Raw genomic sequence first — 55,161 nt, 5'->3', positions numbered from 1 at the left:
CCAGCATGGCGCCGGCAACCGTGCCCATGCCGCCGGACAGCGACGTCCCGCCGATCACCGCGGCGGCGATCGTGTAGAGCTCGTCGAGTTCGCCCTGCGCGTTGGTCGCCGCGTTCAGGCGGGCCGTGGAGATGGCCGCGGCGATGGCGCAGAGCATGCCCATCAGCGCGAAGATGCGCACCGTCACCCAGCGGGTCTTGATGCCCGCCAGTTCCGCCGCCTCCGGATTGCCGCCGATGGCGAAGACGTAGCGCCCGAAGCGGAGCCGCGTGGCGATGAAGGTCATGACGATGCCGACGCCGATGGCGATCAGCACCGGAACGGCGATGCCGTGGGAGATGAGCAGCCCGCCCTCCGGCCAGGCGATGCCGTTGGCCTCCGCATAGCGGCGGGCGATGGCGACCGGCCAGTAGTAGCTGTTGGCGACCTGGACGGCGCCGAGGACGAGAATGCAGCTGATCGCGCCGATCACGTATTCCGCCCAGACGGGCCGGCGGGGGAAGGAGAAGCGCTTGCGCTGCCGCCGGGCGTTGATGATGGCGGCGACGATCGCAAGGCAGGCGAGCGCGCCGACGATCCAGCTCCAGGTGGCGCCGATCGAGCCTTCGGTGCCGCCGCCCATCAGGCGGAAGGTGGCGTTCATCGGCGCGACCGTCTGGCCGCTGGTGACGAACCAGGTGGCGCCGCGCCAGACGAGCAGCCCGCCGAGCGTGACGATGAAGGAGGGAACGCCCAGGAAGGCGACGATTGAGCCCTGCAGTGCGCCGATCGCGCCCCCGACCACGAGGCCGGTCGCCAGCGCCAGGATCCAGATGCCAGGGTAGTCGAAGCCCAGGAGTTGCGGCAGGATATGGGCCTGCGTGACGCCCATGATCATGCCGGTGAAGCCGAGGATCGAGCCGACCGAAAGGTCGATGTTGCGCGTCACGATGACGAGGACCATCCCGGTCGCCATCACGGCGACGGAGGAGGTCTGGACCGTCAGGTTCCACAGGTTGCGCGGCGTCAGGAACAGGCCGCCGGTCAGGAAATGAAAGCCGAGCCAGATGATCAGCAGCGCGCCGACCATGCCGAGCAGGCGTGTGTCTATCTCGGTGGCGCGGAAGAAGCGCGTCACCAGGTTGGCGTCCGCCTGCCGCGGTCCGCCGGTCGTCGTGGACTGTATCGTATCGGCCATTCCTGCCGTTCCCCGCCTATTGGGGCGCTTGGATCGCCACGCGGGAGATCCCGGTCGCGCCGGCTTCGGGCAGTTCGCTCGAACTGCGTCTCATGAGGAGGTTCCCGACGTTGCCGGGCGGCAGACGTCGGGAACCGGTCGCTTCAGGTCGGATGTCAGTTGCAGGCTGCGACGGAGCCGGCCTTGACGCCCTGGCACGCCTCGTCCTTGCTGATCCAGCCGGCGTCGATGACGACGTCGAGATTGTCCTGGGTGATCGGCAGGGGAGCGAGGAAGACGGACTTCATCTCGGCGCCCTTCGGGCCGCCGGTGAAGGTCTGGACGTTCGGGATCTCGTCCATGGTCTTGCCGCCGGCAAGGGCGAGCGCGATCTCGGCGGCGTTTTTGCCGAGTTCACGGCTGTCCTTCCAGACCGAGACGGTCTGGGTGCCGAGGGCGACGCGGTTGAGCGCCGCTTTGTCGGCGTCCTGGCCGGACACCGGCACGGAACCCGCAAGCCCCTGGGCGTCGAGCGCCGCGATCGCGCCGCCGGCCGTGCCGTCGTTGGAGGCGACCACCGCATCGACCTCGTTGTTGTTGGCGGTCAGGAACTGCTCCATGTTCTTCTGGGCGTTCTCGGGCTTCCAGCCGTCGGTATAGGCCTCGCCGACATTCTTGATCTTGCCGGCGTCCATCGCCTCCTTCAGCACTTCCACCTGTCCGGAGAAGAGGAAGTCCGCATTCGGGTCGGAGGACGAGCCCTTGATGAAGACGTAGTTGCCTTCCGGCTTGACCTTGAACACTTCGCGGGCCTGCATGCGGCCGACTTCCTTGTTGTCGAAGGTGATGTAGAAGGCTTCCGGGTTCTCGATCAGGCGGTCGTAGCCGACGACCGGGATGCCCTCGGCGGTGGCCTTCTCGATGGCCGGGCCGATGGCGTCGGAATCCTGCGCGAGCACGATCAGCGCGTTGGCGCCCTGCGAGATCAGCGATTCAATGTCGGTAAGCTGCTTTGCGGCGGACGACTGGGCGTCGGCCGAAATGTACTTGGCGCCGACCGCGTCCAGCGCGGCCTTGATGGCGGCCTCGTCCGTCTTCCAGCGCTCTTCCTGGAAGTTCGACCAGGAAACGCCGACGACGGGTTCCTGCGCCAGGGCGGCGGCGCCCTGCATGGTCACGACGATGGCTGCACCAGCCATCAGCTTGATGATTGACTTCATGATGTCCTCCCGAGTGACGGCGGATGGCCCAAGCCTCCGTGCTCTCCCCCCGCCAGATTAGCTGCCAGTCAAAGCAGGATCGCTTTTTTCTCGACAGTCGAGAAAATAACTGTCAGAGAATTTCGGGGGAGTCAATGAGGTGGATTGAGTGAAGCCGGCTATTCGACTATCGGATGAAAAACCGAGGGAGAGGCAGGCATAGATGCTGGGCAAGTCGAGTACCGAACTGGTCCGGCAACAGAACAGCGGGCTCGTTTTATCGGCGCTGAGGCGCCGGGGCAGGCTTTCCCATACGCAGATCGCCGAGGAGACCGGGCTCTCCTCCGCCACCGTGTCCGCCATCACCGCGGATCTCGAGCGCAGCGCCGTCATAGAAAAGAGCGAGCAGCAGGCGGCGACGGGTCGCGGCAGGCCCCGCGTGCTCTTCGGGCAGAGGCGCGGCTGCGGCTATCTCGTCACCGTCATCGTCTCGTCCGACTGGATCCAGTATTCCCTCGTCGACTATGCCGGCATGCTGCTCGACCGTTTCGGCGAGACGAGGGTCGCGGGCACGGCGCTCGCTTTCGTCGCCGCCATCTCGGCCGGCCTTGACCGGGCGGTCGAGCGCTCGTCGATCCGCAGGGAGCAGGTCCTTCTCGTCTCGATCAGCAGCAAGGGCCTCGTCAGCGCCGACGAACCGGTTCTCGTCTGGTCGCCCATGCTCGGCTCCGACGCCGTCGATTTCCGGCTTGCCCTGGGCGGCGACTGGGGCAGCAAGGTCATCCTGAACAATGAGACGCTTCTCGTCGCGAAGGCCCTGCAGCAGCGCCTCGGGCGTGCCGCCGCGCCCTCGGCCTCGCTTGCCGCCCTGTCCCTCGGCCACAGCATCGGGCTCGGGATCGCCCGCACCGGCGGCGACGGCGAGGCGGAAATCTCCGCGCCCAATTTCGGGCACATGCTGCATATTCCGGGCGGGGCCCTCTGCCGTTGCGGCGCGCGCGGCTGCATCGAGGCCTATGCCGGCTTCTACGCGGTACTGCGCACGGCCTTCGAGGTGCCGCTCGACACGGTTCCGGCAAAGATCGTGCCCCTGCCGGAAGTCGACAAGATCGCGCTTCGGGCGCGCCAGGGCCATCGCATGGCGGGCTTTGCCTTCCGGCAGGCCGGCATCGCGCTCGGCACCGGCATTTCGCGCCTTCTCAGCCTGCACGGCCACATGCCGGTCCATATCACCGGTCCCGGGATACGCTATTACGACCTGATGCGGGCGGGAGTAGAGGAGGGGCTGGCGCAGACCCACGTGGTGCGCCTTTCCGGCATGCCGCAGCTCGATGTCGTCGCCGACGAGCCGGCTCTCGTCTACGAAGGGCACCTGGGGCTTGCCTTTCAGCTCATAGACCAGGATATCCTTTCCCTTCGCGCGCCAATGCAGGCGGCCGGAGAATGACGACATGATCGACCTCGACCATCCCATCTACAGGCCGCTCTGGGCGCGGCTCCTGATCGTCGGCGCCTGTGCCGCCTGGACCGGCTTCGAATTCTGGATGGGTGCGCCGATGTGGGGCGTGATCGTCGGAGGGGTGGGAGCCTATGCCGCCTACAAGCTCCTCTACGAGTTCTATCGCAGGCCGCCTGCCGGCCCCGCGTCCGAGGCCGCTCAGGACGAGCGCCAGTAGAGGTCCTTGATCGCGCGGTCGATGAGGAGGTTCGCGGTCTTCATCCTCAGTGTCGCATTGTCGCGAAGCGCCTCCGGCACCCGGTCCGGATGATTGTCCTTGGCAAAGCGCCGGCGCCGTTCGGCCAGCGTCTCGGCGCTGTCGGTCGGCCCGAGGCCGAGGTCCTCGGCAATTTCCGCCTCGGTGAGCCGAAGAAGGTGCGGGGGCACGGGCTCCTCGACGGGCTCCTCGGCAGGTTCGGCCGCCTCCGGTTCCCCGGCGGGCAGGGGCTCCGGCGGCCCGATCTCGGCGAGGAGGTCCAGATAGGCACTGCCGGCCGAATGGCCCGGCTCCGCCGCGTCCATCCCGGCCGTGGCGACGACGAACCCCGTCTTCAGCCCCTGCTGCCGGAATGCGGGCGACACAGGTCCTTCCGCCTCTTCCCTGCCTTCCTCGTCCAGCCGGGTCAGAACCGACTGGAACAGCGATTGCCCGACCAGCATCCTGCCTCCTTGTAGAGGGGCACAAGATCACGCCAAGGTGGAGCAGGGCTTGCGCGACGGGCGGGCCGCCTTCGCCTCCCATACGCCGTCCGGATGGTCCGGGGCGAACCGCCTTCCTACTGCTGCTGGCTGCTCATCGGCGCGACGGTGACCGCGACGGTGAGATCCTCGCTGGTCGGGCCGATCCGCACGCCGGCGACCGGCGCGCAGTCGTGGTAGCACATGCCCGTCGCCAGCCGGACGTAGCGCTCGTCCGGACAGGTATTGTTTGCCGGGTCGAACCCCGCCCAGCCGAGGTTCGGCAGGTGGACCTCCGCCCAGGCATGGGTCGCGACCTGATCGGTGATGCCATCCATCAGCAGGTAGCCCGACACGTAGCGGGCCGGTATGCCGAGCGAGCGCGCCGCGGCGATGAAGATGTGGGCGTGATCCTGGCAGACGCCGCTGCGGGCCGCGAGCGCCTGTTCGGCGGTCGTCTCGCTGTCGGTGGTCCCCGGCAGGTAGGCGACCTCGGCATTGATCGTGTTCATCAGCGAATGCATCCGGCCGAGTTCGTCCTCGCCGCCGACGCGCTGGAGGAGGTCGCGTACCCGCTGTCCGGGCCTGGTGCGCGGCGTGTGGCGCAGGAACAGCCAGAGCGGCGTAAATCCTTGGTGGGCTCCGTAGACGCCCGCGGTATCGATGGTCTCGACGTCGCCCCTGGCAACGATCCGGATACTCTGGCCGCCGCCCTGCCGCGAGGCGAGGCCGACCTCGTTGCAGTACTGGTCACCGTAGCGGGTCTCCACCGGCCTGCCGTCCACCGAGACCTCCCAGTTCAGCACACGCTGGGTCGGCCCGTCCACCGGCGTCAGCCGCAGGCGCTGCACCACGTAGGATACCGGCTGGTCATAGAGATACTCTGTCGCGTGCGCGATCGTCAGTTTCATGCCTGCGACGTCCTACTGGTAGAACCGATAGCCGTCGGAAATCTCGAGGCTGAGCTGATTGTTGCGATTGATGAAGTCTTCCAGGAATTCATGCAGTCCGTGGTCCATGATGTCGTTGATCGAGCCGCGCGTCAGCGTTGCCAGGATTTCCCCCGCCGTGTCGATGGCTTTCGGGCGCAGCCCGTACTCTTCCTCCAGATATTGGAGGTTGCGGACGATCTTTCCATAACTGTAGGCGAGCGAGCGCGGCATGCGGCCGTTGAGAATCAGGAAATCGGCGATATTGGCGGGCACGTAGTCGCCGTCGTAGACCCAGCCGTAGGAACGGTGCGCCGAGGCCGAGCGCAGGATCGATTCCCACTGCATGTTGTCGATCAGCGAGCCCACCTGGCTGACGGCCGGCAGGAGGACGTAATATTTCACGTCGAGGATGCGGCTCGTGTTGTCGGCGCGCTCGATGAAGGTGCCGATGCGCGAGAAATTGTAGATGTCGTTGCGCAGCATCGAGCCGTGGAAGGCGCCGCGGATCAGCCCGCAGCGGTGCTTGATCACCTCGATCAGTCCCGGAAGATCGACGTCGCGGATCTTTCGCTGCAGGCGCTGCCGGATATCGATCCAGCACTCGTTTGTCGCTTCCCAGGTCTCGCGGGTGAGCGCGGTGCGCACCATGCGGGCATTGTTGCGGGCCGCCTCGATGCAGGACACGACGCTCGAAGGGTTGCCGGTGTCGCGCAGAAGGTAGTCAATCGCGTCCGACGCGGTGACGGCCGGATGGGTCGCGAGATAGGGTTCGCGCACGTCGGCGCTCTGCAGCACGCCGTCCCAGTCGTCGTCGCCGGTGTCGGTCCGCGTCAGCGACACGCGAAGGCCGACATCGACGAGGCGGGCGATGTTTTCCGCCCGCTCGATATAGCGGAACATCCAGTAGAGGCCGTTTGCCGTTCGTCCCAAAAGCATGGTCAGTCCTCCAGAACCCAGGTGTCTTTCGTACCGCCGCCCTGGCTGGAATTGACCACCAGCGATCCCTTCTTCAATGCGACCCGGGTCAGCCCGCCGGGAATGATCTTGACCTTGTCGGACACCAGCACATAGGGCCGCAGGTCAACGTGCCGGGGCGCGATCCCCTTGTTGACGAAGATCGGCGTGGTCGACAGCGACAGCGTCGGCTGGGCTATGTAGTTCGACGGCTTCGCCTTCAGCTTGGCGGCGAAGGCGACGCGTTCCCTCTTCGAAGCAGTCGGGCCGACCAGCATGCCGTACCCGCCCGAGCCGTGGACTTCCTTGACCACCAGTTCGTGCAGGTGCTCCAGGACGTAGGCGAGGCTGTCGGGCTCGGAGCAGCGCCATGTGGGCACGTTCTCCAGGATCGGCTTGCGCCCCGTGTAGAACTGCACGATCTCGGGCATGTAGGAATAGATCGCCTTGTCGTCGGCAATGCCGGTGCCCGGCGCGTTGGCGATGGTGATATTGCCGGCGCGGTAGACGTCCATGATGCCCGGGACGCCGAGCGCCGAATCCGGCCGGAAGGTGAGGGGGTCGAGGAAGTCGTCGTCGACGCGGCGATAGAGCACGTCGATCACCTCGTAGCCGCGCGTGGTGCGCATCTTCACCTTGCCGTCGATGACGCGAAGATCCGAGCCTTCCACCACCTCGACGCCCATCGTGTCGGCGAGGAAGGCATGTTCGTAATAGGCGGAATTGTAGATGCCGGGCGTCAGCACCGCGACGCGGGGCCTGCCGCCGCAGCCGGGAGGCGCCAGCTGCGCCAGCGACTGCCGCAGGAGGCGCGGATAGTTCTCCACCCGCTGCACCTTGTTCGCCGAGAAAAGCTCCGGGAACATGTGCATCATGGTTTCCCGGTTCTCCAGCATGTAGCTGACGCCGGACGGGGTGCGGGCATTGTCCTCCAGCACGTAGAACTGATCTTCGCCGGTCCTGACGATGTCGGTGCCGACGATATGGGTATAGACGCCGCCGGGCGGCTTGAAGCCGATCATTTCCGACAGGAAGGCCTCGTTGCGGTCGATCAGCTCGCGCGGGATGCGGCCCGCCTTGATGATCTCCTGCTTGTGGTAGATGTCGTCGAGGAAGGCGTTGATCGCCAGCACCCGCTGCTCGATGCCCTGGGCGAGCCTGCGCCATTCGCGGCCGGAGATGATCCGCGGGATGATGTCGAAGGGGATGAGCTTTTCGGAACTGTCGGCATGCCCGTAGACGGCGAAGGTAATTCCCGTTTTGCGGAAGATGTTCTCGGCGTCGCGGGTTTTCTGGATGAGGTGGGCCGGGTCCTGTTGCCGGTACCAGTCATAGTAAGTCTGGTAGGCGGGGCGCGGCCGCCCGTCAGAAGTCATCATTTCATCGAAAGCCAATGCCCGTTTCCCCTTCGGCTTCTTGAATTCTTACCGGGAGCGATGCAAGACCCGTGCAAATTCGAGGCAATGGCGTGAAAATTCGGCTTTCAGGCAAGGATGACCTGTGGGGTCTGCCGATATTTCAAGCATTCGCCGCAGCTTTGATCGGGATATGTCCCGTTCCATAGGCTTCAGCTCGTCTCACCCTGGTGTCAGTATTTCTGTTTTGACCTTCCCCTACTTCGACCGCTAAGCACCTGCGACGCGTAATCTGTCGTGCCGGAAGGTTCTGAATGCTCGATCGCCTCGCTCCGGCCCTCTTCGTCCTCCTTTGGTCCACCGGCTGGCTCGTCGCCAAGTTCGCGGTGGCGCATGCCGATCCGCTGACCTTCATGGCGGCCCGCCACGCGCTTGCCGCGGTCGCCTTCGCCGGGCTCTGCCTCGCCGTCGGCGCGACCTGGCCGACGAGCCGGCGGATGGTCGGGCATGCGATGCTGTCCGGCGTCTTCCTGCACGGCCTCTACCTTGCGGGCGTCTGGTGGGCGATCGGGCAGGGGTTGCCGGCAGGTATTTCCGGGATCATCGCCGGGCTCCAGCCGCTGCTGACGGCCGCCATGGCGCCGCTCCTGATCGGCGAGCGGCTGGGGCCGCGCCAGAAGATCGGCATTCTCGTCGGTTTCGTCGGCATCCTGATTGCCATCTCGCCGCAGCTTATCGACACGCTGGAAAAGGGGCTGGCCGGGCTCGGGCTTCCGATCCTGGTCAACCTGCTGGCGATGGTCTCGGTGACCTATGGGACACTCTACCAGAAGCGCTACCTGCAGGAGGGCAACATCCTGACCATTGCCGTACTGCAGTTCGTCGGCGCGTTTGTCGTGACGATGCCGCTCGCGCTCCTCTTCGAGGACCTGCGCTTCGACTGGACCGGGGAGGCGATCTTCGCCATGGCATGGTCGGTCTTCGGCATCTCCATGGGCGCCGTCGGCCTGCTTCTCTATCTCATCCGCCGCGGGCAGGTATCGCGGGCGGCCTCGCTCATCTACCTGATGCCGCCGGTCGTGGCGATCGAGGCCTTCTTCCTGTTCGGCGAGCCGATGACGCTTCCGATGATCGTCGGCACGGTGATCGTCGTCGCCGGCGTCTACATGGTCAACCGCAAGGCATGAAAAAGGCGGCGAGCCCGCAAGCCGCCGCCTGATTTTTCCTGGACCTCTGCCCGGCTTATGCCGGACGGCGCTTGCGGCCTTCGTTGCCGCCGGTGCCGCCGAAGCGGACCGGGCCGGCATTGCCGTTCGCCGGCTGGGCTGGCCGGCCGTGGCCGTTGCGGCTACGCTGGTTGCCGCTCTCGTGGGCGCCATGGGCCGCCGGCGGATTGCCCTTGCGGTGTTCCTTGCGACCTTCCGGCCGGGCCGGGCGGTTCGCCTGGGGCTTTGCTTCCCCTTGCGCCTGGCCGCGATGCTGGCCGTCGCCGCGGGCTTCCCCGCCTTCGCCCTGGAAGAAGGGCTTGCGGGCCGGGCGCTTGCGCTGCTGCGGGCGACCTTCGCCGCCGGCCGGCTGGCCGTTGCCGCCGCGGCCGCGATTGCCGCCCCGGTTGTTGTTGTTGTTGCCGCGCGCCGGGCGGTTCAGCCCTTCCGGGCGCTCGCCGGAGGCGGTGGCGATCTCGATCCCCATCAGCTTCTCGATGTCGCGCAGCAGGCCGGTTTCGTCGGGCGTGCAGAAGGCGATGGCGATGCCGTCGCGACCGGCGCGCGCCGTGCGGCCGATGCGGTGGATATAGGCGTCCGGCACTTCCGGCAGGTCGTAGTTGAAGACATGCGTGACGCCGGGAATGTCGATGCCGCGGGCGGCGACGTCGGTTGCGATCAGCGTCTGGATCTCGCCGTCACGGAAACCCTTCAATGCCCGCTCGCGCTGGCCCTGGCTCTTGTTGCCGTGGATCGACGCGACGGAATAGCCGATGTGGTCGAGGTGCTTCATCAGCTTCTCGGCCGTGTGCTTGGTGCGCATGAAGACGATGGCGCGGCCGTCCGGGTTGGCGGTCAGCGTCTGCTTCAGCAGTTCGGTCTTGTCGTTCTTGCCGGGAAGGAAATGGACGTACTGCTCGACCTTGTCGGCGGCCTTGCCCGGAGGTGTCACCTCGACCTTGACCGGATCGGTCAGGTAGTCGGAAGCGAGTTCGGCGATCGCCTTCGGCATGGTGGCCGAGAAGAGCAGCGTCTGGCGCTTCTTCGGGACCATCTTGGAGATCTTGCGCAGGTCGTGGATGAAGCCGAGGTCGAGCATCTGGTCGGCCTCGTCGAGGACGAGGTAGCGGACCGTGGTCAGCCCGATCGCCCGGCGGGAAATGAGGTCGAGCAGGCGGCCGGGCGTCGCGACGAGGATGTCGGTGCCGCGTTCCAGCATCTGCTGCTGCTTGTTGATGGAGGCGCCGCCGACAACCGAGTTGATCTTCAGCGGCGTGCCGCGGACATAGCTCTTCAGGTTGGTGGCGATCTGGTTCACCAGTTCGCGGGTCGGGGCGAGAATGAGGGTGCGGGTCGTGCGGTTGTCGGGACGCTTCGGGTCCTTCGACAGCATCTCGATCAGCGGCAGGCCGAAGGCGGCGGTCTTGCCGGTGCCGGTCTGGGCGAGGCCGATCAGGTCACGGCCCTGCAGGAGATGGGGAATGGCCTCAGCCTGGATCGGCGTGGGGTTCTCGTAACCGAGGGTGGAAAGTGTGGATACGAGTTGCTTGGCCAGGCCAAGCTCGTGGAAATTCGTCAAGTCGAATACCTTTTCGGGGCGCCAAAAGCGCATGTCCGGCTGCGGCACCATGCCGTCCGGTCTGCCCCTGGCGTCAAGAACCCCGCGTGAAGTGGGAACTTGTGTGTTGGAAATTGCTTCCCAGCGCGTAAACCCTCAAGGATCGAGGGCGATCTGTCTGTGCGCCTTGTTCCTTCTTCGCGAACTCTTGTCGCAGGGCCAGCTCACGCGGCGGCCGGAAGGTGAAAGCTGGCCTTCATTTGGTCGATGGACGGGCGAAAGTCAAGCCGGGATTTCGCACCTGCGAAAATCAAGGCCCGCATCCGGCGGTCCGGGCGCGGGCCTTTTCCCTTGCTGCGCAGGGATTCCCGCTCAGTAGCAGACGCGGGCGCGGTAGGCTTCGCCCCATTCGTTCTCCACCCATTCGTAATGGCAGGGCGGCGGGGCGCGATAGTAGGTGCGGCGGTAGACCGGCGGGGGAGGCGGGGCGTATTCGTATTCCGGCTCCACATAGACCCGGCGCGGCTGGGATACGATCGCGCCGCCGATGATGCCGCCGGCAAGGCCCGCGGCCACGCCGGCCCAGACGTCGTCATCGTGGTGGCGGCCGCCCGCCTGGGCTGCCGGTGCAGTCGCCATGACGGCGCCAGCGAGGGTGAGTGCGGCAAAACCCGCGGACGCGCATTTCTTAAGGACTGTCATCTCTCGTTCCTTTCCCTCCCGGGGGACGGCTCGAAGTTTTCCCGGCAATGGCGGCGGATTGATGAAAGACAGGTCCGGATAGTCTGAACGGCCATTCAGCCAGTTTCTATTGAAGGTTGAAGACCTAAGTCGCAGGCGCAGCCCAGGCGGGCATTGTGGCGGGATTGCGGCGAGGTCCGGGCGGTTTCGCGGCGACGGTCGCATCAGGCTGCCGTTAGCTGCTTCGGGCGAAATCCTTTCGCCGGGAGGGGCGCGTCAAGAAGTTGTTAACGCTCGCCATGGTTTCATTGCCGAATCGGGGACAACGAGATCGCTGCGCCGGCCGGCCGCAGTTGGAGCGAAGACGGTGGAGATGCATGGCAAACTCCTGACGACGGCATGCGCTCGGATCGACGATCTGCGCGAACCCGCGTTCATCAAGGACAGCACGCTCAACTATGTTGCAGTCAACAGCGCCTATGCGGCGCTGGCGGGAATGTCGCCCGCCGACCTCCTGGGCCAGGCGACCCGCGAGGACGCAAGCCAGCTCGGCCATCCCGACCGGCGCGAGCGGGAATGCCGGGCGCTGATCTTCGGCACCGAGGAAGTCGTCTACTGCTTCGACGGCGAAGGCGAACTCAGCCACGAGATCATGATCGAGCGTTTCGTCACCGAGGACGACCGGACCTATCTATTCGGGGCATTCCTTCCGGCGGGGGAGCCGGGCAGGGTGACAATGCCCGAACCGACACCTGTGGGAGGAGACACCATGAGCCAAGGCGGGGGCGAGCATGACCTGCAGCTCGAAGATGCGCTGGACCTCCTCGATGTCGGGATCGGCATCTACGACGAGACGGACGCGCTGGTCTATCACAATGCCCAACTGACCGACTTCTTCGATTCCTTCGGCGTGCGCCTGCGCATCGGCGTCACCTTCGCGGAAATGTGCGAGGAGGTCTATGAGCGCAGCGTCCGCAACAGCCCGCGGCTCGCCGGCAGGGCGCCGCCGGACCGGGACGACTGGGTCAGGGAACGGGTCGCCACCTTCCGCATGCCCTATTCGGAAACCATCGAGCAGCTTTCGGACGGACGCTGGCTGAAGAGCGTCAACAAGCGCCTCGACAACGGCCTCGTCATCACGCTGCGGTCCGACGTCAGCGACTTCAAGGAGCAGGAACACCTCCTGCGCAAGAACATCGGCGAGACGGAGATCCTTCGCGCCGTCCTCGAGGATCTGCCCGTCGCGGTCTTCATGCGCGACAGCGAGCAGCGGCTCGAATTCGTCAACGCCGCCTACGAGCGGATGTTCGGCGACAGGCGCGAGAACATCCTCGGCCGGACCGACGCCGACATGTTCCCCTGGAAGGCCGAGCGCAGCCAGATCGAGAACGACCGCATCCTGGCCGATGGCGAGATCGTCGAAAAGGCCGAGGACAAGAGTTTTCCCGACGGCCGTGTCATCCCGGTCATCACCCGTCAGATGCGGGTCATGGATACGGACGGCAAGCCGCATCTCGTCGGCTCGATCACCGACATATCGCCCTACAAGGAAGCCAAGGAGCACGCCGAGAAGCTTCGCGAAGACATGCAGACGATGCTGCACAGCATCCCCGTCGGCATCGGCATCCTCGACAGGGACATGGTGTTCGAATCCGCCAATCCCGCCTTCTACGGCTTCTGGGACGCGGGCGAGCAGTTCGATCTCGTCGGCCGGCCCTACCGGGATTTCCTGAAGGTCAATTACGACAACGGCATCTATCGCGGCATCGACAAGAGCTTCGAGGAAATCTACGCCGAGCGGATCGCCGACCTGATGAAGGACGGCGAACGGCCGCCGATCGAGGTGCGCAGCGCCAATGGCCGCGTCATCCTCATCTCCGGCACGAAACTGTCCGGCGACAAGCTGCTGCTCACCTATACGGACATCACCGCGATCCGCAAACGCGACGAGGAAGTGCGCGCGGCGCAGCGGGCGCTCGACCGCCAGGGCGCGCTGATGCGCGAGGCGACCGGGGCGATGTCGCAGGGCCTGCTGATCCTGCATGACGGCACGATCATGTTCTCCAACGCGTCGCTTGCGGCGATGCTGGAAATCCCCGAAAGCCTCGGTGCGCCGGGGTCGCTCTGGCGCGATGTCTTCCGCTACTGCGTGAAGCGCGGCGATCTCGGCCCGACCGACGAGGCGATGGAAACGCTGCGCCTCTGGGAGGAGAATGTCGCGCAGGGAAATTCCGTGCAGGCAACCTTCCGCATCGAGGGACGCAAGTGGGTCAATGTCGAGGCCAATCTCAGCGGCGACGAGCACTGGCTTGCGGTCTTCACCGATGTCACCGAGGTGAAAGAGCGCGAGGCCGAGCTTACGCGCCTCGTCGAGCGTGCCGAGGCCGCCGACCGCGCCAAGTCGGAATTCCTCGCCAACATGAGCCACGAGATCCGCACGCCGATGAACGGCGTTCTCGGCATGGCGGAACTGCTGGCCAAATCCGATCTCGATACCCGGCAGAAGACCTTCATCGACATCATCGTCAAGTCCGGCAATGCGCTCCTGACGATCATCAACGACATCCTCGACTTCTCCAAGATCGATGCCGGCCAGATGAAGCTGCGCAAGGCGGCGTTCGACCCGGTCGAGGCGATCGAGGACGTGGCGACGCTCCTGTCCTCGTCGGCGGCGGAGAAGGATATCGAGCTCATCGTCCGCGGCGACGCCTCGGTGAAGGAGACGGTGCTCGGCGATGCCGGGCGCTTCCGCCAGATCATCACCAACCTCGTCGGCAATGCGGTGAAGTTCACCGAGAAGGGCCACGTCTTCATCGACCTGCACTCGTCGCCGCTCAGCGAGACGGACATGATGCTGACAGTGCGGATCGAGGATACCGGGCTCGGAATCCCCGAGGAGAAGCTGAGATCGGTCTTCGAGAAATTCTCGCAGGTCGACGCCTCTTCCACCCGCCGGCACGAGGGGACGGGGCTCGGGCTTGCCATCACCGCCGGCCTGGTCGAGCTCTTCGGCGGCCATATCGAGGTGACGAGCGAGGTGGGCAGGGGATCGGTCTTCACCGTCCACCTGCCGTTCCCGGTCGTCAGCGAGCGCGGCACGAACACGGTGCTGCCGGTCAACACCGCCGGCGCGCGGGTGCTGGTGATCGACGACAATTCCGTCAACCGCCGCATCCTCACCGAGCAACTGACCATGTGGGGTTTCGACACGGTGGCGGCCGAGGGCGGCGCCGAGGGCCTGGCCTTCATGCGCGAGGCGTCCCGCCTCGGGCTCGTCATCGATGCCGTCGTGCTCGACTATCACATGCCCGAGATGAACGGGGTGGATGCCGCTCGCCACATCCGCGCCGACCGCAGGTTCGACGACCTCGGCATCATCTTCCTCACCTCCATGGACATGGCGGGCGACGAGAACCTCTTCACCGAACTGAACATCCAGGCGCACCTGATGAAACCGGCGCGCGCCAACCTCCTGCGCGCCACGATCATCGACGTCGTGCGGTCCGTACGCATGAAGCGCCGGACCGAGCCTGCCGCCGTTGCCGCACAGCCTCCTGCGGTGCCGCGGCCTGCCCAGCCGGACGACGCGGAATCCACGCCGGTCGTCCGCTCCCTTCCCGCCCTCGACGTGCTCGTCGCGGAGGATAACGAGGTCAACCAGATCGTCTTCACGCAGATCCTGCAGGGGACCGGCTGGCGGTTCGAGATCGTCGAGAACGGCGCCAAGGCCGTCGAGGCCTGGCAGACAAAGGACCCGTCGCTGATCCTCATGGACGTCTCCATGCCGGTCATGAACGGCCATCAGGCGACGCAGAAGATCCGCGAGCTGGAAAAAGAACTCGGCGGCCACGTGCCGATCATCGGCGTGACCGCGCATGCGCTCGAAAGCGACAAGGAACTCTGCCTCGCCGCCGGCATGGACGACTACATGTCGAAGCCGATCAGCCCGGAACTGCTGGAGCAGAAGATCAAGGCCTGGCTGGGAGAGAGCGCCACCTCGGCATCTGCCGGTTGAGGCGCAGGGGCGCCGGAAGATTCACAACGAGCACACAAAGCTTACGGCCAACTGGTTGAACGCCATGGCATCCGGCGTCATCATCACCGGCGTGGTCCCACCGTCGATCGCGGTCCTTTTCATTTCAGTATGGGGATAGGCTTCAGCGCTGCTCCTGGCCGCCGCCGGGGCCTTTGGTTTTGTCCGGAATTGCATTAGATTTGCTGGCGAGAAAAGCTCTCGGGAGACTCGGGTGAACTGGTTCACGATCTATGCTCTCTTCGGCATGCCGCTCATTGCGGTAGCGATCGGGCTTGCCGTCTATTACTTCACCGCTCCCGGCCATCGCCACGGCATGCATCCCGGCGAATAGTACTCCCGCCTCCCTACCTCCTGCCGCAGAGCATCTCGCGCTTGCCGGCGAAGCCCGGTCGGCGTTCGACGGCAAAGCCCGCGGCCTGGAGATTGCGCCGAACGAAGCCGGCGGCGGCATAGGTGGCGAAGCTGCCGCCCCCGACGGTGTGGTCATGCACGGCCTGCATCAGTTCCGGCGACCACATGTCCGGATTGCGCGACGGCGCAAAGCCGTCGAGATACCAGGCGTCGAAGTGGTCGGGCGCGGCGGTCACGCCCTGCATTGCCGGGCCGATGACCACGGTCAGCCGCGTCTGCGCATCCGCCTCGATCTCCGCCTTGCCCTGCGGCGCCAACGGCCATGCGGCCACCAGCGCCCGCCGCTCGGCGTCGATCTCCGGCCAGTGCGACAGGGCCCGGTCGATCTGCGGCGCCTCCATGGGATAGAGTTCGAACGACATGAAATGCAGGGTCGAGCCGGGACGGCGCGCGATCTTCCACTGCCGCCACGTCTCGCAGAAATTGAGCCCGGTGCCGAAGCCGAGTTCGCCGATCCGGAAATCGCCTCCCGCCTTCCAGCGTTCCGGCAGGCCGTTGCCGGCGAGGAAGACGTGGCCGCATTCCAGCCGGCCGTCGCTGCGGCAATAAAAGTGGTCGCCAAACTGGGTGGAAAAGGGCATATCGCCCTCGTGCCACTGAAGGCTCCCGCCATCTGTCCTGGAAATCTCGTCGCTCATGGCCAATGCCGATAATCCCGCCGGCCGGGCCGGTCAATCGCTTCCCGCTTCCGCCGACCTCGTCATCCTCGGCGGCGGGGTCATGGGGCTGTGGTCCGGCGTCAAGGCGGCAAGGCTCGGCATCCGGACGCTGCTTCTCGATGCCGGGCGAACCGGCGGCGGGGCGAGCGGCGGGCTCCTCGGCGCGCTGATGCCGCATACGCCGGACCGCTGGAACGACAGGAAGCAGTTCCAGCTCGAAGCGCTCGTCTCTCTGGAAGAGGAGGTCGCGCGGCTTCAATCGGAGACCGGCCTTTCGACCGGCTACCGGCGCTCCGGCCGTCTCATTCCGCTGCCGAAGCCCCACCTGCGCGAGATCGCGTTCCGGAACGGCGAGGAAGCGGGCCGCAACTGGGTCACGGCCGGCCGAAGCTTCGGCTGGTCGGTCCTGGACGCCCCGCTCGATGCCGGATGGCCCGACGCTGCCGCCTGCGAGGCGGGGCTCGTCCACGAAACGCTTTCCGGGCGCGTCTCGCCGCGGCTTCTGACGGCTGCACTTCGGGCCCGGATCGACCTGTCGGACCATGTGCGGGTCATCGAGAATGCCGCCGCCGAACGGATCGATCCGGACAGGCGGCTGGTGCATCTAGCGGGCGGCCGGACCGTTTCCTTCGGCCACTGCATCATTGCCGCCGGTCACCGTTCGTTTCCGCTCCTGCAGGCAATCGAGCCGGCGTCGCACCTTCCGCTCGGACGCCCGGTCAAGGGGCAGGCGGCGCTGCTCCGGGCAGATATCGATCCGGCCGCGCCGGTTCTCTTCCTCAACGGCCTCTATGTCGTGCCACATGACGACGGGACGGTCGCGATCGGCAGCACGAGCGAGGAGGAATTCGCCGATGCCGCCGCCACCGACCAGAAGCTCGAGGACGTTCTCGCCCGGGCCCGAGAGCTGGTGCCGGCCCTCGAGCGCGCCGAGGTCGTCGAACGCTGGGCGGGGCTCCGCCCGAAGGCGATCGGCCGCGAACCCATGGTCGGGCCGCATCCGGACCATCCGTCCCTCGTCGCGCTGACGGGCGGGTTCAAGGTCAGCTTCGGCCTCGCGCACCGGCTTGCGGATGCCGCCCTTGCCGCGATCGCCGGCGATCCGATGCCGGTGCCGCCGTCCTTCGTGCTTGCCGATCACCTGCGGCTCGCCCGGGCCTGATCCCGCCCGCGACGGCGGGCGATCCGGCCTCTCGACAGCGGGCGGAGGGGTGGCTACCGTCGCGTTTCGTTTTCACAAGGTGATTTGATGTCGTCGAAGGATTACCCGCGCAATCTGGTCGGTTACGGCCGCCATACTCCCGATCCCAAATGGCCGGGCGGTGCCCATGTCGCCGTCCAGTTCGTCATCAACTACGAGGAAGGCGGCGAAAGCTCGATCCTCGACGGCGATCCGGCCTCCGAATCGCTCCTGTCGGAGATCGTCGGCGCGCAGCCCTGGCCCGCCCAGCGCAACCTCAACATGGAATCGATCTACGAATACGGTTCGCGCGCCGGCTTCTGGCGGCTGTGGCGCATGTTCACCGAACTCGAGGTGCAGACCACGGTCTACGGCGTGACGCTCGCCATGGCCCGCAACCCGGAAGCGGTCGCGGCCATGAAGGAAGCGGGCTGGGAGATCGCCAGCCACGGCTACCGCTGGCTGGAATACAAGGATTTCCCCGAGGAGAAGGAGCGCGAGCACATCCGCGAGGCGGTGCGCCTGCACACCGAGCTCACCGGCGAGCGCCCCTACGGCATGTACCAGGGCAAGCCATCGGGCAATACGCTGCGGCTCGTCATGGAGGAGGGCGGCTTCCTCTACTCGTCCGATTCCTACGCCGACGACCTGCCCTACTGGGTGCCGGGCGCGGGCGGCAAGCCGTTCCTGATCATCCCCTATACCCTGGAGACGAACGACATGCGGTTTGCCACGCCGCAGGGCTTCAATTCCGGCGACCAGTTCTTCACCTACCTGAAGGACGCGTTCGACGTGCTCTACCGGGAAGGACAGGAGGGGGCGCCCAAGATGCTGTCGGTCGGCCTGCACTGCCGCCTCGTCGGACGTCCCGGCCGCGCCGCCGCGCTGCGGCGCTTCATCGAATACGTGCTGTCCCACGACAAGGTCTGGATCCCGCAGCGGATCGAGATCGCCCGCCACTGGCACGCCCATCACCAGCCCGGAGACGTCGCATGAGCGCCCGCGAGGATTTCATCGCCCGCTTCGGCGGCGTCTTCGAGCATTCGCCCTTCATCGCCGAGCGGGCCTATGACCGGGGCCTCGTCTTCGTGCCGCTGACGGCAAGGGGCGTTCACCAGGCCATGGTGTCGGTCTTCCGCGCAGCGTCCGGGGAGGAACGGCTCGGCGTGCTTCGCGCCCACCCGGATCTGGCAGGCAGGCTTGCCATCGCCGGCGAGCTGACCGAGGAGAGCCGCAACGAACAGGCGGGCGCCGGCCTCGACCGGCTGAACCCGCAGGAGCATGCCCGCTTCACCGAACTCAACGACGCCTATACGCAGAAATTCGGCTTTCCCTTCATCATCGCCGTGAAGGGGCTCGGCAAGGACGACATCCTCGCCGCCTTCGAGGTCCGGATCGGCAACAGCGCCGGGGAAGAATTCGAAACCGCCTGCGCCCAGGTGGAGCGGATCGCCGGCCTTCGCCTTGCCGCCCTCCTGCCGGAAGGATGAGCGCTTTGCCGAACGGGTCGCTGCCCCTATATTGACCGGGATGTCGAGGTGAGCCCGATGAAACCGTCCGAGGTGCTGGAGAAGAACCGGGAAGCGATCCGCGAAGCGACGAAGCGCTTCAACGCGACGAACCCGCGCGTCTTCGGTTCCGTGGCGCGGGGAGAGGACAAGGAGGGCAGCGATCTGGACATCCTCGTCGATGCGCTTCCGGGCTCTACCCTATTCACGTTGGGCGGATTGCATTTCGAGCTTACGACGATCATGGAAGGCGTGAAGGTGGATCTCCGCACGCCGGGAGAACTGCCCGAGCGTATCCGCAGCCGCGTCCTCGCTGAAGCGAAGGTCATATGACCGAGCGCCTTCAGGTCTATCTCGAACAGATGGAGCATGCCGCGCAGGAGGCCCGCGAGTTCACGAGCGGAATGAGTTACGAAGCATTCCTCGAGGACACCCGGACTCAGATGGCGGTCGCGATGACGCTCATCATCATAGGCGAGGCGGTGACACGTCTTGAACGTCATTATCCGGACTTGCTTCTCGACCATCCGGAAATCGAATGGCAGCAGATCATCGGCATGCGGAACCGTGCGGCTCACGGATATCTGACCCTGGACGCGGCCGTCATCTGGAAGACGACGCAGGCGTCGCTGCCCGAACTCCTCGACAAGCTCCACCTTCTCCGCCACTGGCGCCCGCAAGGCGAATGATCATGCCCCTTGAACTGCCGATACATCCTCTCACCAGATCCGAGTTCGCGCCGTTCGGCGACGTCATCGAGGCCGATCCGGCCAGCGTGCGCGTCATCAACGGCGGGACCACGGAACGCTTCCACCGGCTCTCGACGATCGAGACGGAGGGGGGCGGGGCGATCATCAGCCTCTTCCGGGGTCAGCCGCGGCGGTTTCCCTATGCGATCACCATGATGGAACGGCATCCGTTCGGCAGCCAGAGCTTCTCGCCGCTCTCCGGCCGGCCTTTCCTCGTCGCGGTCGCCGAGGATCTCGGCGGCAGGCCCGGCGAGCCGCGGGTCTTCCTCGTGCCCGGAGACCTGGGGATCAACTACCGCCGGAATGTCTGGCATCATCCGCTGATGGTGGTCGGCGCGCCGAGCGACTTCCTGGTCGTCGATCGCGACCGGCCGGAGGACAACCTCGAAGAATTCTCCTACGACACGCCCTACATGATTCCGGAGCCCAGCCCATGACCGGTCTTACCACCCATGTCCTCGACACCGCACGCGGCGTGCCCGCCGAGGGCCTGAAGATCGATCTCTACCGCCTTTCCGGGGAGGCGCGCGAGAAGCTTGTATCCGTCAGCACGAATTCCGACGGCCGGGTCGACGGCGGGCCCATCCTCGCCGGCGAGACGTTCAGGGTCGGCGAGTACGAACTCGTCTTCCATGCCGGCGACTACCTGCGGGCGATCGGCCAGCCCCCCGGCCAGCCCTCCGGTCAACCCCTGCCGGAGCCGGCCTTCCTCGACCGCATCCCGATCCGCTTCGGCATTGCCGATACGACCGCGCATTACCACGTGCCGCTGCTCCTCTCGCCCTTCGGATACTCGACCTACCGGGGAAGCTGATGATCTTTGCCGCCATCGCGGATGTCCACGGGAATGCCGCGGCGCTCGATGCGGTGCTTGCCGCTATCCGAAGGCTCGGCATCACGGATGTCGTCAATCTCGGCGACTGCCTGAGCGGGCCGCTCGAGGCCGCGAGAACGGCCGACCGGCTGATGGCGCTCGACATTCCGACGGTGCGCGGCAATCACGATCGGTACCTGGTCGAGGTGCCGCCCGCGGCGATGGGCGCCTCGGATGCCCACGCCTATGCGCAGCTGTCGCCGCACCACGTCGAATGGCTCGCCGGCCTGCCGTTCAGCCTGACCTTCCGGGGCGAGGTCTTCCTCTGTCACGCGACGCCCGGTCGGGACGATCTCTACTTCCTGGAAGAGGTCTGCGCCGAGGGGCATGTTCGTCTGCGGGACGCCGCCGGGATCGAGGCGCTGGCGGCCGGGATCGCGGAACCGCTCATCCTCTGCGCCCACAGCCACGTCCCCCGCGTGGTTGCGCTTGCGGACGGCCGGCAGGTCGTCAATCCGGGCAGCGTCGGCTGCCCCGCCTACCAGGACGACACGCCCGTCCAACACAGGGTCGGCGCCGGCCACTGCCTCGCCTCCTATGCCGTGCTCGAAAAGACGGCGGAAGGCTGGGCTCCGCAGTTCCGGAGCGTCCGCTACGACAACATGTCGATGGCCCGCATGGCGGCTGCCAACGGCCGTCCGGACTGGGCGAACGCGCTCTCGCGCGGCCGCGTCTGACACCGCAGCGGCCGATTGCGGGCTCGATCGCAACCATTCGGAAACCATCGGAGAGGATACTGCGCCGGAATCGATGAGAGGTTCCGATGGCCAGTCCGAGACGAAAGCCGCGACGCAGGAGCGGCGGTGGAAAGAAGCGTGCCGCGAGCGGCGGCAGCGGCTCCACATGGCTATGGGCCGGCGCGCTTGTGGCGCTTGTCGCGGGCATCGCGGCCTATGACAATTCAGCCGATGTTCGCCGCTTTGCCGCCCGGCTGACGGACGGGCCGGAGCGCAGCGTCGCCTCGCGCCCCTCCACGGGCGACCAGCAGAAACAATCCCCGAAGAAGGCCGCCGAGGCCCGTCCGGCCGTACCCGTCCCGCCGCGTGACATCGCCCCGCGTCCCCGGGACGAAAAGCGACCGGGCGCGCCGCATCGCAATCACGACGGGCTGCAGACGGCCGGCATCACGCCGCCCGCGCCGGTCGGGCGTCCGGACCAGGAGCGTCCGGCGCCTGCCGTTGTCAGGCCCGATGCGCCGTCCGCCACGACCGGCCGCCACCGGGCGAAGTTCTACCTCTGCGGCACCGCCAAGCAGGACGACTGCGTCATCGCCGGCGACAGCTTCATGTTCCATGGCGAGAAGATCCGCCTTGCCGGGATCGAAGTGCCCGATATCGACAAGCCGCGCTGCGAGGCGGAGCGGATCAAGGCGAGCGACGCGGAACTGCGGGTGCGCGCCTTCCTCGATTCCGGCCCGTTCGAACTCGTCGCCGCCGGCGCCGACGATGCCGACAGCAAGGGCCGCAAGGTGCGCGCCGTGATGCGCAACGGCGTCTCGCTCTCCGACGTGCTGGTCCGCGAAGGCCTCGCCCGCCGGCCGGGTTCCGCCGGCGGCTGGTGCTAGGGCGGACCCTTCGAAGTCATCCTGGCCGGCGGCCTCGGATCCCGTTCGGCCCGTTTCCCGGGAACCTTTCGATTCCCCGACGATTCTGCAGGTGGATGCAGTTTCAAGGAGGAAACGATGACCAGCCATACAACCAGCCATACAAGCCGCGGACGCGCACAGGACCGGGCCCGGGTCGCCGCCGGGCAGGATCACGAACTGCGCTATGAAGCCCACAAGGAAGGCGTGTCGAAGGAAGCGGTGAAGGACGCCGTCAAGGACGTCGGCAACAGCCGCAGCAAGGTCGAGGCGAAGCTCGACAAAGGCCAGTGAGGCGGCCCTGACCGCCGCCTCCGGCCGACAGGAAAAGGGAAGGGGACCCGGTCAGAACCGGGTCTCGGCGATCACGCTGCGGTCGACTGTCTGGATGTCGCGCTTGCCGCAGAGGGCCATGGTGACGTCCATCTCCTTGCGGATGATCTCGAGCGCCGTCGTCACGCCGGGCTTGCCCATCGCGCCGAGGCCGTAGAGATAGGGACGGCCGATATAGGTGCCGCGGGCGCCGAGCGCCACGGCCTTCAGGACGTCCTGGCCGGAGCGGATGCCGCCGTCGAGGTGAACCTCGATCCTGTCGCCGACCGCATCGACGATGCGCGGCAGCATGCTGATGGAGGACAATGCGCCGTCGAGCTGCCGGCCGCCGTGGTTGGAGACGATGATGGCATCGGCTCCGGTTTCGGCCGCCGCGCGGGCATCCTCCTCGTCGAGGATGCCCTTGAGGATCAGCTTGCCGCCCCAGCGTTCCTTGATCCAGGCGACGTCCTTCCACGAAAGCTGCGGATCGAACTGCTCGGCCGTCCACGAGGAGAGCGAGGAGAGGTCGGAGACGTTCTTCGCATGGCCGACGATATTGCCGAAGCCGCGGCGTTTCGTGCGCAGCATGTCCATGCACCAGAAGGGCCGGGTCGCCAGCTGCAGGCCGTGGTTCAGCGTCCACTTCGGCGGCGCCGAGAGACCGTTGCGCAGGTCCTTGTGGCGCTGGCCGAGGATCTGCAGGTCGAGCGTCAGCATCAGCGCCGAGCAGTTCGCCGCCTTGGCGCGGTCGATCAGGTTGTTGATGAAGTCGCGGTCCTTCATCACGTAGAGCTGGAACCAGAAGGGCCTGGAGGTGACCGAGGCGACGTCCTCGATCGAGCAGATCGACATGGTGGAGAGCGTGAAGGGCACGCCGGCCTCCTCCGCGGCCTTGGCCGCCAGCATCTCGCCGTCGGCATGCTGCATGCCGCACATGCCGGTCGGGGCAAGCGCCACGGGCATGGAAGCCTCCTGGCCGACCATGGTCGTCTTCAGCGAACGGTTCGTCATGTCCACCAGGACGCGCTGGCGAAGCTTCACCTTGGCGAAGTCCTCCTCGTTGGCGCGGTAGGTGCCTTCGGTCCATGAGCCGCTGTCGGCATAATCGAAGAACATCTTGGGCACCCGGCGGCGGGCGCGCGTCTTCAGGTCGGCAATGGTCAGCGGCTTGGACATGATCGGTAACTCCCCCGGCAGCACATCCCGTCAGCTAGCATGAGTCATTTGCGCCCGTCAGCAAAAAAGACGGTTAAAATTATTCAAGGTATGCAGAAGCCGATCCTGTCCGCCTGGTATGCCACGGTGAAGACCAGCGCATCACGGTCGTTGTCGTCACCGTCGGAGAACGGGAGCGCGCCCTCGTCTACGACAGGCCGAGAAGCGGTAAGGCCGCGCAAACGCGGCACCGTTCTCAGGAAAGCGCGCCGAGCCCGCGCTTCATCGCCCGTCCCGCCACGTAGGTTTCCGCCACGGCGCGATCGTCGCCCATGGTCTGCAGCAGGAAGAGTTCCTCCGGCAACGTCGTCACCGTTTCCATGCGGAGCGCCATGGCGGGCGTGGCTGCGGCGTCCAGTACCACGAGGTCGGCGTCGGTGCCGACTTCCAGCGTGCCGATCCGGTCCGCGAGCGACAGCGCCTCGGCATTGCCGCGGGTCATCAGGTGGAAGCTGTCGAGCGGGTTCAGCCGCTCGCGGAGAACCTGCTGGATCTTGTAGGCCTCGTCCATCGTGCGCAGCATGGAATAGCTCGAGCCGCCGCCGATATCGGTCGCCACGGCGACGCGCACCGGCTTTTCCCGCCGGCGGATGGCCTTCAGCGGAAAGAGGCCGGAGCCGATGAAGAGGTTGGAGGTCGGGCAGTGGACGGCGACCGATCCGGTCTCGCTCAGCACGTCGGCCTCCCGTTCGGAAAGGTGGATCGCATGGCCGAGCAGGGTCTTCCCGCCCAGCAGGCCGTAGCGGGCGTAGATGTCCGTATAGTCCGTCGCCTGCGGATAGAGTTCGCAGGTATAGCGGATCTCGTCGAGGTTTTCCGACAGGTGCGTCTGGATGTGCAGATCGGGGAATTCGGCGGCGAGCGCCTGCGCCACCTCCATCTGCTGCGGCGTCGAGGTGATGGCGAAGCGCGGCGTGATGGCGACGTGGTTGCGGCCCTTGCCGTGCCACTCGCCGATCACCGCGCGCGTCTCGTCATAGCTCATCTGCGGCGTGTCGAGCAGGCCCTGCGGCGCATTGCGGTCCATCATCACCTTGCCGCCGACCATGCACATGCCGCGCCGCATCGCCTCGGCGAAATAGGCGTCGGCGGAGGTCTTGTGGACGGAACAGTAGGCGGCTGCGGTCGTCGTGCCGTGGCGGATCATCTCGTCGTAGAAACGGGTGGCGATACGGGCCGCGTGGTCGCTTTCCACGAAGCGGCATTCCTCGTGGAACGTATAGGTGTTCAGCCATTCCAGCAGGCTGCCGGCATAGGAGGCGATCACCTGCATCTGCGGGAAATGCAGATGCGTGTCGATCAGGCCGGGCAGGATGAGATGCGGCCGGTGGTCGATCTCCGTAACGTCCGCCGGCGCGCCGGCCCTGATCTCCGCATAGTCCCCGATCGCGGCGATCACGCCGTCCTCGATCAGCAGCGCGCCGTCGTGTTCGTAGCGGTAGCTGCCGGTATCGGTGAGGCTCTCCGGCGCGCGCTTGAAGGTCAGCAGGCGGCCACGGATCAGTGTCTTGGTCATTCGGAAACGGTGCTTTCATACCAGGCGGCGAGCAGTTGTCGCTCGTCGGGGGAAATCTCTGTGATGTTGCCGGGCGGCATGGCGTGGCTCCGGCCGGCCTGGATGTATATCTCCCGGGCATGCGCGGCAATCTCCAGGTCCGTCTCCAGCTTCACGTCCTTCGGCGCAAAGGTGATGCCCTCCCATACGGGCTCGCTCGCATGGCACATGGAACAGCGGGACATGACGACGTCGCGCGCCGCCTCGAAATGGACGTTCTCGGCGAACTTCTGCTGCAGGGGAGAAAGCGGCGGAAGGGCGGCGGCATCGGTCCCGCCCGTCAGAACCTTCGGAACGGTCGAAAGCCACATGATGGCGATGAACAGCAGCACGGTGACGAGCCATGTCCAGGTCGGGCGGCCCTTCCGGGCGTGGGTCGTGTTGAACCAGTGGCGGATCGTCACGCCCATCAGGAAGACCAGCGCCGCGATGATCCAGTTGAACTCGGTGGCGAAGGCCAGCGGATAATGGTTCGACAGCATGAAGAAGATGACGGGCAGCGTCAGGTAGTTGTTGTGGAGCGAGCGCTGCTTGGCGATCATCCCGTATTTCGGGTCGGGCGTGCGCCCCGCGATCAGGTCGGCGACGACGATCTTCTGGTTCGGGATGATGACGAAGAAGACGTTGGCCGACATGATGGTGGCAGTGAAGGCGCCGAGATGGAGGAAGGCGGCGCGGCCGGTGAAGACCTGCGTATAGCCCCAGGCCATCAGGACCAGCACCGCATAGAGAACCGCCATCAGGCCCCAGGTATGGCGCCCGAGCGGCGACTTGCAGAGCTGGTCGTAGATGATCCAGCCGACCGCCAGCGAGGCCACCGAAATGCCGATCGCCTGCCATTGCGAAAGCTCCATCACATGCGGGTCGATCAGGAACAGGTCGGCGCCGGCATAGTAGACGATCGCCAGCATCAGGAAGCCGGAAAGCCATGTCATGTAGCTTTCCCACTTGAACCAGGTCAGGTGCTCCGGCATCTGCGCCGGCGCCACCAGATATTTCTGGATGTGGTAGAAACCGCCCCCATGGACCTGCCATTCCTCGCCGTAGGCGCCGGGCGGCAGGTGCGGCCGCTTCACCAGGCCGAGATCCAGCGCGATGAAGTAGAAGGACGAGCCGATCCAGGCGATGGCAGTGACCACGTGCAGCCAGCGCGCGGCAAACGACAGCCATTCCCAGGCCACGGCATATTCATACATTCGACGATCCCTCTGCAGTCCCTGTCTTCCGACTCGCCACATTGCGAAAAAACTTCCGGAGAGGGAAGGGGCGAGATCGGCAGATAAATCGTCGTGGCGGAACCTCCTCGACCGGTGCCAAGTTAACTTTGGCGCGGGGCTGGAACATTTCCTGTTTCCGGCAGCTAGACGGATAAGGCGCGCTGGGCACCTGTCCAAGGGAAAGTGCATGAAAGCCGGCGGCGAAGGGTGGGGAGGGTTCGCCGGCTCTTGATCATTCGTCAACGGAGATTGAGCAGATGCGCACTCTATCTGTATCCCTTATTGTCGCCTTCCTCTCGTCCGCTCCCGTCGTCCCGGCCTTGGCCCACGATGCCGCGACCGGCTGGGACTATGACAAGTTCTGCTGCAACGGCGACAACCACGCCGGCGACTGCCAGATGATCTCGACGAAGAATGTCCGGGTCATCGAGGGCGGCTACCAGATCGTGCTCGGCCCCGGCGATCACAGGATGGTCACCCGCCCGCACAATTTCAGCCTGCCGCAGAGCGAGGCGCGCCGCTCGCAGGACGAGGACTATCACATCTGCCTCTATCCGACGGAAGACACGCTGCGCTGCTTCTACGCGCCCGACATGGGGTTCTGAGGCAGGCGCGATCAGTCCTGGAAATCGGGCATCCTCGCTCGCATGAAATCCCGGAAGGCGCGGATCTTGCGGGAATTGCGCCGCGACTCGGGATAGACCAGCCAGTAGTCGGAGCCATCGCTCGCCAGCGTTTCGAACGGCTGGTAGAGCCGCCCGAGTGCGACGTCGTCCGCATAGAATTCCGGCCGCAGGATCGCCACGCCCTGGCCGGCGATCGCCGCCGCCGCGTGGAAGTACTGCGCGCCGTACTGGCTCGCCGGATGGGCGGAAAGATCGATGCCGGGCAGGCCGACGCTTTCGAACCAGAGCGGCCACCAGCTGTCCTGCGGGTCGATGATCGGCAGTTTCAGCAGGTCCTGCGGCCGCTCGATCCGGCCGACCGTCCGGGCCAGCGCCGGGCTCAGCATGGGGGTGAAATGGCTCTTCATCAGGAAATGCGATCGCAGGCCCGGCCAGGTACCCTTGCCCGAGCGGATCGCGACGTCGCCCTCGGCGCGCGAGAAGTCGATGACGGTCTGGGAGGTTTCCAGGCGCACGGCGATCCCGGAATTCTCCAGCTGGAACGTGCCGAGGTGGTGGGCGAGCCAGTTGGAGGCGAAGGTCGCCGTCGTGTGGATCGTCAGCGTCGATTCCGACTGGTCGCGGATGCCGCCCACCGCTTCGGCCAGGATGTCGAAGGCTTCCCCGACCCGCGGCGCCAGCCGCTCGCCGATCTCGGTCAGCGCGACCTGCCGGGGACGCCGCAGGAAGAGAGGTTCGCCCAGCGTGTCTTCCAGGAGCTTGATCTGGTAGCTGACCGCGGTCTGCGTCATGCCGAGTTCCTCGCCCGCCCGGGTGAAGCTCTTCAGCCGCGCCGTCGCCTCGAAGACACGCAGAGAATTCAGAGGGAACTGCCTCGACAGCTTCATGGATAAGTTCTCCTGATCCGTGCAGACGGTTGTTCGATTGGATTTCACCTGCGTCGGGACGCATCCTACGCCCACGAAACAGGAATGGAAGTGGGCAGGATCATGTCGATTTCTCTGAATTTGCACAGGGCAGGGCGGGCAGGGCGCCGCATCTCGCTTCACCTGCCGTCGATCGACCTTCGCAGGCTGCTTGCCCTCGGAAGCGCGGGACGCAGAAACAGGATTGATCGGGAATACCTGCCGGAAAGCCTCCGGCGGGACCTCGGGCTCACCGATGGACGCGGCCCGCGCGGGTGCGGCAGCGAATGGCGGGCAGCCCTCTTCAGCTATCCGCCGCGCAGCCTCTGAACGCCGGGTCGAGCAGGGTCGCGAGAAGCTCGGCTGCGACCATGGCGGCGATCACCTCCGGCCGCTTGTCCTTCACGACGCTGCCGCCGATCGGCAGGACCAGCCGCCCGGAGATCTCCGGCGCCATGCCCTCGCGTCTCGCCCAGGCGGCGAAGGTCGCCCGTTTCGTCGCCGATCCGATCATCCCGACATAGGCGAGATCCGGGCGGGCGAGGGCCTCGCGGGCGATCAGGAAATCCAGCGCATGGTCATGGGTGAGGATGACGGCCGCGCCCCCCGCCGGGATCTCGGCGACGAGCGCTTCCGGCATGGCGGCATGACGGGCGGTGACCTCGCCCGGCAGGGCCCGCAGCGCCTCGGCGCGCGTTTCCACGACGGTGACCGAGAGCGGCAGCGGAACGAGGGCCCGCGCCAGCGCCAGGCCGACATGGCCGGCCCCGAACAGGAAGACGGCCGGCCGGGCGTGATCCTCCTTGGCGAGCCGGCGTTGAAGTTCCGCGGCGATCGGCGGCGTCACCGGGCGGAAGGAAATGAGCGTGCGCCCGCCGCAGCACTGGCCGATCTCCGGCCCGAGCGGAACGTTCATCCGGACCTCGCCGCCGCCGGCCAGCATGGCGCGCGCATTGTCGATCGCCATGAATTCCAGCTGGCCGCCGCCGATCGTGCCCCAGGCGGCATGTTCAGCGACCAGCATCACGGCGCCCTCCTCGCGCGGCGTCGACCCCTTCGCCTCCGCGATCTCGACGAGAACTGACTGTGGATGTGCGGCAAGGAAGGCCGCCAGGGACTGGCTCTGCATGATGGCGCAAGCCTAGCACGCCCCACATCTCTCCGCACCGCCCTTCGGTCGTGATCGCATCCGGCGAGGGTCCGTCCCAAGAAGAGGAGCGGCGCCGCCTTTATCGGTTCCGCCTCGGCCGCCCTGTGTTAGGCTTGGCCCGACAAACGGACGGGGACATTCCATGACCAGACGCGCGCATTTCCTCGCATGGCTTTTCGTCGCGCTCTTCGCGGCCGCCATGTTCATCGTCAATCCGCTGGCCAATACGGCCGCCGGTTTCAGTCGCGAAGTCACGGTCGGCAGCGGCGCGCTCTACGGGACGCTGCGGGTCGCCAACTCCCTGATGAGCGTTGCGAAGGATGCCGACGTCACCGGCGGCGTCGGTGTCGCCTCGGTCACCGCAAGCCCGGGCCAGCTCCTGCAGCCGGTTACCAACACGATCGACCGAATGGCAGACCTCCTGTTCTATCTCGCCATCGCGTCCGGCATCATTTCGGTGGTTCTCGTTCCCGTCGCGAAGGTCGCCTCGGCGATCCTAGCCATCGGCGCTTGCATCATCGCCGTCCTGCTCCTTTCAGCGAGGCGGGTGTCGCGAGGTCTGGATCGGCTGTCTCGCTCAGCGGCCATGCTGGGTCTTCTCGGCGCCGTCCTGCTGCCGTCCTCCTATTCGCTCGCCTTCTATGCCGGCAACGCCCTTACCGATGGGGCCTGGAGGGAGGCGACGGAAGTCTTCCAGCGGATGGATGCACAATACGAGGCGGCCGCGGTGGAGAGCCAGGTCAAGGCGCTGCGGGAAGGCGTGCAGAACCCGGAAGGCGCTCCGCCTGCCGCGGACGAAGGGATTTTCGATCGCTTCGGTTCTGCTGTTGGTGCCTCCCGCTCGGCGATATCCGATACGCTCGGTGCGGCGTCAGGTCTTGCCCGATCGGTCACCGGCGGCGTCACGGCCAATGCCCGGATCATCACCGAGGGAGTAGCGCTCTCGGCCGACCTCTTCTCAGCTTCGATCGGCATCGCGGTGGCTTACCTGGTGAAACTTCTCGTCCTGCCGCTGATGATCCTCGCCGCGATGGTCTACCTGCTGCGCGCGGCGATTCGGTAATCTCTCAGGCTTTCACGCCAAAGGCGGGCGCGAAGCCCAGATGACCGCTCGGCCGTTCGCCGGAGAACGCGATCCACTGAACGTAATTTGCATCAACGCCCTCGTAAACGAGCGAACCGTCATTCGTGAAGCCGGAACCGCGATAGACCTCGGGCGCGCCGATCAGGGCGCATCCCTTCGCATGACGTCCCTTCAGTTGGTCGAGTCCTTCCCGGATCAGTCGCTTGCCGATGCCCTGCCGCTGCACTTCCGGCAGCACCGAGATAGGGCCCAGCCCGAACCACCCGTCGAAGACACCGTCGATCGTCACAGGCGAGAAGGCGACGTGGCCGACAATGCGGCCGTCCTGCTCAGCAATCAAGGACAGGGCGAGGTCGCCGGACGCCCGCAGGGCGTGTATGATGGCAGGCTCGGAGCCGCTGCTGAAGGGCATGGTCTCAAATGCCTGCGCTGTCAGGTCGTAGATGGCGTCTTCGTCGCCCTCCCGCTCAGGCCGGATATGTACGGTGACCATCACATCGCCTTCAGCCGTTCCACCGCCATCAGCACCCGTTCAGGCGTCGCGGGCGCGTCGAGGCGGGGGCAGACGCGGTAGTCGGCAATGCTGGCGACGGCCATGGAGATCGCCTCGAGGACCGAGATCGCCAGCATGAAGGGCGGCTCGCCGACCGCCTTGGAGCGGCCGATCGTCGGCTTGGCGTTTTCCGACCATTCCGCCAGCTGGACGTTGAAGACCTTCGGGCGGTCGGAGGCGAGCGGGATCTTGTAGGTGGAGGGGGCATGCGTGCGCAGCCGCCCCCTGTCGTCCCACCACAATTCCTCCGTCGTCAGCCAGCCCATGCCCTGCACGAAGCCGCCCTCCACCTGGCCGATGTCGATCGCCGGGTTCAGCGACTTGCCGACGTCGTGGAGGATATCGGTGCGCTCGACCATGTATTCGCCGGTCAGCGTGTCGATCGACACTTCCGAGCATGCGGCGCCGTAGGCGTAGTAGTAGAAGGGCCGTCCGCGCCCGGCTTCGCGGTCCCAGTGGATGTCCGGCGTCTTGTAGAAACCGGCGGCGGACAGATGCACGCGGTCGTAATAGGCGGCCCTGACCAGCGTGTCGAAGGGCACAATCTCGCTGCCCACCCGCACCCGGTTCGGCAGGAATTCCACCTCCTCGCGCGGCACGTTCCACTGCCGCATGGCGAACTCCGTCAGCCGCTCCCTGATCTGCCGGGCCGCGTCATAGGCGGCCATGCCGTTCAGGTCGGAGCCGGACGAGGCGGCGGTGGCGGACGTGTTCGGCACCTTGCCCGTCGTGGTGGCGGTGATCTTCACCCGCTCGATGTCGACGTTGAACGTGTCGGCCACGACCTGCGCCACCTTGAGGTAGAGGCCCTGTCCCATCTCCGTGCCGCCGTGGTTCAGGTGGATGGAGCCGTCCTGGTAGACGTGGACGAGGGCGCCCGCCTGGTTGTAGGCGGTCATGGTGAAGGAGATGCCGAACTTCACCGGGGTCAGGGCGATCCCCTTGCGGATGACGGGGCTCGCCTCGTTGAAGGCGACGATCGCCTCGCGCCGGGCGCGGTAGTCGCTGGAGGCCTCCAGTTCCTCGACCACCCGGGCGATGATGTTGTCCTCCACCTCCTGGTGATAGAGCGTCAGCGTGCGGCCCGACCCGGGCTGGCCGTAGAAGTTCAGCTTGCGGATGTCGAGCGGGTCCTTGCCGAGCGCATAGGCGATCTCCTCGATGATCCGTTCGGCGCCGAGCATGCCCTGCGGTCCGCCGAAGCCGCGGAAGGCGGTGTTGGAGACCGTGTGGGTCTTCAGCGGCCGGGAGGTCAGGCGCACATGCGGGTAGAAATAGCTGGAATCGGCATGGAAGAGGGCGCGGTCGGTCACCGGGCCGGAGAGGTCGGCGCACCAGCCGCAGCGTGCCGCATAGGTGGCGTCGACCGCGTGGATGCGCCCCTCGTCGTCGTAGGCGACGTCGTAGTCGACGCGGAAGTCGTGTCGCTTGCCGGTGACGACCATGTCCTCGTCGCGGTCGGGGCGGAACTTGACCGCCCGTCCGAGCTTCTTCGCCGCCACCGCGGCCAGGCAGGCGAAGTGGTTGGACTGGGTCTCCTTGCCGCCGAAGCCGCCGCCCATGCGCCGCGTGTTGACCGTCACCGCGTGGTTCGGGATGCCGAGCACGTGCGCCACCATGTGCTGCACCTCGCTCGGGTGCTGGGTGGAGGACCAGACGGTGACATCTTCGTCCTCGCCGGGAATGGCCAGGGCGATCTGGCCTTCCAGGTAGAAATGCTCCTGGCCGCCGATCTCCATGCGGCCCTGCAGCCGGTGCGGCGTGCCGTCGATCTCCGCTTCCGGTTCGCCGCGCCGAAGGGTCATCGGCCGGACGACGAGCGTCCCGCCGTTCGTCTCCGCGGCTTCGATATCGGTCCAGTGCGGCAGGTCGCGATACTCGATCTTCGCGAGCAGCGCGGCGCGCCGCGCCTGATCGCGGGTCTCGGCAATCACCGCGAATACCGGCTGGCCGTGGAACTCCACCCGGTCGGTCGCGAGAAGCGGCTCGTCGTGCTGGCCGGTCGAGCCGACGTCGTTGAGGCCCGGAATGTCGTCGGCGGTCACCACCCAGACGACGCCGGGCGCCGTCCTCACGGCGTCGAGGTCGATCGAGACGATCTCCGCATGCGCCCGCTCAGAAAGACCCAGCGCGGCATGGAGCGTATCTGAGGGTTCGCGAATATCGTCGATATATTCGGCGGTTCCGGTGACGTGCTTGTGCGCGGAATCATGCCGGAGCGAGGCATGCATCGGGCCGTTGATGGTGGATTTGGGTTCGAAGGTGGACTTGTCCATCTTACCAGGCCTCCCCGCCCTTGCTGCTGCCCCTCACCCTAACCCTCTCCCCGCATGCGGGGAGAGGGGACGCGCCCCGCGACGGCCCGAAGCGGAAGCAGGCGGTGCGGCGGATTCCTTCTCCCAGCATGCGGGGAGAAGGTGCCGGCAGGCGGATGAGGGGCAAAGTCCCCGTGCGGTCCGGCATCATCACGCCTCCTCCGTTTCGTAGCGCTGCAGTTGGGTCGGCGCGCCGGCCGTCTCCAGGAAGAAGCGCGTCAGGAGGTTGCGGGCGGCGAGGCTGCGATAGTCGGCGCTGGCGCGCCAGTCGGTGAGGGGCGTGTAGTCGGCCTCGAAGGCTGCCTGCGCGGCGGACACGGTCTCCCAGCTCCAGGGGCGTCCGGAAAGCGCATCCTCGACGTGCCTTGCCCGTTTGGGCGTCGCGGCCATGCCGCCGAAGGCGATGCGGATCGCGCCGACCCGGCCCTCGGCGTCGAGCTCCATGTAGAAGGCGCCGCAGAGTGCGGAAATGTCCTCGTCCCGCCGCTTGGAGACCTTGTAGACGGCGAAGAAGGATCCGTCGGCCGGGCGCGGCACCACGACCTTCTCGATGAACTCGCCGGCCATGCGGTCCTGCCGGCCGTAGGCGAGGAAGAAGTCCTCGAGCGGGAGCTTGCGCCTGCCGCTGTGGGAGCGCAGCGTCAGTTCGGCGCCGAGCGCGATCAGCGGAGGCGGCATGTCGCCGATGGGTGACCCGTTGGCGATATTGCCGCCGATCGTGCCCATGTTGCGGACCTGTCCGCCGCCGATCCGGTCGATCAGCCGTGCCATCTGCGGCAGTTCCTCGGAAAGCACGTCGAGCGCCTGGGTATAGGTGACGCCGGCGCCGATGGTGACGCCGTCGTCGTCGGCGCCGATCGACTGCAGTTCCGTCAGGTGGTTGATGAAGACGACGGGATCGAGACGGCGCATCTGCTTCGTCACCCAGAGGCCGACATCCGTGGAGCCGGCCACGATGGTCGCCTTCGGCTCGTCGGCGATGAAATCGGCAAAGGCGGTGAGATCGGCCGGGACGACGCTCCGCGCGCCGTCCTTTTCCACCACGATCGTCTCGGGATGGGCGCGGATGTCCCACAGGCGCGCGGCGATCTCTATCCGGTCCCGCTCGAGCGGGTCGAAGAGCGTGCTCGGCCGGCTGGCGGAGACCTGTTCTGCGGCCCGGACGATCGGCTCATAGCCGGTGCAGCGACAGAGGTTGCCCTGCAGCGCGCTTTCGATCTCGGCGCGCGACGGCTGCTCGTTCGACAGCCACAATCCATAGAGCGACATGACGAAGCCCGGCGTGCAGAAGCCGCATTGGGAGCCGTGCTGGTCGACCATGGCCTGCTGCACCGGATGCAGCGCCCCGTCCTTCGCGGCGAGGTGCTCGACGGTCACCACATGCGTGCCGTGCAGGGAGCCGAGAAGGCGGATGCAGGCATTCACGGTCTCGTAATGCAGCGTGCCTTCGACCAGCCGCCCGACCAGGACAGTGCAGGCGCCGCAATCGCCTTCCGCGCAGCCTTCCTTGGTCCCCGTCAGCCGGCGTTGGAGCCGCAGGTAGTCGAGGAGCGTATCCGTCGGCGCGAAATCGCCGAGCGTCACGTCTTCGCCGTTGAGGATGAAGAGGATCGAAGATGTCATGCCGTTTGTTCTCTTTATTGGGCGGTCCAGCCGCCATCGATCGAAATATGCGTGCCGGTGATCTGGCGCGCCGCGTCGCTTGCGAGAAAGACGGCGGTGGCCGCGACCTCCTCGATCGACACGAACTCCTTGGTCGCCTGAAGCCTCAGCATCACGTCGGTCTTCACCGCATCCTCCGAGATGCCGCGCTCGCGCGCCGTGTCGGGGATCTGCTTCTCGACCAGCGGCGTCAGCACGTAGCCGGGGCAGATCGCGTTGACGGTGATGGCGAATTCGGCAAGTTCGAGCGCGGCCGACTTCGTCAGCCCGAGGATGCCGTGCTTGGCCGCCACATAGGCGGACTTGAAGGGCGAGGCGACGAGCGCGTGGGCGGAGGCGATGTTGATGATGCGGCCCTTGCCCTTTTCCTTCATCAGCGGGATCGCCGCACGCATGGTGTGGAAGGAGCTCGTCAGGTTGATGGCGATGATCTGGTCCCACTTCTCCGTCGGGAATTCCTCGATCTTCGCGACGTGCTGGACGCCGGCATTGTTGACGAGCACGTCCACCGATCCGAACGTCTCCTTCGCCGTGCCGATCAGGTCGGCGATCTCGTCCGGCTTCGTCATGTCGGCCGGATGGTAGATCACCCGCCCGCCGCCGAGCACTTCCATCTCCCGCCGCGCCGCCTCGATCTCGTCGGGCCGGCCGAAGCCGTTGATGACGACGTGACAGCCCTCCCTTGCGAAGGCCCGCGCTATGCCGAGGCCGATTCCGCTTGTGGAGCCGGTGACGACGACGGTTCTGGACATGCATGGTCTCCCGTTTCGGGGTGTTCTCGTGCACCCGCTGATTTGCGGATGTTATGCGCAAATGGTCGCCGCTGGCAATGATCAGGGACGGGGTCCGGTCGGTTGCATTCGCGAGGCCGGGTGATACTCTGCGGTCGGGAGAAGGACATGGCCGAGACATCGCAGCCCCCGAAATGTCGCCCCTTTGGCCGATCCGCCGCGAGCGGGCTGGCCGTAAGCCTCGCCGTGCTCGCCGCCGGCGCGCTGCCCGACCCGGCCATCGCCGCCGAACCCGTCTCGCTTGCCGTCGCCGGCTTCGATTTCGTCGATACGTCCGGCGAGGCGAGGGACCAGTCGGCGGACCACGACCGGCGGCTTGCAGCGCTGGAGCGGACGATCTCCGGGGAGCTGTCGGCGGTTCCCGAGGTGAAGGCGGTTGCGATGGACTGCGTCGGCGCGTGCTCGGTCAGGAAGGCGGGCGTCGAGGCGCTTTCGGGCCGCGCCGTCGAGGCGGGCGCGACCCATCTCCTCATCGGTGAGGTCCGCAAGATGAGCACCCTGGTCGGCGGCGTGAAGTTCGCGGTCATCGATCTTGCCACCAACAGGGCGACCTGCGACCGCTTCCTCAGCTATCGCGGCGATACCGACGAGGCCTGGTCGCGCGCCGCCGCCTTTACGGTGCAGGTCGTGGTCCGCGACTGCCTTCCCTGACACCTGGTCATCGTCCCTCGCGGGTACAGGCATCACCGGCGCGCGGCGCCGATGATGATATGGCGCGTGGTGGGCGGAGGATCAGAAATCCTGCCACTTCGGAGCGCTCGCGGAGGCGGTGGCCGCCATTCCGCGGCCGATCCTCTGCGTCATCCGGTGCACGGGCGAGGCGGGGAGGTCGCGGTCGTCACGGCTCGCCCTTGGGGAGGCCGTGGCTGGTTCGCCCGCATCGACGCGGAACTCCGCGAGCAGTTGGAACAGCGCATGGGCCTCGCCGGCGAGGCTGTGGCTTGCGGCATTCGACTGCTCCACCATCGCGGCATTCTGCTGCGTGCCCTGGTCCATCGTGTTGACCGCGACGTTGATCTCGCGAAGGCCGACGGCCTGTTCGCGCGAACCCTCGACGATCGCCACGACGTTGACGTTGATCTCCTTGACCTGCTCGACGATCCGGGAGAGCGCTTCGCCCGTCTCGCCGACGAGGCCGACGCCTGTCTTCACCTGTTCGCCCGACTGGTTGATCAGCGCCTTGATCTCCTTGGCGGCGGTGGCGGAACGCTGGGCAAGCTCGCGAACCTCCTGCGCCACGACGGCAAAGCCCTTTCCGGCCTCCCCGGCGCGGGCCGCCTCCACCCCGGCGTTCAATGCCAGAAGGTTGGTCTGGAAGGCGATGTCGTCGATGACGCCGATGATACTGGTGATCTCGCGGGAGGATTTCTCGATGGCGCCCATCGCCTCGATCGCCTTGCCGACGATCTCGCCGGAGCGTTCGGCATTCAGGCGCGCATCGACCACGAGCCGGCCCGCCTCGTCGGCGCGGTGGCTGGAATCGTTGACGGTCTGGGTGATCTCTTCCAGCGCGGCGGCGGTCTCCTCGACGGAGGCAGCCTGCTGCTCGGTCCGGCGCGACAGGTCGTCGGCGGCCGATTTCATCTCGCCGGAGCCCGAGGCGATCGCCCTGGCGTTCTCGCGTATGCTGCGCATCGCCTCGCGAAGGCGCGATGCCGTCTGGTTGAAATCGACGCGAAGCTGCTCCAGCGACGGGATGAAGGCGGTCGGGATGTCGCAGCAGAGATCGCCCGAGGCGAGCGACTGGAGGCCCTTGCCGAGAACCGCGACGTTTTCCACCCGGCCGGTGACGTCGGTCGCGAACTTCACGACCTTGAAGACCTTGCCGTCCGGCCCGAGGATCGGGTTGTAGGAGGCCTGGATGTGGATCGGGTTGCCGGCGCGGCCGTAGCGGGTGAACTCGTCGGAGAAGAACTCGCCGTTGCGAAGCCGCTCCCAGAAACGGGCATAGTCCTCGGTGCGGGCATAGGCCGGGTCGCCGAACAGGGCGTGATGCCGTCCGACGATTTCGGAGAGCTGGTAGCCGAGCGTCTTCAGGAAGTTCTCGTTGGCCGTCAGGATCTTGCCGTCGGGCGTGAACTCGATGACGGCCTGGGCGCGCGAGAGGGCGGCGAGCTTGCCGGCGTCCTCGGTGCTCTTCAGCTTGCTTTCGGTGATGTCGGTCGCGAACTTGACGACCTTGTAGGGCCTGCCGCGGCGGAAGACCGGGTTGTAGGAGGCCTCGATCCAGACCTCGCGCCCGCCCTTGCCGATGCGCCGGTACTGGCGCCGGTCGAAATGACCCTGGGCGAGGCGGTCCCAGAGCGCCTTGTAGTCGGGACTTGCGACGTCGGCCGGATCGACGAAGATCCGGTGGTGCTGGCCGACGACCTCGTGAAGCTCGTAGCCGAGCGTCTTCAGGAAGTTCTCGTTGGCGGTCAGGATCCTGCCGGTGAGGTCGAATTCGATGATCGCCTGCGAGCGGCTCATCGCATCAAGCACGGCGCGCGCGTCGCTGGTCTTCATGAAGGGCATTCCCATATGCGTGTCTCCTCTGCGCGCCGTCTCGCGGCCGCGCGTTATCGCCGCTGCCGCGTCCGCGGCAGGCATCGTGATTGCTGCAAAAGAAGCGTTCCGGCGGCCCGTGAGGCGGCGGCACGCGGAGAATGACCGGCTGGGGTCCGGCCTCGGGCCGGCAGGCGTCGCCCGCTTCTCCGATCGGGGCCCTCGCTCGGCACTGCAGGATCTAGGGGTTTTTCATTGACGGTTGATGAACCAAGTTTTCGCTGGGGGACGGGACATGCTGTGGAAACCTCGCCTGCATCGGCGAGGGCTTTTATCGCTGGTTACGGCGACTGGCCGCAGCTGGATCACACGACGATCAGCCAAGGTTAACAATGGTTTACGATCGAAAATCCGTGGTCCGGCATGCGCGGCATCAGGTGGTGCGGCGGCCCGTCAGTTCAAGTATCCGGCGAATCATATTTTTCGCCGCAGCTCGCGCCGCCGCGGCGACCCTCCACGATGCACCTCAGCCCTTGCCGGCGAGGAACTCGACCGTCACCGCATGCAGCGGCTTGCCGTTGTCGCGGAAGGCCAGGATGTTGCCGATCGTCGTCTCGGCGATCGCGTCGAGGGCCTCGCGGGTGAAGAAGGCCTGGTGGCCGGTGATCAGCACGTTGGGGAAGGTCAGGAGGCGCGCGAAGACGTCGTCGCGAAGCACCTCGTTGGACAGGTCCTCGAAGAAGAGGTCGGCCTCCTCCTCGTAGACGTCGAGGCCGAGGCTGCCGATGATGCCGTCCTTGAGGCCGGCAATGGCCGCATGGGCGTCGATCACCGCGCCGCGGCTGGTGTTGATCAGCATGACGCCGGGCTTGAGGAGGGGCAGCGTGTCGGCGTTGATCATGTGCCGCGTCTCGGGGGTAAGCGGGCAGTTGAGGCTGAGGATGTCGGAACGGCGGAAGAGTTCCTCGCGCCCGACATAGGTCATGCCGAGCGCCTCGCATGCCGGGTTCGGCACGACGTCGTGGCCGAGAAGCCTGCAGCCGAATCCGGCGGCGATCCTGGCGAGCACGGCGCCGATCTTGCCGGTGCCGACGATGCCCATGGTCTTGCCGTCGAGGTCGAAGCCGAGCAGGCCCTCGAGGGCGAAATTGCCTTCCCGGACGCGGTTGTAGGCGCGGTGTATCTTGCGGTTGAGCGACAGGATGAGCGCCATCGTGTATTCGGCGACGGCGTGCGGGGAATAGGCCGGCACGCGGGCGACCGTCAGCCCGAGTTCCTCGGCCGCCCCGATGTCGACATTGTTGAAGCCGGCGCTGCGCAGCGCGACCAGCCGGACGCCGAGTTCCGCCAGCCGCTCCAGGACCGGTCGCGACAGGTCGTCGTTGACGAAGGCGCAGATCGCCGGCGAGCCTTCCGCCAGCGCCGCCGTCTCCCGCGAGAGCCGCGATTCCGAATAGCGCCACTCGATGCCGCGTGCGAGGCCTCGGTCGAGGAACTGCCGGTCATAGGGCTTGGTGCTGAAGACGGTAACTTTCATGGTCCCTCGCTCTGTTTTCCGGAACGATGCCATGCCGCTCGCCGCCAGTCCATTGGCAGCAAGCGGCCTGGTGGCCGCCGGGGAAAGCGGCCAAGGGAAGGGCGTCAGCCGCCCGGACGGACTGCCGCGCCGGGTTCGGTTGCGGGAACCTCGGTCTGCGGCGGCGAGGTTTCCCCGCTGCCCGGTGCCGGAGGGGTTGCAGGCGGCGTCGTCCCCGGACCGGCCGGCGGCGTCGTTGCGGGTGCGGTCGGAGAGGGCGTCGTCGCCGTGCCGGTCCCGGCAGGCGCCGTCCCCTGAAGCGGCTGGTCGGTCGCGACCGGCTGCGGGATCGTGCTTCCGTCCGCCGGCGCCACGCGCCAGACGGTATTGCCGGAATCGTCGGCCACGAGCAGCGCGCCGGTGCCGTCGATGCCGACGCCGACGGGGCGGCCGCGGGCATTGTCGCCGTCGAGGAAGCCGGTCACCACGTCCTGCGCCATGCCGGAGGGCTTGCCGTTCTGGAAGGGCACGTAGACGACCTTGTAGCCGTTGAAGGCATTGCGGTTCCAGCTGCCGTGCTCGCCGATGAAGGCGCCGTTGGCATAGGGTTCGGGCATGGCCGATCCGTTGGAGAACGTCAGCCCCAGCGCCGCGACGTGGCTCGACAGCGCATAGTCCGGCTTGATCGCCTTCTCGACGAGGTCAGGCCGCGGCGGGTGGACGCGCTCATCGACATGGTTGCCGAAATAGCTCCACGGCCAGCCGTAGAAGCCGTTCTCCTGCACGGAAGTCATGTAGTCCGGCACGAGGTTCGGGCCGAGTTCGTCGCGCTCGTTGATGACGGCCCAGAGTTCGCCCGTCTCGGGGTGGAAGGTCAGTCCGTTCGGGTTGCGCAGGCCCGAGGCGAAGACGCGTGCGGCGCCGGTCTCGCGATCGACCTGCCAGATCGCCGCGCGGCCCTTCTCGGCTTCCAGCCCCCGTTCGCCGGCATTGGAGTTGGAGCCGACGGAGGCGTAGAGGAAGCGCCCGTCGGGGCTGAGCGCCAGGTCCTTCGTCCAGTGGTGGTTGATCGGGCCGCCGGGGAGCGGCGCCAGCACTTCCGGTTCGGCGCTGATGACCGTCTCGCCGAGCCGGTAGGGGTAGGCGAGGATGGCGTCGGCGGCGGCGACATAGAGCGTGTCGTCGGCCCAGGCGATGCCGAAGGGCGAGTTGAGCTTGGTCAGGAGATCATGGCGCTCGTCCACCTCGCCATCGCGGTTCGTGTCGCGCAGCAGGGTGACGAGGTTGCTCTCCTTCTGGGCGCCGCCGCCTCCGCCGCGCGCCATCGACATGATGAAGTCGCGCACGAAGTCCTTCGGACGTTCGGTGGGCTTGCCCGCAGGCGCCTTGCCCTGCACGACCAGCACGTCGCCGTTCGGCAGGGTGTGGACGGTGCGCGGATTGGCGAGGTCTGTGGCATAGGCCGAGATGGTCAGGCCTTCGGGCACGGTGGGCGTCTCGCCCTCCTGCCAGCCGACCACTTCTGCGACCTTGAGGTCGGGCAGGAGTTCCGTCACCGGCTCCGGCAGGACCGGATCGGGACCGATCTGCTGGGTGACGTCGAAATTGCCGTCGTCGCTGCAGCCTGCAAGGGCGAGTGCAAGGGCCGAGACGCCGGCGAGGATGGAAAGTCGGGCAGGGCGGATCATCGTTCGATACTCCAGATCACGCGGGACCGGCGGCGGGCCGCAAGCAGGACGGTCACCACGGCGAGCACCACGGTCACCGCGGACAGGATGAGGCCGTTCGGCACGACGGCCGTCCAGCCGTCGGCTGCATGGACGAAGCTGTTGAGGATCGCGACCGCGAGCATGAGGATGTAAGCGATCGCCGCCGCCCAACCGGGACCCCAGATGCGGGTCGACCGGCGCAGCATGTCGATCAGGCCGGCGACGAGGCCGATCGCCCCGAAGACGAGGCCGGCGAAGATCAGCCAGGAGGAGAAATGGCTCCACATCAGGAACGACGTCCGCCAGTAGGCGATGTCGGTCACCAGCGCCAGCGTGAAGCAGACGAAGGGGAAGGGCACGAAGAAGGTCCGCAGCGGAAACCCGGCCCTCCCCGTGGTGGTGGTGGTCGTGTAGGTCGTGGTCATCTCGGCGCCTTGGTGAGAATGGGTCGGACACCTCCTTTACGGCTGAGCCCCGATTTTGTTCCCGCAGCAGGCGCCCGGATTGTTCCCGGGCCCGTTCCCGGCATTGTTTCAAGCTGGGACCCTCCCGCAACTTAACCGCTGTCGGAGCGACCCGGACTCGTGCTAGAGCGGCCGGGAGGGTCTTGGGAAGTTCTTCCCTTCACGGCCTTGTGGCGACAGATCGAATGGCCTGAACTTGAACGCGACCCTTTTTCGTTCTGTCCTCAATATCGCCGCGCTCTGCGGCCTCTACGTCTCCGCCGCCATGTTCGTGCCGGCGATGGCGGATCTCTATGTCGGCCATCCCGACTGGCAGGTCTTTGCGGTTTCCGGGCTGATCTGCGGCGGCTTCTTCACGCTTGCCGCCGTCGCCACCAACGGCCCGCCGCCGGTCTTCACCCGCCGCTTCGGCTTCCTCCTCGTCAATGTGATGTGGATCGTCTTCACCATCGTCGGGGCGATCCCGTTCTACCTGTCCAACCACCAACTGACTCTGGCGCAGTCGGTGTTCGAATCGGTCTCCGGCATCACCACCACGGGCGGAACGGTCTTCGTCGGCCTCGACAACATGCCGCCCGGCCTGCTCCTCTGGCGTTCGCTGATCGTCTGGCTGGGGGGCATCGGCATCGTCGGGCTCGGGCTCTTCGTCCTGCCGGACCTGCGCGTCGGCGGGCTGTCCTTCTTCAAGCTGGAATCCTCCGACACGTCGGAAAAGCCGTTCTCGCGGCTTGCGAGCTTCACGCGCGCGCTGATGGCGATCTATATCGGCATCACGCTCGCCTGCACGATCGCCTATGCCTGGGCCGGGATGAGCCTCTTCGACGCCGTCAACCATGCCTTCTCGACGATCGCGACCGGCGGCTATTCCACCCACGACGCCTCCTTCGGCCATTTCGAGGGCGTATCCGTCCTGTGGGTCGGCACCTTCTTCATGACGATCAGCAGCCTGCCGTTTTCGGTGATGATCCTGCTTGCCGTCCGCAAGCGGATCTCGGTGCTGCGCGACCCGCAAATCCTCGCATTCCTCGGCTATCTCGTGGCGATGTCGGCGGCGGTCGGCATCTATCACCACATGACGAGCGACGTGACGCTCGGCATGGCGCTGACGCATTCCTTCTTCAACATCAGCTCGCTTCTCTCGACCACCGGCTTTGCGAGCCAGGACTATACGCTGTGGGGACCCTTCGCGATCGTCATGGCCTTCTTCGCCACCTTCATGGGCGGCTGCACGGGATCGACGGCGGGCGGCATCAAGGCCTACCGCTTCGTCGTCCTCTACGGCGTCGTCAGGGCGGGGCTGCAACGCCTCGTCTATCCGAGTTCCATCGCCTCCGTCCGCTACGGCCGGCAGACGGTCGAGCCAGACGTGCAGCGGGGGATATTCCTGTTCATCGCCCTCTACCTGGCGCTTTGGGTCTTCGGCAGCCTCGCTCTTTCGGCGCTCGGCTACGACCTGATGACGGCGATGTCGGGATCGATCACCTCGCTCTCCAATGTCGGACCCGGGCTCGGTACGATCATCGGCCCGGCGGGCAACTTCTCGACCATCAACGACCCGGCCCTCTACGTGATGGCGGCGCTCATGCTGCTCGGCCGCCTGGAAGTGCTGACGGTGCTGGTCCTGCTGATGCCGACCTTCTGGCGCGATTGAGGCGCAAGATCCGCCGGCGGTTGACAGGCCTTTCTTGCATCTGCTCAAACCGTCACCAAAGGATGCGAGGAGCCGAGGGGGGAACCGATGGCGGGATATGTGCTGGCGATCGACCAGGGGACGACATCGACGCGCGCGATCGTCTTCGACGGAAACATGCAGGTCGCCGGCGTCGGGCAGAAGGAGTTCACGCAGATCTTCCCGAAATCCGGCTGGGTGGAGCACGACCCGGAGGAAATCTGGAGTTCCGTCGTGCTGACCATCCGCCAGGCGATCCGCAAGGCGGGCATCCGCGCCTCCGACATTGCCGCGATCGGCATCACCAACCAGCGCGAGACCGCGGTCGTCTGGGAAAGGGAGACCGGCCAGCCGATCTACAACGCCATCGTCTGGCAGGACAGGCGCACCGCGGCCGAGTGCGACAGGATGGAGGCCGAGGGACTGGAGCCGCTCTTCACGGAAAAGACCGGCCTTTTGCTAGACCCCTATTTTTCCGGCACCAAGGTTTCCTGGCTTCTCTCGAATGTCGAGGGCGCGCGGGCGCGCGCGGAAAACGGCGACCTGTGCTTCGGGACGATCGACGCCTATCTCGTCTGGCGGCTGACCGGCGGGACGAGCTTCGTCACCGACGCCACCAATGCCTCGCGCACGCTCCTCTTCAACATCGCCGAGAACCGCTGGGACGCCGAGCTCCTCGATATCCTCGGCATTCCCGCGGCGATGTTGCCGGAAGTGAAGGACTGCGCTGATGATTTCGGGGTGACCGACGAACGGCTGTTCGGCGCGGCGATCCCGATCCTCGGCGTGGCCGGCGACCAGCAGGCGGCGACGATCGGCCAGGCCTGTTTCGAGCCCGGCATGATCAAGTCGACCTATGGCACCGGCTGCTTTGCGGTGCTGAACACCGGCGCGGAAATGGTGCCGTCGAAGAACCGCCTGCTGACCACCATCGCCTACCGCCTCGGCGGGCGCACGACCTATGCGCTGGAGGGCTCGATCTTCATCGCGGGTGCGGCCGTGCAATGGCTGCGTGACGGGCTCGGCATCATCCGACGGGCCGAGCAGACGGGGCAGCTGGCCGACAGCGCCGATCCGGAGCAGGGCGTCTATCTCGTCCCCGCCTTCACCGGGCTCGGCGCGCCGCACTGGGATCCGGAGGCGCGCGGGGCGCTCTTCGGGCTGACGCGGAATACCGGCCCGGCGGAACTGTCGCGCGCGGCGCTGGAGGCGGTCTGCTACCAGACACGCGACCTGCTCGACGCCATGCACAAGGACTGGCAGAAGAACGGGCGGCAGACGGTGCTGCGCGTCGACGGCGGCATGGTGGCCTCGGACTGGACGATGCAGCGGCTCGCAGACCTTCTCGACGCTCCCGTCGACCGGCCGACGATCCTGGAGACGACGGCTCTCGGCGCCGCCTGGCTTGCCGGTTCGAGGGCGGGCGTCTGGCCGGGGCAGGACGAATTCGCCCACCGCTGGGCCCGCGAGCGCCGCTTCGAGCCGAAGATGGACGAGGAGGTCAGGGCCGGGAAGATCCGTGGCTGGAAGGATGCCGTCCGGCGGACGCTGACGGCCGGCTGACGGAGAGAGTGACGGAGAGAGTGACGGAGAGGGCGCGGACGGGGGAAGCTCCGGGCGCGCTCGGTCAGTCGAACCGCTCGCCCGGATAGACGCCCCAGAGCGACGACTGCTCGACATAGCCGTCGAGGCCGTTGGCCGGCAGCCTCGCCTCGCACCAGCGGCCATCGCAGCCGCGGATCTCCATCAGCACCTTCGGCGACAGCTGCGCGGTGACGCCGCTGCCGGCGGACGGCGCGCGCCGGAGCGGGATCGGCTCGTCGAGCCACGGGCCGACGATCGCCGTCCGGTCGCCGGAAAGCAGTGCGCCGGACATCCAGCCGCTGACGCCCTCGTAGTCGCGGACGCGGCGCCAGTTGCCGTATTCCTCGGTGATTTCGAGCGGCAGGCCCCGCTGGGTATAGATCCACTTGGTGGCGTAGTCGGTCGAGGGGCCGATGCGCATGCGCGCCTGCGACGCCTTGAGGGACACGAAGCGCGGGACGGAGAGGCCGGTCTCGCGGCCGTTGCGGAAGCCCGAACCCTCCTCCTCGTCGGCGGCGATGGCCGGCGCGGGCAAGGCGAGGCCGGCAAGCACGGCGACGACGGCGAGGAGGCCGGCTCTGCAGCGCCGGGCAAGGGTCATGTCATTCATGCGCGGGAAATCGCTCCCGGCGCGGGTATCGGCACCGTCAGTTGCATTTGCGCACTTCGTTCAGCGCCGCGGTGACGCCCTTCAGGGAATAGGCATAGCTGGTATTGGTGCCGCGCCGCGAGGTCGCCTCGACCACCAGTTCGCGGCCGGCGCGCATGGCGTCGACCATCTCGGGCTCGCGCGACTGGTTCTTCACCCAGGCGGCGTTGTCCTTCGGCGCCATGGTGAAGCTCTTGTCATCCACCCTGACCCGCACCTCGGAGGCGGGGTTGAGGTCATAGCCCATGATCGCCTGCGGGGCGTAGGTCGAGCCCTGCGGCGCCACCAGCACGAAATTGTCGCCGTGGTTGACATTGCCGGGCTGCGCCGTCACCGGCACGGAGAGCGCGTAGCAGTTCTTCTGGCCGTTCTCGGTGTAGGAATAGACGCCCCAGGCATCGAACTGCTTGATCCTGGTGGGCTGTGCGCTGGCGACCGCGGCCGATCCCAGCATGAGCGAAAGAGCAAAGCAGCACGTCCGGGTGAACATCTTGCCTCCATCTGTTTCTGTGCGTGGATTTCGGCCCGCATGTGATCGCCGGGCCGTCTCTGATGCGGGTCTAATACAGGCGGGGAGGAATTACCGGGAAGTTAAAACGCGGTCCAAAATGCCGCATCCGCCGCTCACAAACGGGTGAGGAGGGCGGTCGACCGGGCCGGGATACTGCCTCCGGCCCGGGAACTTTGCAGTAAGAAGCCTAGCGGACGGGCTCGTTCATCGCCCACATGACGCCGAAGGGATCACGCAGTTGGCCGTAGCGATCGCCCCAGAACATCACCTGAAGCTCGGTCACCACCTCCATGCCGGCGTCGACGGCGCGTTTCCACCAGGCGTCGATCCCTTCGACCGGCAGAGTGACGGTGAAAGCCTGCGGCTTTTCGTGCGGATAGCCGTAGTCGGGATAGGCGTCCGACAGCATCAGCGAGCCGCCGTTGATATAGAGGTGGACATGCATGGTCCGGCCCTGATCGTCCGGCGGGTGGGCGGCCGCAAGCTCGGCGCCCAGCGCAAGCCCGTAGAATTCCGCCGCCTTCATCGCCCCGTCCACCTGCAGATAGGGGACGATGCCGCCCCTGACCGGTGCGGTCTCCTGCCGTGCGCCATTCGCCTCGACGGTCGTATCCATGTCCTTGCTCCTCCTGTTTGACGCCCGCCTCGGCGGGAATGTCTCAAGGACGGGCGCGGCAGGGCCGGGCAGACAGGCGGGCGGAAAAATTCCGGCCCGCCTGCAGGATGCCGTTGGTCGGGGGTGCCGTTCAGGGCTTGGCGGGGATGGTCAGGCCGCGGGCGACGGCGGGGCGGGCGAGGGCGCGCTCCAGCCAGCGCGGGACGTGCTTCAGTTCGCCGTAGTTCACCAGGTCGCCGGCGCCGTAGAAGCCGATCAGGTTGCGGACCCAGCCGATCATGGCGATGTCGGCGATCGTATAGTCCTCGCCCATCACCCAGTTGCGGCCCTCGAGCCGCGTTTCGAGGACGCGGATGAGGCGGCTGCTTTCCTTGACGTAGCGGTCGCGCGGGCGCTTGTCCTCGTATTCCCGGCCGGCAAACTTGTGGAAGAAGCCGAGCTGGCCGAACATCGGGCCCATGCCGCCCATCTGCCACATGACCCACTGGATCGTCTCGTAGCGACCGGCGGCGTCGGCGGGCAGGAAACGGCCGGTCTTCTCGGCGAGGTAGATCAGAATCGCGCCGCTCTCGAAAAGCGCCAGGGGCTCTCCTCCCGGGCCATCCGGATCGATGATGGCGGGTATCTTGCCGTTCGGGTTGAGCGACAGATATTCGGGCTCCCAGCTCTCGTCCTTGCCGATGTCGATGTAATGCGGCTCGTAGGCGAGGCCCGTCTCCTCCAGCATGATCGACACCTTCACGCCGTTCGGCGTCGGCGCCGAATAGAGCTGCAGGATGTCGGGGTTCTGCGGCGGCCAGCGGCGCGTGACCGGGAAGGAGGAGAGATCGGCCATTGAGTCCTCGTTTTTTTCTGATGCGGGAAACTATAGTGTGCCGGAAAGATCGCACCGGACGGTGTATATTCAAGCGTTCCGCGGGTTTCCTCAAGGTTTTCCCAAACTTTCCCTGAGATTTCCGCCAGGTTTCCGATGCGTTTTGTCGGCTGCGGCGCTAGTTCTTCGTCTTCACAGGGAGAAGGAGCAAGCGATGCTGTATGCGATCCTCTGCTATGCGGACGAGGAGACGGTTTTTGCCTGGTCGAAGGAGGAGGAGGCGGCCGTGATGGGCCGGCTCAAGGCCGTCCAGGAACCGCTGGCGGTTGCCGGCAAGCTCGGTCCGACCGGGCGGCTGATGCCGACCACGGCGGCGACCACCGTCCGCAAGGGCCGGGAGGGGCCGCTGGTCGTCGACGGACCGTTCGCGGAAACCAAGGAAGTGCTCCTCGGCTTCTACACGGTGGACGTCGAAAGCCTCGACGAGGCGATCGCCTTCGCCAAGGCGCTTTCCGCCGCCAATCCCGGCTCGACCTCCTATGAGATCCGCCCATTCTACGTCTTCGAGCCCGGGAGTTCGCCCGGATGAAGGATCTCGCCTGGATCGACCTTGCGCTGACGGCGGCCCGGCCGCAGGCCATGGGCGCGCTCCTGCGCTATTTCCGTGACCTCGACACGGCGGAAGAGGCGTTCCAGGAGGCCTGCCTGAGGGCGATCCGCACCTGGCCGGACAAGGGGCCGCCGCGCGACCCGACCGCATGGCTGATCTTCGTCGGCAGGAACAGCGGCGTCGACCAGATCCGCAAGGCGGCGCGCACCACCGAGCTTCCGGACGAGAAGGTTCTCTCGGACCTGTCCGACGCCGAGGCCGACATGGCCGAGCGGCTCGACAGTTCGCACTACCGCGACGACATCCTGCGGCTGATGTTCATCTGCTGTCATCCGGACCTGCCGGCGACGCAGCAGATCGCGCTGGCGCTGAGGATCGTCTCGGGCATCAGCGTGATGCGGATCGCGCGCGCCTTCCTGGTTTCCGAAAGCGCCATGGAACAGCGGATCACCCGGGCGAAGGCGCGGGTGGCGAAGGCCGGGCTGCCGTTCGAGGCGCCGAACGCGGCCGAGCGTGCCGAGCGGCTGACCCCGGTCATGGCAATGATCTACCTCGTCTTCAACGAGGGCTATTCGGCCGGCACGGGCAATCCGGACGTTGCCTCGCTCTGCGAGGAGGCGATCCGGCTGTCGCGGCTGCTGCTGCGCATCTTCCCGGCCGAGCCGGAGATCATGGGCCTGACGGCGCTGATGCTGCTGCAGCATTCGCGGCGGGGCGCCCGCCACGACGGCGAGGGGCAGGTGATCCTGCTGGAGGACCAGGACCGGTCGCTCTGGGACCGCCAGCAGATCGAGGAGGCGCTCGCCATCCTCGACAAGGCGATCCGCCACCGCAAGCCGGGACCCTACCAGGTGCAGGCGGCGATCGCGGCCATGCATGCGCGTGCCGAACGCGCCGAGGAGACCGACTGGCGGGAGATCGAGCTCCTCTACCAGCTCCTGGAAAAGCTAAACCCGTCGCCGGTCGTCTCGCTCAACCGGGTCGTCGCCTTCTCCAAGGTCCGCGGGCCGGCGGAGGCGCTGGCCATGCTGGAGCCGCTGGCGGACGTGCTCGACGGCTATTTCTACCTTCACGGCGTGCGCGGCGCGCTTCTCGCGCAGACGGGCCGCACCGGCGAGGCGCGGGAGGCCTTCGGTCGGGCGATCGCGCTTGCCCATTCGCCGGCCGAGGCGGCGCATGTGCGCCAGGAACTGGACAAGCTCTGCGAAGAGCCCGCGACCTCCTGACTTTTTGTCGCCACCCGATGTCGGGATCGCCCGCCTTCGACCGTCCTTGGAGCATCATCTGGTTGACGTGAGGGATTGACGATGGACATGACCAAGAAGACACCCGGCCACGAACTTGTCCTGGTGCGCGAATTCGATGCGCCGCGCGAGAAGATCTACAAGGCCTGGACGACGCCGGAACTGCTGAAGGTGTGGTTCTGCCCGGAGCCGTGGAAGGTGACCGGGGCCGACCTCGACCTTCGGGCCGGCGGACGCTGCAATATCGTCATGGAAGGGCCGGACGGCGAGGTGATCCCGAACCAGGGCGTCTACCTCGAACTGGTCGAGAACGAGAAGCTCGTGATGACCGACGCCTTTACCGAAGGCTGGGTGCCGACGGACAAGCCGTTCATGGTGGGCGTCGTGCTTCTCGAGGAACTGCCGGGCGGCCGCACCCGCTACACGGCAAAGGCGCTGCACTGGACCGAAGAGGACAAGAAGGCCCACGAGGAGATGGGCTTCCACGAAGGCTGGGGCAAGGCCGCCGACCAACTGGCTGCACTGCTTGCGCGGATGTAGGTCCGCAAGTCCTAATAAGGACGATCTTTCGGGGAGATGGGGCGAGGCCCTCTCTTCCCGATTCATCTTGCCGGCGCTCTTTCTTCTCCCGTGGTGCCGGCCTCCCTGTCCGTGCCGCCCGCTCGACTTCGGCCGGGTCCACGGCGAGACCGTCGAACGCATCGTTCGACGGATTGGCATTTGCCGATCTCGCCCGGCATCTCTATGTCCGTTACGAGGATTTTGATCGGACATCGCCCATGGAACTCGGACTGTACACTTTCGCCGACATCGACCCCGCTGCCGCCGACAAAGGGGCGGCAGGTGCCGCGCGCCTGAAGAACCTCCTGGAGGAGATCGAGCTTGCCGACCAGGTGGGGCTCGACGTCTTCGGGCTGGGCGAGCATCACCGTCCGGACTATGCGGTCTCCTCGCCTTCTACCGTGCTGGCGGCGGCAGCCGTGAAGACGAAGAACATCCGGCTCACCAGCGCAGTCTCGGTGCTTTCCTCGGACGATCCGGTCCGGGTGTTCCAGCAGTTCGCGACGGTGGACCTTCTGTCGAACGGCCGGGCGGAGATCATGGCGGGGCGCGGCTCCTTCATCGAATCCTTCCCGCTCTTCGGCTATGACCTCGGCGACTACGACCAGCTGTTCGCCGAAAAACTCGATCTCCTGATGGCGATCCGCGACGAGGAAGTGGTGACCTGGGCGGAAGGGCGGCTGCGTCCCCCGATCAACGGCCGCGGCGTCTACCCGCGCCCGCTCCAGGAGAGGCTGCCGCTGTGGATCGCCGTCGGCGGCACGCCGGAATCCGTCGCACGGGCCGGGGCTCTCGGCCTGCCGATGGCGCTTGCCATCATCGGCGGCGAATATCCGCGCTTTGCGCCGCTCTTCCAGCTCTACCGCGAGGCGGCGCGGCGGGCGGGCAACGACCCGGCGACCCTGAAGACCAGCATCAACGTCCACGGCTTCGTCGCCGACACGACCGAGCTTGCGGCGGACCAGTTCTACGGCCCGCAGGCGGCGGTGATGGACCGGATCGGCCGCGAGCGCGGCTGGGGCCCCACCAACCGGGCGCATTACGACCATGCGCGCGGGCTGACCGGCAATCTCTTCGTCGGCGATCCGGAACTGGTGGCGGAGAAGATCGTTGCGGCCCACAAGGTGTTCGGCAACGACCGGTTCCTGCTGCAGATGGCGATCGGACTGATGCCGCATGACCAGATCATGCGCGGCATCGAACTCTACGGCACGAAAGTCGCCCCGCTCGTCAGAAAAGCGTTGACCGGCACGGCGGATGGCGCGAAACCGGCCGCCTGAACGTCCGGATGGATAAATGATCGTTACCACTGAAGACGAGCTGGCCAAGCTCAAGGATGTCGGCCGCATCTGCGCGGTCGCCATCGAGACCATGGCGAAGGCTCTCGAACCCGGCATCACCACCGCGGAACTCGATGTCATCGGCCGCAAGGTGCTGGAGGAAAACGGCGCGCAGTCGGCGCCGGAATTCTGCTACCAGTTTCCCGGCGCGACCTGCATCAGCGTCAACGAGGAAGTGGCGCACGGCATTCCCGGCGCCCGGGTGATCGCCGCCGGCGACCTCGTCAATATCGACGTCTCCGCCGTCAAGGACGGCTTCTTCGGCGATGCCGGCGCCTCCTATGCAGTGCCGCCGGTGACGCGGCAGGTGGAGAAGCTCTGCCGCGACGGGCGTCGGGCGCTCTGGACGGGGCTGCAGCAGGTGAAGACCGGCCGGCCGCTCGCCGGCATCGGCAATGCCATCGGGGCGTTCGCGAAGAAGAACCGCTATACGCTGATCCAGAACCTTTCCAGCCACGGCATCGGGCTGACGTTGCACGACGAGCCCAAGGAAGTGCCGACCTGGCCGGACCCGACCGAGACGCGGGTGATCGAGGAAGGGCTGGTCTTCACCATCGAGCCGTTCCTGTCGCTCGGCGCCGACTGGGCGGAAGACGGCGACAACGGCGATCAGTGGACGCTCTACAGCGAGCCGCGGGCGCTGACGGTCCAGTACGAGCATACGGTGGTGGCGACCCGCAACGGGCCGATCATCCTGACGCTCGCCGGCTGAGCCCCGGAACCTCCGGGGCGCGCCGACCGCGCGGGCTTTCGACCCGCAGGCGTGGTGCGGGCGCCGGCCGGGCAGGCTCAATCATTGAACCCGCACGACCCCAATGCGTGACCGCACCACTTCGAGCCGTTGGCTCCGGCCGGGCATCATGCCAGGCCCTCGCCGGCGACGTCATGTCGCCTCCGACTCGATTGCCCGACTGTAAGCCACAAACGCGGCCAAGGGTCAGCCGCGGGCGACGCGACGGATGCGCGCGGTGAAGAATGCCTGAAGAGGCCGGCGCCGATGTCGCGTTCCGGCACGGGCCTGTGGCGGAACGGGACAGGCCGGGCTCTCGAACGGTGCCGCCGTCCTGTGGACAAGGACGGAGACGGGCAGATGGACGTCCGCGAATCGCGTTTTGCGATCCGCGATCGCTTGTCAGCGACCGAAGTGGTCGATCACCTCGGCGAGCGGAAGATGACCATGGCAGGCGCCGGTGCCGGTGGCTTCGCGACCCTCCTCGAGGGCCATCGCGTAGACGACGGCCGGATCCTCTTCCAGCCGTTGCCGGAGCGCGGAAAGCCTCGGCCAGCGCTCGCGATCGGCAACCCGGTGGATATCCAGCCACCGTGCGACCCCGACCAGAACGGCGTCCGCGAGCGTCGGATGGCTCCCGGCCAGGAAGGGTGTCTCGCCGATCATCGCCTCCAGCCTGTCGTGCCGCTCGATGACCGCCTCGCGGCCGAAGCGTTCGAGCGCTGCCCGGTAGGCGGGATCGGGATCGGCCATTTCGATCGCGGTCCAGAGCGGGGAAAAGGCGCCGGTGAAGCCGGTATTCACATAGGCCATCAGTTGGTGCATGCGGTCTGCCTGCGAAGATTGTGGGTCGAAGCTGATGCGCCGCCTCGTGTCGCGTGCCTCAAGCCAGGCGGCAATCGCCATCGTCTCGGTGAGAGGGCGGCCGGCATCGGTGACGAGCACGGGCGTCTCGTGGCGCGCATTGATGCGGGCATAGGAGGGATCTCGCATCTCGCCGAGCATGTCCACGCGGCAGAGCCGGTAGGGGCTGCCCAGCCATTCGAGCGCGGCGACGAGGCCCATCGAGCTTCCCGCCGGGAAGCCATAGAGGAGGATCGGTTCCATCGTGTCTTGTTCTCCGTGATTTCTCGTGATCACGCTGCGCAGCGATCTGGAAGCTACCCCGATTGCGGCATATGTAAATTACGCACATTCCTGTAACCACGGAGAACGTTTCGTGAAGGACCTTGTCTCCCGCTGCCCGATCGAGGAGGTCATGCAGGTCCTTGGTGGCCGGTGGCCGACCCTCCTGATCTACTACCTGAAGGACGGCACGAAACGGTTCAGCGACCTGCGGCGCGACAACCCGACCGTCTCCCACCGCATCCTGACCCTTGAGCTGCGAAAACTGGAGAAGGCAGGCATCGTGCGGCGGACCAGCCACGAAGGCTATCCGCTGCGGGTGGAATACGACCTGACGCCCGCCGGCCTGCGGCTGGTGCCGCTGATCGACGCCATCGGAGACTGGTGGGAGGCCCTGCATCCGGCGGGCGGGCAGAAGGACGATGACCGCTCCGTCGCGTGAGCCGCCCGGCAAGATGGGCGATCCATCGGCCGGGCCGATGCAACCGATGAGCATTTGTGGTTTGTCGCGCCGCCAGACGGGTGCGATAAGCGGAGCATGCCTCCCGCGTCCCGCCGTCCCGTGCATCCTTTGCCCCCGACCTCGCCCCCGACCCCGACCCAGGGCTCGCCCTTCCTGATCGGTCTTGCCGGAGGTGCGGCCATGGCGGCGTCGATGGGCTTCGGGCGCTTCGTCTATACGCCGATCCTGCCGGGAATGATGGAGGGCGCATCGCTTTCCGCCGCCGATGCCGGGCTGATCGCCGGCGCCAACTTCGCCGGCTACCTCGTCGGTGCTATCGTCGCCGCCTTCGGCTGGGCCGCCGGGCGGGAGAGGGCGGTCGCGATCCTCGGCCTCCTCTCCACGGTGGTTCTGCTCGCGGCGATGGCGGCGGTCGACGGTGTGGCCGCCTTTTCGCTCGTCCGCTTCCTCGCCGGACTGGCGAGCGCGCTTGCCATGGTCTTCACCTCGTCGATCGTGCTTGCCCATTCCGCCCGCGGCGAAGCGGTGCAGATACTGCATTTCGGGGGAGTGGGCTTCGGTATCGCGGTCTCCTCGGCGCTGGTCTTCGCCTTCGACCTCGCCGCAGGCGGTGCCGCCGGGGGAGCGGCCGGCTGGCGCGCCGAGTGGATCGGCAGTTCGGCAGGTGCCGCGATCCTCGTCGTCATCGCGCTCCGCTTCCTGCCGCGCCCGACCGGCAGTTCGGCAGCGTTGGGAGAGCCGGAACTCGCCTGGCACCGGCCGCTGGTGCTGGTGACGCTTTCCTACGGCCTGTTCGGCTTCGGCTACGTGATCACCGCGACCTTCCTGGTGACGATGGCGCGCGCGGCCGGCGCCGGCGCGGCGGTGGAGTTTGCGGCATGGTTGACGACGGGCATTGCCGCCGCCCTGTCGCTCGTGGTCTGGCGGGGCGTCGTGCGGCGCTTCGACATCGTTGCCGCCTATGGCGCCTGCGTCGCCATCCAGGCGTTCGGCGTGCTCGTCTCGGTTCTCCTGCCGCCGGCCGCCGGCGCGCTGGTGGGCGGCCTCTTCCTCGGGCTGAGCTTCATGGCGGTGACGGCCTACGGGCTGCAGATCGGACGCCGGCTGGCGCCCGAGAGCCCGCGAAGGGCGCTGGCGCTGATGACCGCGGCCTTCGGCACGGGGCAGATCATCGGGCCGCTCGTGGCCGGCTGGATTGCCGAGACGAGCGGATCGTTCACGCTTCCGACGGTGCTTGCGGCGGGCGTGCTCACGCTCTCCGCCCTCCTCGTCGTGCCGCTCCTCAGGGCGGGCCGGACGGCGCGCTGACCGGGCGGGATCAACGGAGGGGATCGGGCGTTGATTACAATTGGGTAAGGGATGACCGGCGGCATTGCTGGTTACAAACTTCTGCCCTAGTTTGCGCCAACCCAGCAGCCCCAGACGGGCGAAATCCAGCCAAGCGAGCCTGCCCCCGTGTTCAAGTCATT

The 55,161-nt window shown here is 66.6% G+C and carries 55 protein-coding genes (2 of these 55 only partly in view); 28 read left to right on the top strand and 27 right to left on the bottom strand.

Annotated features, from left to right (window positions below):
* Together ACWGPT_RS16765 and xylF are read right to left on the bottom strand one after the other, a co-directional pair.
* A protein-coding gene (locus tag ACWGPT_RS16765) for a sugar ABC transporter permease (RefSeq protein WP_452606766.1) crosses the window boundary here: on the bottom strand, positions 1-1,177 show its 5' portion. The gene continues 137 nt to the left of window position 1, outside the view; the window shows 1,177 of its 1,314 coding nt (coding positions 1-1,177); it begins with the start codon at positions 1,175-1,177; its stop codon lies off the left edge, out of view.
* A 155-nt stretch (positions 1,178-1,332) separates the two neighbouring features.
* Positions 1,333-2,376, bottom strand: a complete 1,044-nt coding sequence (xylF, locus tag ACWGPT_RS16760) for a D-xylose ABC transporter substrate-binding protein (RefSeq protein WP_452606765.1) — start codon at positions 2,374-2,376, stop codon at positions 1,333-1,335.
* A 202-nt stretch (positions 2,377-2,578) separates the two neighbouring features.
* Between xylF and ACWGPT_RS16755 the strand changes: the two genes are divergently transcribed.
* Positions 2,579-3,802, top strand: coding sequence for an ROK family transcriptional regulator (locus ACWGPT_RS16755; protein WP_452606764.1), 1,224 nt, complete (start codon positions 2,579-2,581; stop codon positions 3,800-3,802).
* A 4-nt stretch (positions 3,803-3,806) separates the two neighbouring features.
* Positions 3,807-4,031, top strand: a complete 225-nt coding sequence (locus tag ACWGPT_RS16750; RefSeq protein WP_452606763.1) for a DUF3329 domain-containing protein — start codon at positions 3,807-3,809, stop codon at positions 4,029-4,031.
* Here the strand turns inward: ACWGPT_RS16750 and ACWGPT_RS16745 are convergent.
* The 4 genes from ACWGPT_RS16745 to ACWGPT_RS16730 all read right to left on the bottom strand — a co-directional run bounded on the left by ACWGPT_RS16745 (position 4,013) and on the right by ACWGPT_RS16730 (position 7,796).
* The gene (locus ACWGPT_RS16745) at positions 4,013-4,513 is read right to left on the bottom strand and encodes a hypothetical protein (RefSeq protein ID WP_452606762.1); all 501 of its coding nucleotides are present in this window, start codon (positions 4,511-4,513) and stop codon (positions 4,013-4,015) included. The genes ACWGPT_RS16750 and ACWGPT_RS16745 overlap by 19 nt on opposite strands.
* 116 nt (positions 4,514-4,629) lie before the next feature.
* Positions 4,630-5,442: a transglutaminase family protein gene (locus ACWGPT_RS16740; protein ID WP_452606761.1), complete on the bottom strand. Its 813-nt coding sequence runs from the start codon at positions 5,440-5,442 to the stop codon at positions 4,630-4,632.
* 12 nt (positions 5,443-5,454) lie between these two features.
* Positions 5,455-6,399 carry an alpha-E domain-containing protein gene (locus ACWGPT_RS16735; RefSeq protein WP_452606760.1) on the bottom strand — a complete coding sequence of 315 codons (945 nt, stop codon included), beginning with the start codon at positions 6,397-6,399 and terminating at the stop codon, positions 5,455-5,457.
* Positions 6,400-6,401: 2 nt separating this feature from the next.
* Positions 6,402-7,796, bottom strand: coding sequence for a circularly permuted type 2 ATP-grasp protein (locus tag ACWGPT_RS16730; protein ID WP_452606795.1), 1,395 nt, complete (start codon positions 7,794-7,796; stop codon positions 6,402-6,404).
* A gap of 290 nt (positions 7,797-8,086) precedes the next feature.
* On the opposite strand from ACWGPT_RS16730, the gene ACWGPT_RS16725 reads away from it, so the two are divergent.
* Entirely contained in the window at positions 8,087-8,959 is an 873-nt protein-coding gene (locus tag ACWGPT_RS16725) for a DMT family transporter (RefSeq protein ID WP_452606759.1), read from the top strand.
* Positions 8,960-9,014: 55 nt separating this feature from the next.
* On the opposite strand, the gene ACWGPT_RS16720 is transcribed toward ACWGPT_RS16725, so the two are convergent.
* Positions 9,015-10,607 (bottom strand): DEAD/DEAH box helicase, encoded by a 1,593-nt coding sequence (locus ACWGPT_RS16720; protein ID WP_452606758.1) that lies wholly within the window; start codon positions 10,605-10,607, stop codon positions 9,015-9,017.
* Positions 10,608-10,907: 300 nt separating this feature from the next.
* A complete protein-coding gene (locus ACWGPT_RS16715) occupies positions 10,908-11,237 on the bottom strand; it encodes a hypothetical protein (protein ID WP_452606757.1) in 330 nt (109 codons plus the stop codon).
* Between the two features lie 352 nt (positions 11,238-11,589).
* Here ACWGPT_RS16715 and ACWGPT_RS16710 point away from each other — a divergent pair, with 352 nt between their 5' ends.
* The gene (locus ACWGPT_RS16710) at positions 11,590-15,231 is read left to right on the top strand and encodes a response regulator (protein WP_452606756.1); all 3,642 of its coding nucleotides are present in this window, start codon (positions 11,590-11,592) and stop codon (positions 15,229-15,231) included.
* 365 nt (positions 15,232-15,596) lie between these two features.
* Here the strand turns inward: ACWGPT_RS16710 and mnmD are convergent, their stop codons facing one another.
* Positions 15,597-16,289, bottom strand: coding sequence for a tRNA (5-methylaminomethyl-2-thiouridine)(34)-methyltransferase MnmD (mnmD, locus tag ACWGPT_RS16705; RefSeq protein ID WP_452606794.1), 693 nt, complete (start codon positions 16,287-16,289; stop codon positions 15,597-15,599).
* A gap of 10 nt (positions 16,290-16,299) precedes the next feature.
* On the opposite strand from mnmD, the gene ACWGPT_RS16700 reads away from it, so the two are divergent.
* From ACWGPT_RS16700 to ACWGPT_RS16655, 10 genes are all read left to right on the top strand, one after another.
* Positions 16,300-17,484: an NAD(P)/FAD-dependent oxidoreductase gene (locus ACWGPT_RS16700; protein ID WP_452606755.1), complete on the top strand. Its 1,185-nt coding sequence runs from the start codon at positions 16,300-16,302 to the stop codon at positions 17,482-17,484.
* Between the two features lie 87 nt (positions 17,485-17,571).
* Positions 17,572-18,498 carry an allantoinase PuuE gene (gene puuE / locus ACWGPT_RS16695; protein WP_452606754.1) on the top strand — a complete coding sequence of 309 codons (927 nt, stop codon included), beginning with the start codon at positions 17,572-17,574 and terminating at the stop codon, positions 18,496-18,498.
* A complete protein-coding gene (uraD, locus tag ACWGPT_RS16690; RefSeq protein WP_452606753.1) occupies positions 18,495-18,992 on the top strand; it encodes a 2-oxo-4-hydroxy-4-carboxy-5-ureidoimidazoline decarboxylase in 498 nt (165 codons plus the stop codon). Before puuE ends, uraD begins: the two co-directional genes overlap by 4 nt.
* Positions 18,993-19,049: 57 nt before the next feature.
* The gene (locus tag ACWGPT_RS16685) at positions 19,050-19,343 is read left to right on the top strand and encodes a nucleotidyltransferase family protein (RefSeq protein WP_452606752.1); all 294 of its coding nucleotides are present in this window, start codon (positions 19,050-19,052) and stop codon (positions 19,341-19,343) included.
* Positions 19,340-19,699, top strand: coding sequence for a HepT-like ribonuclease domain-containing protein (locus ACWGPT_RS16680; protein WP_452606751.1), 360 nt, complete (start codon positions 19,340-19,342; stop codon positions 19,697-19,699). Before ACWGPT_RS16685 ends, ACWGPT_RS16680 begins: the two co-directional genes overlap by 4 nt.
* A gap of 2 nt (positions 19,700-19,701) precedes the next feature.
* Positions 19,702-20,196, top strand: a complete 495-nt coding sequence (locus ACWGPT_RS16675) for an ureidoglycolate lyase (protein ID WP_452606750.1) — start codon at positions 19,702-19,704, stop codon at positions 20,194-20,196.
* Positions 20,193-20,573, top strand: coding sequence for a hydroxyisourate hydrolase (gene uraH / locus ACWGPT_RS16670; RefSeq protein ID WP_452606749.1), 381 nt, complete (start codon positions 20,193-20,195; stop codon positions 20,571-20,573). Before ACWGPT_RS16675 ends, uraH begins: the two co-directional genes overlap by 4 nt.
* The gene (locus ACWGPT_RS16665; protein WP_452606748.1) at positions 20,573-21,310 is read left to right on the top strand and encodes a metallophosphoesterase family protein; all 738 of its coding nucleotides are present in this window, start codon (positions 20,573-20,575) and stop codon (positions 21,308-21,310) included. Before uraH ends, ACWGPT_RS16665 begins: the two co-directional genes overlap by 1 nt.
* Positions 21,311-21,396: 86 nt before the next feature.
* Positions 21,397-22,197, top strand: coding sequence for a hypothetical protein (locus ACWGPT_RS16660; protein WP_452606747.1), 801 nt, complete (start codon positions 21,397-21,399; stop codon positions 22,195-22,197).
* Between the two features lie 117 nt (positions 22,198-22,314).
* A complete protein-coding gene (locus tag ACWGPT_RS16655; protein ID WP_452606746.1) occupies positions 22,315-22,509 on the top strand; it encodes a DUF3606 domain-containing protein in 195 nt (64 codons plus the stop codon).
* A 51-nt stretch (positions 22,510-22,560) separates the two neighbouring features.
* Here ACWGPT_RS16655 and ACWGPT_RS16650 read toward each other — a convergent pair whose 3' ends face one another.
* From ACWGPT_RS16650 to puuD, 3 genes are all read right to left on the bottom strand, one after another.
* On the bottom strand, positions 22,561-23,706 hold the full coding sequence (locus ACWGPT_RS16650) for an alpha-hydroxy acid oxidase (RefSeq protein WP_452606745.1): 1,146 nt from the start codon (positions 23,704-23,706) through the stop codon (positions 22,561-22,563).
* Between the two features lie 235 nt (positions 23,707-23,941).
* The gene (gene guaD / locus ACWGPT_RS16645; RefSeq protein WP_452606744.1) at positions 23,942-25,261 is read right to left on the bottom strand and encodes a guanine deaminase; all 1,320 of its coding nucleotides are present in this window, start codon (positions 25,259-25,261) and stop codon (positions 23,942-23,944) included.
* Positions 25,258-26,496 carry a urate hydroxylase PuuD gene (gene puuD / locus ACWGPT_RS16640; RefSeq protein WP_452606743.1) on the bottom strand — a complete coding sequence of 413 codons (1,239 nt, stop codon included), beginning with the start codon at positions 26,494-26,496 and terminating at the stop codon, positions 25,258-25,260. Before puuD ends, guaD begins: the two co-directional genes overlap by 4 nt.
* A 278-nt stretch (positions 26,497-26,774) precedes the next feature.
* On the opposite strand from puuD, the gene ACWGPT_RS16635 reads away from it, so the two are divergent.
* Positions 26,775-27,122, top strand: a complete 348-nt coding sequence (locus ACWGPT_RS16635; RefSeq protein WP_452606742.1) for a hypothetical protein — start codon at positions 26,775-26,777, stop codon at positions 27,120-27,122.
* 11 nt (positions 27,123-27,133) lie between these two features.
* Here ACWGPT_RS16635 and ACWGPT_RS16630 read toward each other — a convergent pair whose 3' ends face one another.
* Entirely contained in the window at positions 27,134-28,030 is an 897-nt protein-coding gene (locus ACWGPT_RS16630) for a LysR substrate-binding domain-containing protein (protein ID WP_452606741.1), read from the bottom strand.
* An 84-nt stretch (positions 28,031-28,114) separates the two neighbouring features.
* On the opposite strand from ACWGPT_RS16630, the gene ACWGPT_RS16625 reads away from it, so the two are divergent.
* Positions 28,115-28,378 (top strand): hypothetical protein, encoded by a 264-nt coding sequence (locus ACWGPT_RS16625; RefSeq protein WP_452606740.1) that lies wholly within the window; start codon positions 28,115-28,117, stop codon positions 28,376-28,378.
* On the opposite strand, the gene xdhC is transcribed toward ACWGPT_RS16625, so the two are convergent.
* Positions 28,353-29,177, bottom strand: a complete 825-nt coding sequence (gene xdhC / locus ACWGPT_RS16620) for a xanthine dehydrogenase accessory protein XdhC (RefSeq protein ID WP_452606739.1) — start codon at positions 29,175-29,177, stop codon at positions 28,353-28,355. The two genes, ACWGPT_RS16625 and xdhC, sit on opposite strands and share 26 nt — an antisense overlap.
* Before the next feature lie 163 nt (positions 29,178-29,340).
* On the opposite strand from xdhC, the gene ACWGPT_RS16615 reads away from it, so the two are divergent.
* Positions 29,341-30,261, top strand: coding sequence for a hypothetical protein (locus ACWGPT_RS16615; protein WP_452606738.1), 921 nt, complete (start codon positions 29,341-29,343; stop codon positions 30,259-30,261).
* 4 nt (positions 30,262-30,265) lie between these two features.
* Here the strand turns inward: ACWGPT_RS16615 and ACWGPT_RS16610 are convergent, their stop codons facing one another.
* From ACWGPT_RS16610 to ACWGPT_RS16595, 4 genes are all read right to left on the bottom strand, one after another.
* Entirely contained in the window at positions 30,266-30,775 is a 510-nt protein-coding gene (locus tag ACWGPT_RS16610; RefSeq protein WP_452606737.1) for a GNAT family N-acetyltransferase, read from the bottom strand.
* Positions 30,775-33,111, bottom strand: a complete 2,337-nt coding sequence (gene xdhB / locus ACWGPT_RS16605; protein WP_452606736.1) for a xanthine dehydrogenase molybdopterin binding subunit — start codon at positions 33,109-33,111, stop codon at positions 30,775-30,777. The genes ACWGPT_RS16610 and xdhB overlap by 1 nt, the downstream gene beginning before the upstream one ends.
* A 189-nt stretch (positions 33,112-33,300) precedes the next feature.
* On the bottom strand, positions 33,301-34,773 hold the full coding sequence (gene xdhA / locus ACWGPT_RS16600) for a xanthine dehydrogenase small subunit (RefSeq protein ID WP_452606735.1): 1,473 nt from the start codon (positions 34,771-34,773) through the stop codon (positions 33,301-33,303).
* Between the two features lie 14 nt (positions 34,774-34,787).
* The gene (locus tag ACWGPT_RS16595; protein WP_452606734.1) at positions 34,788-35,564 is read right to left on the bottom strand and encodes a 3-hydroxybutyrate dehydrogenase; all 777 of its coding nucleotides are present in this window, start codon (positions 35,562-35,564) and stop codon (positions 34,788-34,790) included.
* A gap of 147 nt (positions 35,565-35,711) precedes the next feature.
* On the opposite strand from ACWGPT_RS16595, the gene ACWGPT_RS16590 reads away from it, so the two are divergent.
* The gene (locus ACWGPT_RS16590) at positions 35,712-36,254 is read left to right on the top strand and encodes a DUF2380 domain-containing protein (RefSeq protein WP_452606733.1); all 543 of its coding nucleotides are present in this window, start codon (positions 35,712-35,714) and stop codon (positions 36,252-36,254) included.
* An 81-nt stretch (positions 36,255-36,335) separates the two neighbouring features.
* Here the strand turns inward: ACWGPT_RS16590 and ACWGPT_RS16585 are convergent, their stop codons facing one another.
* From ACWGPT_RS16585 to ACWGPT_RS16570, 4 genes are all read right to left on the bottom strand, one after another.
* Positions 36,336-38,108: a methyl-accepting chemotaxis protein gene (locus ACWGPT_RS16585; RefSeq protein WP_452606732.1), complete on the bottom strand. Its 1,773-nt coding sequence runs from the start codon at positions 38,106-38,108 to the stop codon at positions 36,336-36,338.
* A gap of 505 nt (positions 38,109-38,613) precedes the next feature.
* Entirely contained in the window at positions 38,614-39,624 is a 1,011-nt protein-coding gene (locus tag ACWGPT_RS16580) for a 2-hydroxyacid dehydrogenase (RefSeq protein WP_452606731.1), read from the bottom strand.
* Positions 39,625-39,728: 104 nt separating this feature from the next.
* Positions 39,729-41,291: a PQQ-dependent sugar dehydrogenase gene (locus tag ACWGPT_RS16575; RefSeq protein ID WP_452606730.1), complete on the bottom strand. Its 1,563-nt coding sequence runs from the start codon at positions 41,289-41,291 to the stop codon at positions 39,729-39,731.
* A complete protein-coding gene (locus tag ACWGPT_RS16570; RefSeq protein WP_452606729.1) occupies positions 41,288-41,737 on the bottom strand; it encodes a DUF2231 domain-containing protein in 450 nt (149 codons plus the stop codon). The genes ACWGPT_RS16575 and ACWGPT_RS16570 overlap by 4 nt, the downstream gene beginning before the upstream one ends.
* A 235-nt stretch (positions 41,738-41,972) precedes the next feature.
* Here ACWGPT_RS16570 and ACWGPT_RS16565 point away from each other — a divergent pair, with 235 nt between their 5' ends.
* Together ACWGPT_RS16565 and glpK are read left to right on the top strand one after the other, a co-directional pair.
* Positions 41,973-43,427, top strand: coding sequence for a TrkH family potassium uptake protein (locus ACWGPT_RS16565; protein ID WP_452606728.1), 1,455 nt, complete (start codon positions 41,973-41,975; stop codon positions 43,425-43,427).
* Between the two features lie 87 nt (positions 43,428-43,514).
* Positions 43,515-45,008: a glycerol kinase GlpK gene (gene glpK, locus ACWGPT_RS16560; RefSeq protein ID WP_452606727.1), complete on the top strand. Its 1,494-nt coding sequence runs from the start codon at positions 43,515-43,517 to the stop codon at positions 45,006-45,008.
* A 64-nt stretch (positions 45,009-45,072) separates the two neighbouring features.
* Here glpK and ACWGPT_RS16555 read toward each other — a convergent pair whose 3' ends face one another.
* The 4 genes from ACWGPT_RS16555 to ACWGPT_RS16540 all read right to left on the bottom strand — a co-directional run bounded on the left by ACWGPT_RS16555 (position 45,073) and on the right by ACWGPT_RS16540 (position 47,640).
* Complete coding sequence (locus ACWGPT_RS16555; protein ID WP_452606726.1) at positions 45,073-45,639, bottom strand: SH3 domain-containing protein; 567 nt, start codon at positions 45,637-45,639, stop codon at positions 45,073-45,075.
* A gap of 37 nt (positions 45,640-45,676) precedes the next feature.
* Positions 45,677-46,168, bottom strand: coding sequence for an invasion associated locus B family protein (locus ACWGPT_RS16550; RefSeq protein WP_452606725.1), 492 nt, complete (start codon positions 46,166-46,168; stop codon positions 45,677-45,679).
* 208 nt (positions 46,169-46,376) lie between these two features.
* Positions 46,377-46,805 (bottom strand): VOC family protein, encoded by a 429-nt coding sequence (locus tag ACWGPT_RS16545; protein WP_452606724.1) that lies wholly within the window; start codon positions 46,803-46,805, stop codon positions 46,377-46,379.
* A 130-nt stretch (positions 46,806-46,935) separates the two neighbouring features.
* A complete protein-coding gene (locus ACWGPT_RS16540) occupies positions 46,936-47,640 on the bottom strand; it encodes a glutathione S-transferase N-terminal domain-containing protein (protein WP_452606723.1) in 705 nt (234 codons plus the stop codon).
* A 193-nt stretch (positions 47,641-47,833) separates the two neighbouring features.
* Here ACWGPT_RS16540 and ACWGPT_RS16535 point away from each other — a divergent pair, with 193 nt between their 5' ends.
* The 5 genes from ACWGPT_RS16535 to map all read left to right on the top strand — a co-directional run bounded on the left by ACWGPT_RS16535 (position 47,834) and on the right by map (position 52,086).
* Positions 47,834-48,208: a YciI family protein gene (locus ACWGPT_RS16535; protein ID WP_452606722.1), complete on the top strand. Its 375-nt coding sequence runs from the start codon at positions 47,834-47,836 to the stop codon at positions 48,206-48,208.
* On the top strand, positions 48,205-49,455 hold the full coding sequence (locus tag ACWGPT_RS16530; RefSeq protein ID WP_452606721.1) for an RNA polymerase sigma factor: 1,251 nt from the start codon (positions 48,205-48,207) through the stop codon (positions 49,453-49,455). The genes ACWGPT_RS16535 and ACWGPT_RS16530 overlap by 4 nt, the downstream gene beginning before the upstream one ends.
* Before the next feature lie 87 nt (positions 49,456-49,542).
* Positions 49,543-50,013: an SRPBCC family protein gene (locus tag ACWGPT_RS16525; RefSeq protein ID WP_452606720.1), complete on the top strand. Its 471-nt coding sequence runs from the start codon at positions 49,543-49,545 to the stop codon at positions 50,011-50,013.
* A gap of 239 nt (positions 50,014-50,252) precedes the next feature.
* On the top strand, positions 50,253-51,314 hold the full coding sequence (locus tag ACWGPT_RS16520; protein ID WP_452606719.1) for an LLM class flavin-dependent oxidoreductase: 1,062 nt from the start codon (positions 50,253-50,255) through the stop codon (positions 51,312-51,314).
* Positions 51,315-51,330: 16 nt separating this feature from the next.
* Positions 51,331-52,086 carry a type I methionyl aminopeptidase gene (map, locus tag ACWGPT_RS16515; RefSeq protein ID WP_452606718.1) on the top strand — a complete coding sequence of 252 codons (756 nt, stop codon included), beginning with the start codon at positions 51,331-51,333 and terminating at the stop codon, positions 52,084-52,086.
* A gap of 420 nt (positions 52,087-52,506) precedes the next feature.
* Here map and ACWGPT_RS16510 read toward each other — a convergent pair whose 3' ends face one another.
* Positions 52,507-53,211 carry a glutathione S-transferase family protein gene (locus ACWGPT_RS16510; RefSeq protein ID WP_452606717.1) on the bottom strand — a complete coding sequence of 235 codons (705 nt, stop codon included), beginning with the start codon at positions 53,209-53,211 and terminating at the stop codon, positions 52,507-52,509.
* A 112-nt stretch (positions 53,212-53,323) separates the two neighbouring features.
* Between ACWGPT_RS16510 and ACWGPT_RS16505 the strand changes: the two genes are divergently transcribed.
* The 3 genes from ACWGPT_RS16505 to bacA all read left to right on the top strand — a co-directional run.
* Positions 53,324-53,671, top strand: a complete 348-nt coding sequence (locus ACWGPT_RS16505) for a winged helix-turn-helix transcriptional regulator (protein ID WP_452606716.1) — start codon at positions 53,324-53,326, stop codon at positions 53,669-53,671.
* Positions 53,672-53,872: 201 nt separating this feature from the next.
* Positions 53,873-55,000, top strand: coding sequence for a YbfB/YjiJ family MFS transporter (locus ACWGPT_RS16500; RefSeq protein ID WP_452606715.1), 1,128 nt, complete (start codon positions 53,873-53,875; stop codon positions 54,998-55,000).
* Positions 55,001-55,147: 147 nt separating this feature from the next.
* Positions 55,148-55,161 carry the start of a bacteroid development protein BacA gene (gene bacA / locus ACWGPT_RS16495; protein ID WP_452606714.1) on the top strand. It continues 1,264 nt past the right edge of the window, so 14 of the gene's 1,278 nt are visible here — the first part of the coding sequence; it begins with the start codon at positions 55,148-55,150; its stop codon lies off the right edge, out of view.

The organism is Pseudorhizobium sp. NPDC055634, from assembly GCF_053618655.1.
The sequence above is the reverse complement of the archived record's forward strand: the minus strand, read 5'-3'. Positions and strand labels throughout refer to the sequence as shown.

Coding starts and splice junctions, on each gene's coding strand:
- ACWGPT_RS16535 (WP_452606722.1), top strand. CDS start 47,834: ATGCTGTATGCGATCCTCTGCTATGCGGACGAGGAGACGGTTTTTGCC.
- ACWGPT_RS16595 (WP_452606734.1), bottom strand. CDS start 35,564: ATGTCCAGAACCGTCGTCGTCACCGGCTCCACAAGCGGAATCGGCCTC.
- xdhC (WP_452606739.1), bottom strand. CDS start 29,177: ATGCAGAGCCAGTCCCTGGCGGCCTTCCTTGCCGCACATCCACAGTCA.
- ACWGPT_RS16540 (WP_452606723.1), bottom strand. CDS start 47,640: ATGGCCGATCTCTCCTCCTTCCCGGTCACGCGCCGCTGGCCGCCGCAG.
- ACWGPT_RS16520 (WP_452606719.1), top strand. CDS start 50,253: ATGGAACTCGGACTGTACACTTTCGCCGACATCGACCCCGCTGCCGCC.
- ACWGPT_RS16685 (WP_452606752.1), top strand. CDS start 19,050: ATGAAACCGTCCGAGGTGCTGGAGAAGAACCGGGAAGCGATCCGCGAA.
- puuD (WP_452606743.1), bottom strand. CDS start 26,496: ATGTATGAATATGCCGTGGCCTGGGAATGGCTGTCGTTTGCCGCGCGC.
- ACWGPT_RS16715 (WP_452606757.1), bottom strand. CDS start 11,237: ATGACAGTCCTTAAGAAATGCGCGTCCGCGGGTTTTGCCGCACTCACC.
- ACWGPT_RS16660 (WP_452606747.1), top strand. CDS start 21,397: ATGGCCAGTCCGAGACGAAAGCCGCGACGCAGGAGCGGCGGTGGAAAG.
- ACWGPT_RS16555 (WP_452606726.1), bottom strand. CDS start 45,639: ATGAATGACATGACCCTTGCCCGGCGCTGCAGAGCCGGCCTCCTCGCC.
- uraD (WP_452606753.1), top strand. CDS start 18,495: ATGAGCGCCCGCGAGGATTTCATCGCCCGCTTCGGCGGCGTCTTCGAG.
- ACWGPT_RS16745 (WP_452606762.1), bottom strand. CDS start 4,513: ATGCTGGTCGGGCAATCGCTGTTCCAGTCGGTTCTGACCCGGCTGGAC.
- ACWGPT_RS16710 (WP_452606756.1), top strand. CDS start 11,590: ATGCATGGCAAACTCCTGACGACGGCATGCGCTCGGATCGACGATCTG.
- ACWGPT_RS16500 (WP_452606715.1), top strand. CDS start 53,873: ATGGCGGCGTCGATGGGCTTCGGGCGCTTCGTCTATACGCCGATCCTG.
- ACWGPT_RS16530 (WP_452606721.1), top strand. CDS start 48,205: ATGAAGGATCTCGCCTGGATCGACCTTGCGCTGACGGCGGCCCGGCCG.
- ACWGPT_RS16625 (WP_452606740.1), top strand. CDS start 28,115: ATGGAAGTGGGCAGGATCATGTCGATTTCTCTGAATTTGCACAGGGCA.
- ACWGPT_RS16755 (WP_452606764.1), top strand. CDS start 2,579: ATGCTGGGCAAGTCGAGTACCGAACTGGTCCGGCAACAGAACAGCGGG.
- ACWGPT_RS16585 (WP_452606732.1), bottom strand. CDS start 38,108: ATGAAGACCAGCGACGCGCGCGCCGTGCTTGATGCGATGAGCCGCTCG.
- ACWGPT_RS16570 (WP_452606729.1), bottom strand. CDS start 41,737: ATGACCACGACCTACACGACCACCACCACCACGGGGAGGGCCGGGTTT.
- glpK (WP_452606727.1), top strand. CDS start 43,515: ATGGCGGGATATGTGCTGGCGATCGACCAGGGGACGACATCGACGCGC.
- xylF (WP_452606765.1), bottom strand. CDS start 2,376: ATGAAGTCAATCATCAAGCTGATGGCTGGTGCAGCCATCGTCGTGACC.
- ACWGPT_RS16735 (WP_452606760.1), bottom strand. CDS start 6,399: ATGCTTTTGGGACGAACGGCAAACGGCCTCTACTGGATGTTCCGCTAT.
- ACWGPT_RS16510 (WP_452606717.1), bottom strand. CDS start 53,211: ATGGAACCGATCCTCCTCTATGGCTTCCCGGCGGGAAGCTCGATGGGC.
- ACWGPT_RS16725 (WP_452606759.1), top strand. CDS start 8,087: ATGCTCGATCGCCTCGCTCCGGCCCTCTTCGTCCTCCTTTGGTCCACC.
- ACWGPT_RS16545 (WP_452606724.1), bottom strand. CDS start 46,805: ATGGATACGACCGTCGAGGCGAATGGCGCACGGCAGGAGACCGCACCG.
- ACWGPT_RS16575 (WP_452606730.1), bottom strand. CDS start 41,291: ATGATCCGCCCTGCCCGACTTTCCATCCTCGCCGGCGTCTCGGCCCTT.
- guaD (WP_452606744.1), bottom strand. CDS start 25,261: ATGACCAAGACACTGATCCGTGGCCGCCTGCTGACCTTCAAGCGCGCG.
- ACWGPT_RS16665 (WP_452606748.1), top strand. CDS start 20,573: ATGATCTTTGCCGCCATCGCGGATGTCCACGGGAATGCCGCGGCGCTC.
- uraH (WP_452606749.1), top strand. CDS start 20,193: ATGACCGGTCTTACCACCCATGTCCTCGACACCGCACGCGGCGTGCCC.
- ACWGPT_RS16655 (WP_452606746.1), top strand. CDS start 22,315: ATGACCAGCCATACAACCAGCCATACAAGCCGCGGACGCGCACAGGAC.
- ACWGPT_RS16650 (WP_452606745.1), bottom strand. CDS start 23,706: ATGTCCAAGCCGCTGACCATTGCCGACCTGAAGACGCGCGCCCGCCGC.
- ACWGPT_RS16550 (WP_452606725.1), bottom strand. CDS start 46,168: ATGTTCACCCGGACGTGCTGCTTTGCTCTTTCGCTCATGCTGGGATCG.
- ACWGPT_RS16525 (WP_452606720.1), top strand. CDS start 49,543: ATGACCAAGAAGACACCCGGCCACGAACTTGTCCTGGTGCGCGAATTC.
- xdhB (WP_452606736.1), bottom strand. CDS start 33,111: ATGGACAAGTCCACCTTCGAACCCAAATCCACCATCAACGGCCCGATG.
- ACWGPT_RS16610 (WP_452606737.1), bottom strand. CDS start 30,775: ATGGTCACCGTACATATCCGGCCTGAGCGGGAGGGCGACGAAGACGCC.
- ACWGPT_RS16590 (WP_452606733.1), top strand. CDS start 35,712: ATGGCCGAGACATCGCAGCCCCCGAAATGTCGCCCCTTTGGCCGATCC.
- ACWGPT_RS16720 (WP_452606758.1), bottom strand. CDS start 10,607: ATGGTGCCGCAGCCGGACATGCGCTTTTGGCGCCCCGAAAAGGTATTC.
- ACWGPT_RS16750 (WP_452606763.1), top strand. CDS start 3,807: ATGATCGACCTCGACCATCCCATCTACAGGCCGCTCTGGGCGCGGCTC.
- ACWGPT_RS16730 (WP_452606795.1), bottom strand. CDS start 7,796: ATGATGACTTCTGACGGGCGGCCGCGCCCCGCCTACCAGACTTACTAT.
- ACWGPT_RS16615 (WP_452606738.1), top strand. CDS start 29,341: ATGACCAGACGCGCGCATTTCCTCGCATGGCTTTTCGTCGCGCTCTTC.
- ACWGPT_RS16675 (WP_452606750.1), top strand. CDS start 19,702: ATGCCCCTTGAACTGCCGATACATCCTCTCACCAGATCCGAGTTCGCG.
- ACWGPT_RS16635 (WP_452606742.1), top strand. CDS start 26,775: ATGCGCACTCTATCTGTATCCCTTATTGTCGCCTTCCTCTCGTCCGCT.
- puuE (WP_452606754.1), top strand. CDS start 17,572: ATGTCGTCGAAGGATTACCCGCGCAATCTGGTCGGTTACGGCCGCCAT.
- ACWGPT_RS16630 (WP_452606741.1), bottom strand. CDS start 28,030: ATGAAGCTGTCGAGGCAGTTCCCTCTGAATTCTCTGCGTGTCTTCGAG.
- ACWGPT_RS16580 (WP_452606731.1), bottom strand. CDS start 39,624: ATGAAAGTTACCGTCTTCAGCACCAAGCCCTATGACCGGCAGTTCCTC.
- ACWGPT_RS16700 (WP_452606755.1), top strand. CDS start 16,300: ATGGCCAATGCCGATAATCCCGCCGGCCGGGCCGGTCAATCGCTTCCC.
- map (WP_452606718.1), top strand. CDS start 51,331: ATGATCGTTACCACTGAAGACGAGCTGGCCAAGCTCAAGGATGTCGGC.
- ACWGPT_RS16680 (WP_452606751.1), top strand. CDS start 19,340: ATGACCGAGCGCCTTCAGGTCTATCTCGAACAGATGGAGCATGCCGCG.
- xdhA (WP_452606735.1), bottom strand. CDS start 34,773: ATGACATCTTCGATCCTCTTCATCCTCAACGGCGAAGACGTGACGCTC.
- ACWGPT_RS16740 (WP_452606761.1), bottom strand. CDS start 5,442: ATGAAACTGACGATCGCGCACGCGACAGAGTATCTCTATGACCAGCCG.